The following is a 56,881-nucleotide window of genomic DNA, read 5'->3' on the forward strand; positions in this document are numbered from 1 at the left end:
CAAGGCATCGGACGCGATCAAGGTCGAAGGCGAGGGCAAGGACCTGAAGGTCACCGTGCCCTCCGGTGCGGACATCGACAAGGCCACCGCGGTGGAGCGGACGGTCGTGAAGAAGGGCGACGGCAAGGACGTCAAGGCCGGAGACCTCGTATCCGTCCGCTACCGGATCGTGAACGCCGCCGACAGCGCCGTCCTCGATTCCAGCTCGCGCGGCTCCGACGACCAGATCCCCGTGCTGCTGGATCCGCAGCAGCAGTCGCTGTTCGTGGCGGCTCTGGAGTGCAAGCCGCTCGGCTCGGCGGTCGTCGCCGCGATCCCCGGGAAGATGTTCGGCGAGGGCGGGAAGTCTGTCGTCGTCTACGCCGAGGCGACGAAGAAGCTGCCCACGGTCGCCGACGGCACCGCGGTCGCCCCGGTCGAGGGCATGCCGACGGTGAAGCTCGCCAAGGACGGCGCGCCCGAGATCACCATTCCCAAGACCGACCCGCCCACCGAGACGAAGATCTCCGTGCTGAAGCAGGGCGACGGCGCGACCGTGGCCAGCGGCGATTACGTGATCGTGCAGTACCGCGGGGTGACCTGGGCCGACGGCAAGGAGTTCGACTCCAGCTGGAAGCGCGGGACGCCCGCGCAGTTCCAGACCACCGGCGTGGTGACGGGTTTCAAGAAGGCGCTCGAGGGGCAGAAGGTGGGCTCCCAGGTGCTCGCCGTGATCCCGCCCGCCGAGGGGTACGGCGCGCAGGCCCAGTCCGGGATCCCCGCCAACTCGACGCTGGTGTTCGTGATCGACATCCTCGGCACGGTTCCTTCGGCGGCGCCGGCGCAGTGACCCTAGGCTGAGGTCATGCGTCGCGTCCTCATCCTCGGATCCACCGGCTCGATCGGCACCCAGGCCCTCGACGTCATCCGGGCGAACCCCGAACGATTCGAGCTCGTGGGACTCGCCGCAGGCACGCAGGCAGAACTTCTCGAGCAGCAGGCGGAGGAGTTCGGCGTCGACGACACCGCGCTGGGCGCCGCCGAGGCGGAGCAGCTCGTCCGCGACGTCGAGGCAGACGTGGTGCTGAACGCGATCACGGGATCCATCGGCCTCGGCTCCACGCTCGCCGCGCTCCGGGCCGGTCGCACGCTCGCGCTCGCGAACAAGGAGTCGCTGATCGTAGGGGGTGCCCTCGTCACGGCGCTCGCCGCACCGGGGCAGATCGTCCCGGTGGACTCCGAGCATTCGGCGCTGGCGCAGGCGCTCCGCTCCGGAACCCCGCAGGAGGTGCGCCGCCTGGTCGTCACGGCTTCGGGCGGCCCGTTCCGAGGCCGGTCGCGCGACGAGATGGCGTCGGTCACGCCGGCCGAGGCGCTCGCCCACCCGACCTGGGACATGGGACGGATGGTGACGACGAACTCGGCCACGCTCGTGAACAAGGGACTCGAGGTCATCGAGGCCCACCTGCTGTTCGACGTCGACTACGAACGGATCGACGTGGTCGTTCATCCGCAGTCGATCGTCCACTCCATGGTCGAGTTCGTCGACGGCTCGACGATCGCGCAGGCCTCCCCGCCGGACATGCGGCTCCCGATCTCGCTGGGCTTGGACTGGCCGAACCGGGTCGGCGGGGTCGGACGCCCGCTCGACTGGACGAAGGCCGCGAGCTGGACGTTCGAGCCGCTCGACAACGCCGCCTTCCCGTCGGTGGCGCTGGCGAAGCAGGTCGGACGCGCCGGACGCACGTTCCCCGCCGTCTACAACGCGGCGAACGAGCAGGCCGTCGATGCGTTCCACGAGGGGCGCCTCTCGTTCCTCGGGATCGTCGAGACCATCCAGCGCGTGGTCGATGCGCACGAGCCCCCGGACGACCTCACGGTCGCGTCGCTCGCCGACGCGGAGGCGTGGGCGCGGGCAACGGCCGACCGGTTGATCGCCGCGGCGTCCTGAGGTCCGCGCGCACCGGGCGCGCACAGCCGCGGCACGGCCGTTTCCTAGCCCCGCACCGGTAGCGTGGCGGGGTGGAGATCCTGCTATACGTCGGCGGCCTGCTGTTCGTGCTGGTCGGGCTCGGCGTCTCGATCGCCTTGCACGAGCTCGGACACCTGGTGCCCGCGAAGCTGTTCGGCGTGCACGTCGGCCAGTACATGATCGGCTTCGGCCCGCGACTGTTCTCGAAGAAGATCGGCGAGACGGAGTACGGCGTGAAGGCGCTGCCGATCGGCGGCTTCATCTCGATGTCGGGCATGTACCCGCCGTCGGTCGAAGACACGGACGGCGCCGCCTCGGAGAGTCGATCGCGCGGTGCGTTCCGCTCGCTGATCCAGGATGCGAGGGCCGCCAACGACGAGACCATCGATCCGCAGCGTGCGGGTCGCGTCTTCTACCTGCTGCCGGTGTGGAAACGGATCATCGTCATGTTCGGCGGTCCGTTCATGAACCTGGTGCTCGCCATCGTCGTGTTCACGATCCTCCTCAGCGGCATCGGAGTGCAGCAGGGCACCACGACGATCGCCTCGCTGTCGGAGTGCGTGCTGCCGGCCGGATCCACCCAGACCTCCTGCACCTCCTCGGATCCGGTCGCACCCGCGGCCGAGGCAGGCGTCAAGCCGGGCGACCGGATCGTCTCGGTCGGCGGCACCGCCGTGTCGACCTTCGCAGAGGCGAGCGCGATCATCCAGGCCTCGCCGGGGAAGACCCTTCCGCTGGTCGTCGAGCGCGGCGGCGCCGACGTGACGCTCCAGCTGACCCCGGTGGCGGCGCAGCGCCAGCAGGTGGACGGCAACGGCCGGCCGGTGGTCGACGACAAGGGCCACACCGTCGTGCGTACCGTCGGCTATGCCGGGATCTCCGCGCAGCTCGCCTATGTGCAGCAGCCCATCGGCGCCGGCTTCGAGCAGGCCATGACCAACGCCGGATCCGTGGTGCAGCTCATCGGCACTCTTCCGGTGCGCCTCTGGGACGTCGGAGTCTCGCTGGTCACCGGTACGCCGCGTGACCCCAACGGCCCGCTGAGCGTGGTCGGGGTGGGCCGGATCGCCGGCGAGGTCGCCGCCGCCGATGCGCCGGTGCTGAACCGCTTCGCCGTGCTGCTGAGCCTCATGGGCTCGCTGAACATCGCGCTCTTCGTCTTCAACCTCATCCCGCTCCTGCCCTTGGACGGGGGGCACATCGTGGTCGCGCTCTGGGACGGCCTGAAGCGGGCGTGGGCGAAGCTGTTCCGCCGGCCGCCGCCGGCGCCGGTGGACGCCACGAGGCTCGTGCCGCTGACGATCGTCGTCGCCGGTCTGCTCATCGCGATGGGGGCGCTGCTGATCGTCGCCGACCTCGTCCGGCCGGTGACGATCGGCTGACGGCGCTCAGCGCCCGTCGAGGGCGTGCGCCACCAGCCTCTGCAGCGTCGTCATCCCGTCGCGGGACAGGATCGACTCGAGGTGCCCCTGCACCGAGGCGAAGCCCGGTCCGCGCAGCGCGTAGACGTCGCCCGACGTCGGATCCGCGGAGACCTCGGCGAGGCCGACGGCGCTCGTGCCGGGCGTGACGCGCGCGGTGAACGTGTTGTAGAAGCCGATCGAGGCGCTCTCGCCGAACACCGGCACGGACTTCTGCAGTCCCTGATGCGGGCTGGCGAGCGGTGCGAGCGCGATCCCGAGGGAGTCCGCGAGGATCTGGTGGCTGAGGCATACGGCGAGCAGCGGGCGCCCACCGGCGAGACGCCGCGCGACGAGTGCGCGCATCCGGGCGATGCGCGGCGAGGATCCGTCCCGCGGGTCGCCGGGCCCGGGGCCCGCGACGAGCAGGTCTGCGGCGTCGATTTCCGCGTCGTCGGCTTCGGCCCACGGCAGGATCCGCACGTCGAGCCCGAGGTGGCGCAGCTGGTGCGCGAGCATCGTCGTGAACCGGTCCTCCGCATCGACGACCACGGCCGTGCGTCCTGCGAAGGGCGCCGCCGCAGTGGTCGCGGTGGCGCCGTCCTGCGGGTTGATCCAGAACTCGGCGAGTCGGGCGTTGCGGGAGGCGAGCAGCGCCTGGATCTCCGGATCCTCTGCCGGGGTCGTCCCCGTTCCGGGTTCGTCCGCATCCTCGCGGGCTTCGGCGGCGGTGTCCCGCGCCACGGCGCCGATCGCACCCAGCACGCCCGCGGCCTTGCCGTGCGTCTCGCCGACCTCGCCGGCGGGGTCGGAGTGGCGCACGAGAGTGGCGCCGACCGGGACGCTCACCTCGCCGTCATCGAGGTACACGGTCCGGATGAGGATCGGCGCGTCCAGGTCGTGCCCCCCGGCGTCGTTGGGCGTGAAGAGCGCCGCCACACCCGAGTAGTAGCCGCGCGGCTTGCGCTCGTGCCGGCGGATCACCGTGCAGGCGTTCTGCATCGGGGACCCGGTGACGGTGGGGGCGAACATCGTCTCGCGCAGGATGTCGCGTGGATCGAGCCGGCTGCTGCCGCGCAGCATGTACTCGGTGTGAGTGAGCCGCGACATCTGCTTGAGGTGGGGTCCGGTGATCCGCCCGCCGTCGGAGCAGACCGCGCTCATCATCTTGAGCTCCTCGTCCACCACCATGAACAGCTCCTCGGTCTCCTTCGTGGACGAGAGGAACTCGCCGAGAGCCGCGGTGGTGGAGCCACCCGCCGGGTGGCGGAAGGTGCCGGAGATGGGGTTCATGGTCACCACGCCGCCCTGCGCGACGACGTGCGCCTCCGGGCTCGCGCCGACCGCGATGACCCCCGGGGTGACGACCGCGAACGTCCAGTACGCACCGCGCTCGTGCTCGAGGAGCGCGCGGAACCAGGTGAGGGCCGCGGTGCGCTCCGCGGCGGAGTCCGTGGCGTCGATCCGTGCCGTGTAGTCGCGTCGGATCACGAAGTTCGCGCCCTCGCCCCGGCCGATCTCGTCGGCGATCACCCGCTCCACGATCGCGGCGTACTCGTCGTCGCTGAGGTCGAAGCCGCCGTCGTGGAGCGGGACGGGCGTCGCCGGCAGAGCCGCGAGCACCTCGGCCGCGGGCAGATGCAGATGCTCGTCGACCAGCAGGCAGCGCAGGGGCGCTCCGTCGTCCTGCGCCTCGAAGCCGCGCTCGCGCACCTGGCGGAACGGCACCAGGGCGAACACCTCCCGGCGCGCTCCGTCGGCGTCGAGCGGGATGTCGGCGAGGAGATCGACGTCGACGATCGTGCCGGTGAGCAGCTCGACGCTGTCCGAGCCCTCACGGGCGAGCAGCACGAAGGACGAATCGAGCGAATGGATCCGGTCGGCGGTGGTCATCAAAGGGGCTCCTGAGCAGGGGATCCGACGCGGCAGAAACGACAAGACCGCCCCGGAAGGCGGTCTGGATCGTGGTACGCGAACTCACCGCCTAGGAGGCGGGCCACCAGGTGCGGTTCGCGGACATGCGCCGAAACTATCACACCGTCGCGCCAGGGGTGCGCCTCGTGACGGCGCGGACACGGCGTCTGCTCAGGCGGCACGCGGATCCCGTCCAGCCCCGCACCGGTAACCTGGATCTGTGCCAGCCGTGAACCTGGGGATGCCCAAGATCCCCGATGTCCTCGCCCCGCGTCGCAAGAGCCGCCAGATCAAGGTCGGCAAGGTGCTCGTCGGTGGAGGAGCCCCCGTCAGCGTCCAGTCGATGACGACGACCAAGACCACCGACATCAACGGGACGCTGCAGCAGATCGCCGAGCTCACCGCCTCGGGATGCGAGATCGTGCGCGTCGCCGTGCCGTCGCAGGACGACGCCGATGTGCTGCACATCATCGCGAAGAAGAGCCAGATCCCGGTCATCGCAGACATCCACTTCCAGCCGAAGTACGTGTTCCAGGCGATCGACGCGGGCTGCGCCGCGGTACGCGTGAATCCGGGCAACATCCGCAAGTTCGACGACCAGGTCGGCGCCATCGCGAAGGCGGCGAAGGATGCCGGCGTGTCGCTGCGCATCGGCGTGAACGCCGGGTCCCTCGACCCCCGGCTGCTCGAGAAGTACGGCAAGGCCACTCCGGAAGCACTCGCCGAGAGCGCACGCTGGGAGGCGTCGCTGTTCGAGGAGCACGACTTCCACGACTTCAAGATCTCCGTCAAGCACAACGACCCGGTCGTGATGGTGAAGGCGTACCGCCTCCTCGCCGCGATGGGCGACTGGCCGCTGCACCTCGGCGTGACCGAGGCGGGCCCCGCGTTCCAGGGCACGATCAAGTCCGCCACGGCCTTCGGGATCCTGCTCGGCGAGGGCATCGGAGACACGATCCGCGTCTCCCTCTCGGCCCCGCCTGCCGAGGAGGTCAAGGTCGGGCATCAGATCCTGCAGTCGCTGAACCTGCGCGAGCGCAAGCTCGAGATCGTGTCCTGCCCCTCGTGCGGTCGGGCCCAGGTCGACGTCTACACCCTCGCGGAGAACGTCACCGAAGGGCTCAAGGACATGACGGTGCCGCTGCGCGTGGCCGTCATGGGCTGTGTCGTGAACGGCCCGGGGGAGGCCCGCGAGGCCGACCTCGGCGTCGCCTCCGGAAACGGCAAGGGTCAGATCTTCGTCAAGGGCGAGGTCATCAAGACCGTGCCGGAGGAGGACATCGTGGCGACGCTCATCGAGGAGGCGAACCGCATCGCCGACGAGATGGGGCCGAACGCCCCCCTCGGCACCGCACAGGTCGTCACCAGCTGATGAGCGGCTTCGCGCTTCCCGCTGCCGTGCAGCGCATGGTCGACGCCATCAACGCGGCCGACACCGAGGCGTTCGTCGCCGCCTTCACGCCAGAGGGCTTCGTCAGCGACTGGGGCACCGTCAAGACGGGTCCCGAGGGAGTGCGGGCATGGGCCGCATCCGACGCGATCGGCGCCGGCGCACGCATGACGGTCCTGACCGCGGAGACCGAGGGCGACACGACCAGGATCCGCTTCGACTGGCGCAGCAGCGTCTTCACCGGCGAGTCGGACGGGATCTTCGTGGTCTCCGGCGATCGCCTCGCGAGCTTCACCATCCCGCCGTCGCACTGACGTCGGGGCCCTTCCCTCGTCACCCTGTCAGGAGCCTCCGTGTCGTCCAGCACCGTCGTCACCTTCCCTTCGGGATCCCTCGTCGAGTCCGCCCGCGTCGTGGGCGTGCATCCGTCGGACACCGGTGCGGTCGTCGTGCTGGACCGGACTCCGTTCCATCCCGTCGACCACACCTGGCCGGATCAGCCGGGAGACCGGGGGTCGCTGCGCGTGGACGACGTCGAGGTCGCCGTGTCCGAGGCGGTCATGGCGGCGGTGAGCGACGAGGGGGTGGTCGCGGTCGGCTCGGACATCCCTGTCAAGCGGGGAGCCGCGGGCTGGACCTGGCTCGTCGGGCACCGGGTCGAGGCCGTTCCCTCGGCGCTCGCCGCAGGAGCTTCCGCCGAGGCGACGGTGGATGCGGAGCGTCGCGCGGGGCTGAGTCGTGGCCACACGGCCTGCCACCTGGCATCGCTGGCTCTGGATCTCGCGGTCGCCGACCTCTGGCGCAAGGATCCCGGATCCGACGCGCTCGGCTCGCCCGACTTCGAGGGGCGTGCGAACCAGACGAGCTTCATCGACGAGGGCGGTTCGGTGGACGAGTACCGTCTCGGCAAGAGCCTGCGCAAGGCGGGATTCGACACCGAGGGCTTCGCGGCAACTCTGGCCGAACGCGAGGAGCGCATCAACACGCAGCTCGCGGCCTGGGTGGCCTCCGCAGCGTCGAGCCGGATCGAGGTCGACGGTGAGACGATCGTGGACCGTCGTCGCTGGGTGTGCGGACTGCCCGAGGGCACGGCGTCGATCCTGTGCGGCGGCACGCACGTGTCGTCGCTCGCGGAGTTCGCTTCGATCCGGGTGTCGCTGGATCTGTCGGATCCGCAGCTGCTCGTGATGACGACGACTTCGGTTCCGGCGTAGTCGGCCCCTCCCGATCAGGGGCGGGGCGGCCGGGGCTCACGCCACCGGACGGAACCTCTTCGGTGGCGGTTCGAACCCCGTCCAGGCGTACCTGAGGGCTGGCCGGGGCGGGAGCGCAGACGTCTGGCCGCGCGGATGATGGAGGACGAAGTCGTCCTTGCCGTGGCGTGTGATGCGCCAGCCGCCGTGATGCAGCTGCATGTGATGGAAGCGGCAGAGCAGGACTCCGCGGTCGATGTCGGTGCGCCCGTCGCCGCGAGCCCATTCGTCGATGTGGTGAGCCTCGCAGAAGGACGCGGGGCGGTCGCAGCCGACCCATCGGCATCCGCCGTCGCGGACCGCGAGTGCGACGCGCTGCTTCGCGGTGAACAGCCGGTGCTCCCGACCGACGTCGAGCGGGTTCCCTCGGGAGTCGACCGTGACGGGTACGGATCCGGCATCGCATGACTGCTGCTCGGCGACCGCGGCAGGGAAGGTGTCAAGGTGGTCCTCCGTGTGCGCGATCGGATCCGCGATGTCGTCGGCGCCCACGACCCGGACGACGCGGACGCCGGCGCGCCGCGTCCCGAAGACGGCCGGGGCATCGGCGAGGGAACCGGCCCGGAGGAGGTCGAGGAGGAGGTCGTAGGTGAGCTGATCGTTCGTCCGCGGGTCGTCGGCCAGCGATCTCGCGCGAGCCTTCTCCTCGGCATCGACGAACCGAGGGCCGCCGGTGCGCGGGCGCAGGGCGTTGGCGATGATCGTCGCCGCCCAGGCGTAGCCCTCGTCGTCGAAGTCGATCGCACCGCGCTTGTGACCGTCGACGGTCGTCCAGACGCGGAAGGAGCGCCGTGCGTACCGTTCTTCGAAGCGTCGCGCAGCGCCCTCGGAATCGAGCCGATCGCGGATGGCGCGCGCAGCGGCGCTCAGCGTCTCCGGGGTATCGTGCGCCGCCGCGGCGATGAGCTGATCGGCGGCGATCTCCCAGAGGTCTCGCATGAGCGCGTCGTTCTCTTCGTGCCGTTCCGTCGTCTCGTCGGACAGGGGAGGGTCGGCGAGTCCCTGGCGGATCGCGTCGTGCTGCGCGGTCGTGAGCCGACCCTGCAGCAGGGCGCGATCGAGTCCGGCGTGCCAGAGCGCGACCGGCTCCGACTCGTCAGCCGATCCGCCGTCCGCCGCCGTGCCCGGTGAAGCGGTCGTGGTCGCCGAGGCGCGGAGCGACTCACCGATCCGCACCTGCCGGTTCGCCTCTGCTCTCGTCGATCCCGTGATCTCCTGCACGAGGGAGGCGACGTTCCTGTGCCCGAGGGACTGCGCGAGCCCGGCCTGCCCCGCGTCCCGGGCGGAACGTGCCGCGATCACTCCGGTGGCCGCGGCGCGGATCCTCTCGCCGCAGTGGATCAGCGCCGTCGCCGCGGTGATCGTGTCGACGGCGTGCATGTCGTCGAGCCCCTCGATGACGGCGACGAGATCGGCCGATTCGAGCGCATCGCCGAGGAGCGCGCGCAGGTTCTGAACCTGCGCGTCGACCTCGGTGAAAATCTCCATGCCTGATCCTCGCAGCCGCGAGAGGCCTTCTGGCTGGCCACTCGGGATCCGTGCAGAACCTGCCCGATCGCTGCGCTGTGCGGAACGATTGGGCGGGATACGCTCGAGCCATGTCCCTGATCGCGGTGCTCGACGAAGTGATCGTCGGCGTGGAGGTCGCGTTCGCCGGCTACTTCCAGACGACGCCGCTCAGCGTGCTGATCGCGATCGGCGCGGTCGTGATCGGGATCGCGGTCATCGGACGGGTTGCCGTCGTACTGCTGACCTCCGCCGCACAGCGTGCGGACACAGCCCGGTGCGCAGCTCCGCAGCAGGCACCGGTGACGTGCGCTGACCGTGCGGAAGTGAGGGCGAGCCGACCTCGGCGACCGGCAGGTGCGCGGGGAGCGCGGGCACCGGGGCGATCGCCGCGTCCGCTTACGCACGCCTGACTGGCCCGTATGGCTGATCCCTGGGCTGCGGTGGCAGGACGCATCGTCGTGTCGTCCATCGTCCCCGGAGAACACCATGCTCAGACTTCTTGTGCCGCTCGTCCCGCCCAGTCCCCGCCTTCGATGGCTGCGCCTGATCCGCTATCGCCTTCGACGGGCCAAGGTCCGGGTGTCCTCAGCACTGTTGCGAGTCACGGTGCGCATGGACACCTGGATCTATCTTGCCGCGGCCGGACTCATCGGCTTCGAGGGTTTGGAGGTGCTGTTGGGCTCCTTCCTGCTCATGCCGGAGTTCGTGCCTCTCATCCTGTTGCTGCTCGCCCTGCTCTGGGCAGTGAAGCATCACGCCCGCCGATGGTCGCGCCTCATGCGGCTCGCACGGCGACGCGCAGGGCGCCGCTGAGCCGGGTGCGCACGTCGGGTGCGCGGAACGACAGGGTGAGACGTCCTCACCGCCGATCCAGGCCCCGCTCGTCGATCCAGGTCTGCCACGGCGATACCGAGCGGACGAAGGTCACCGCGTCGAAGGCGTCGCGGGCTCGGCCCGGCTGGACCACGTCGCCGTTGTGCCACCCCGTCGTGGCATCGAGCGCCGCGGACACCGTCGGCGGCGCACTTCGCAGGTCCACGATCGCGTCGCCGATCCCGGAGCGCTCGACGGCGGCGTCGAGACTCGCAGGATCCAGGGGAGCGAGCGCGGACACGAACGGGCGGGAGTGGCCCGGTGGGTCGGCGGGAGCGGGGCGGTGCAGCCACTGCTCTCCGCCGCCGAACAGGGTGCCGATCACGACGAGGTCGCCGCCGAGCCGGTCGGCGAGGTGCCCGCCCATCGTCGTCATCGGGTCCGGGACGAACGGGGGAGCCGAGAACGCCGTGCGCTGCACGTGCCCGTTGGCGGCGGCGACGAGGATGCGGGGCTCGCGCTGCAGGATCCCCTCCACGGCGTCGGCCATCCATGCGTCGCGGATGTTCGCGGCGGGCCAGGAGCGGGTGGGGCCGGCGGTCATGGCCTGCAGGAACGCATCGGCCGCGCGGGCGCTCTCCGCCGCGTGGATCGCGAAGTCCACCCGCGCCTCGGCCTCGGCGCCGCCGCCCAGCGCGGCGACCTGCTCACGACGGCGAGCGCGGATCCGAGCCGCGAGATCGGCGATGCCGACGGTGAGGGCGGCGCGCTCGGCTGCGGGCAGCGCCAGATACGCCTGGATCGTCGGCGCCGCCTGCGCCAGCCCGGTGCGGTCGGCGGGGAGATATCCGAACCGGGGGAGCAGAGTCGCCCGCACATGCGCCGCATAGTGCGCATCGACGACGTCGAGCAGCTCCAGCGCGGCCTGCACGCCGGGCAGCGCGCTCGCCGAGGAGTCGGGCAGGTCCATGCCGTACCAGCGCGGGATCGAACGCGCGGTCGCGGCGCGCTCGCGCATCCAGGTGAGCTGATCCAGCATCTCCTGACAGGCGCCGAAGCGGTAGGAGACCCCGTCCCGCAGCGCGTCCCGAAGGCCGCCGCGACCTATGCGGATCCAGTCGTCGACGTGACGCCCTTCCGGGAGCCCGCTCTCCGTCACGAACGCCGTGAAGCCGGCGCGCCGGTGCAGGAAGCGGAACATCCGGTCGCGCAGGGCGAAGAACTCGTGCACGCGGTGCATCGACTCGCCGAGCGCGACGACGCGCGCATCCCCGACGATCTTGAGCAGCGGTTCGAGGTCGGAATCGTCGACGTCGTCCGGATCGAGCGTGCGCAGCGGGCGCGCGCGGTCGCGGATCCACGCGGAGAGGGCGTCGGCGGGGCGGTCAGACGACGGCAAAGGAGACCTGTCCCTTCGCGACATCGACCGCACCGAGCGAGAGCCGGACGGTCGACCCCGCAGCGGCCGTCTCGGGCAGCGCCACCGAGGCCGTGACGGGCGGCTCCTCGATCTGCACCGTCCCGCGTGCGTCGTTGCGGCGGATCACCACCGCGTCGAACGTCTCCCCGACGTGGGAGGCGAGCAGCGCCGCCTCCACGAGGTCGAGGGTGCGCGCGTTCAGCGTCGACGAGCGCTGCGCCGAGGCCCTCATGAGATCCGGCACGAGTGGGAGGCTCTCCCGCACCCACCCCGGAATCTCCTCGCCGCGGCTCACGGCGAGCGAGATCGTCAGCGACCACCGGTCGACGAGTCGCCGCAGCGGGGCGGTGGCATGCGCGTAAGGGGCGCCGATGGCCGCCTGCACGGTCTCCGCGGGGGCCGCTCCGTCGAAGGCGACGTACCCGGCGCCGCGGAAGAGGGCGGAAGCCGCCTCCAGGATCGGCAGGGTGCGCGGATCGTCCCGGTCGAGGCCGCGCAGATAGTCGCCGTAGCGGCCCGTCGTCCACGGCGTGCCGAGCACCGTCGTCTGCCGGCGGAAGGTCTCGAAGGCGGCGTCATCGGGCTGCGGCATCGTGCGCAGGATCCCGACCTTCGCCTCGAGCATGAGCTGCGCCGCGGCCATCCCGGTCAGGAGCGAGAGCTGCGCGTTCCAGTCCTCCACGGGAAGCGGCGTGCGGCGCTCGATCGCGTAGGAGCCGTCGTCGTGGCGCACGACCTCCTCGTCGGGCAGATTCAGGCTCGCGCCTCCCCGCTGCGCCTCCTGCTCCAGGCGCAGGCGCCCGATCTCCGGCAGCAGCGCCGCCGGAGAGTCCCGTCCGGCGTCGAGGTCGGACTGCACCGAGGCGTAGTCGAGCTTCGCCCGCGAGCGGATGAGAGCACGCTCGAGGCGCGTGCCGGTGGCGGATCCGTCCGCGTCCAGGGTGAAGGTCCACACCAGCGCCGGCCGGTCCTGGTCGGGCAGCAACGAGGCATGGTCTTCGCTGAGCACGGGCGGGTGCAGCGGGATCGTGCCGTCCGCCGCGTACAGGGTCTCGCCGCGGGCACGCGCGGCGAGATCGAGGGCGCCGCCGGGCGCGACGAACGACGGCACGTCGGCGATCGCGTAGCGCACCGTGTATCCGGACCCGTTCCGCTCCAGCTGGAACGCCTGGTCGAGGTCCATGGATCCCGCCGGATCCAGCGTCGCGAAGGCGATGTCGCGCAGATCCAGGTCAGGCGTCGGTGCCGTCGCAGAGGCGGCCTCCGCAAGCGCCTCGGGCGAGAACTCGGGGGGCGCGTCGATCTCGGTGCGCAGGGCCGCGAGCGCCGTGGCGAGCTCCGACTGCGCGGCGGAGGGGGCGACGTGCGATCGGCGCTGAGGCATGGGTTCAGCCTAAGCCGCCCTGTGCGTCCGAGACGGGCGTTAGCGTGGTGTCCATGACCAGCACCGCTGACAAGGCCCGCACCCTCGCCGCGCTCTATGCGGCACCCGAGATCCTCCGCGTCGTGAACGTATGGGACGTCGTGTCCGCGCAGGCGATCGCCGCCCTGCCCGAGACCACGGCCATCGCCACGGCCGGCCATTCCATCGCCTCGTCCTACGGCTACGCCGACGGCGCGATCCCGCGCGAGCTCATGCTCGACATGGTCGGTCGCATCGCCGCCGCCGTCGAGCTCCCCGTGACCGCCGACCTTGACGACGGTTACGGCGACGCAGGGGAGACCGTGCGCCTCGCGATCGGCGCGGGCGTCGTCGGCGCCAACGTCGAGGACCGGCTGCGTCCCCTCACCGAGGCCGCTGCGAACGTCGAGGCGATGATCCGCGCCGGTGAGGCGGAGGGCGTGCCGTTCGTGCTCAACGCGCGCACCGACGCCTTCGTCCGCGGCGGCGGTCGTCCGGTGGAGGAGTCCCTCGCCGACGCGATCGAGCGCGGCCGGGCCTTCCTCGACGCCGGCGCGACCGCGGTCTTCGTGCCGGGCATCCTCGATGCCGACACCACCCGCGCGCTCGTCGAGGGGATCGGGCACGGGAAGGTCAGCGTGATCGGCCTGCCCGGAGCGCTCACCTCGACCGAGTACGAGGCGCTGGGCGCCGCCCGCATCTCCTACGGGCCGCTGCCGCAGCGCGTGGCTCTGACGGCGCTGCAGGACAACGCCGCCGAGATCTACGCCGGAGGCGTCATCCCGGCGAGCACCCGCGCCCTGAACTGACCAGTGCGCGCCGCTCGACAGCGCGTCCCCTCCGATCGCCCCGCCCGCGCACCCCGCACGGGCGGGGCGATCGCCGTCACTAGACTTGTGGGCGTGGTGACTCGTCTCTCGAACTTCTTCCTCCGCACGCTTCGCGAAGACCCGGCCGGCGCCGAGGTCGCGAGCCACAAGCTGCTGATCCGCGCCGGGTACATCCGACCGCAGGCCGCAGGCATCTTCGCCTGGCTGCCGCTCGGGTTGCGGGTGAAGGCGAGGATCGAGACCATCGTCCGCGAGGAGATGTCCGCCGCGGGCGCACAGGAGGTGCACTTCCCGGCTCTCATGCCCCGCGAGGCATACGAGGCGACCGGCCGCTGGGAGGAGTACGGCGACCTGCTGTTCCGCCTGAACGACCGCAAGGGCGGCGACTATCTGCTCGCGCCGACGCACGAGGAGGCGTTCACCCTGCTCGTGAAGGACCTGTACTCCTCGTACAAGGACCTGCCGCTGACGATCTACCAGATCCAGGACAAGTACCGTGACGAGGCGCGCCCCCGCGCCGGCCTGCTGCGCGGTCGCGAGTTCACGATGAAGGACGCCTACTCCTTCGACTCGTCCGACGCCGGACTCGACGCAAGCTATCAGGCACAGCGGGACGCCTATGAGCGCATCTTCCAGCGCCTCGGACTCGAATACGTCATCGTGCAGGCCGACGCCGGCGCGATGGGCGGGTCCCGCAGCGAGGAGTTCCTGCACCCGACTCCCGTCGGCGAGGACACGTTCGTGCGCTCCGCGGGCGGTTACGCGGCCAACGTGGAGGCGTACACGACGGCGGTCCCCGCTCCCGTGCCGTTCGACGTCGACGGCACCCCGGTGATCTTCGATTCGCCGAACACTCCCACCATCGAGACCCTGGTGGCGCACGCGAATGCGGCGCTGGACGGCGAGTACACCGCGGCGGACACGCTGAAGAACGTCGTGCTCGCCCTCACCCACCTCGACGGCACTCGCGAGCTCGTCGTGGTCGGTCTCCCCGGCGACCGCGAGGTCGACGAGAAGCGCGCCGAGGTGGCCTTCGCTCCGGCCGAAGTGGAGCCGGCGACGGCGGATGACTTCGAGAAGCACCCGCTGCTGGTCAAGGGCTACATCGGCCCGTGGTCGCCCACCGGCGCGATCCTGGGCGAGGAGTCCGCGACCGGGATCCGGTACCTCCTCGACCCCCGCGTCGTCGAGGGCACGAGCTGGATCACCGGCGCGAACATCGATCAGAAGCACGCCCACTCCGTGGTCGCCGGGCGCGACTTCGCCTCCGACGGCGTGGTCGAGATCGCGAACGTGCGCGAGGGCGACCCCGCGCCGGACGGATCCGGTCCCGTGCATCTCGCCCGGGGCATGGAGATCGGCCACGTCTTCCAGCTCGGCCGCAAGTACGCCGAAGCGCTGGGCCTCAAGGTGCTCGACGAGAACGGGAAGCTCGTGACCGTCACCATGGGCTCCTACGGCATCGGCGTGACGCGCATCCTCGCGATCATCGCCGAGCTCAACAACGACGAGAAGGGGCTCATCTGGCCCGCCTCCGTGGCGCCGTTCGACGTGCACGTGGTGGCCGCGGGTCGCGACCAGGTCGCCTTCGACGTCGCCGCGGACGCCGCGGCCCAGCTCGAGGCCGCGGGGCTCGACGTGCTCTACGACGACCGCCCCAAGGTCTCGCCCGGGGTCAAGTTCGGCGACGCCGAGCTCGTGGGCGTCCCGCGCGTTCTCGTCGTCGGACGCGGTGCCGCCGAGGGCCAGGTGGAGCTGTGGGACCGCCGCAGCGGCGAGCGCGACACGATCCCCCTCGCCGACGCACTGCAGACGCTCACCGCGCGCTGACCCACGCACAGGCACCGCGAAGGCCCCGCGACCCGCCAGGGTCGCGGGGCCTTCGGCGTCCGTGCGGGTCACTCCTGCGCGTCGAAGGCGCAGCCGAGCGCGAGGGAGGCGTAGGACAGGATGTTCGCGCGGTAGGTCGGGGCGCCGAGGTCGAGCCCGATCAGCGGATACAGATCGTAGGCGTCCTCGAGCGCGACGATGTTGCGTGCGATCACCGTGAGGTCCGCGGCGGGCCGGAAGACGCCGAGCGCCGCCCCGATCTCGATCGTGGACCGGTACAGGCCCACCTGGCGCTCCACGATCGAGCGATGCAGCGGTCGGTACTGCGGCTGCTCCCGCAGCAGCGGGATGCTCTCGTAGGCCATGCGCAGGTGGTCGCTGATCTCGTCGGGAACGCCGGCCTCGACGAGCTTCGCGAGCCGCCGGATCGGATCCGGCTCCTGCTCGGCGATCGTGCGGCGATGCTCGTACATCTCCTCGAGCACGCCCTCGACGGTCGCATACATGAGGTCGTCGAAGCTCGGGAAGTAGTAGAGCACGCTGCCGGCGCTCACCGAGGCCTCGGCGGCGACGGCGCGCACATTGGTGGCGTTCAACCCGCTGCGCCCCGCGACGCGGCGGGTCGCGGAGATCAGCTCGGCGCGCCGTGCGCTGTGCTTGTGCGGTGCCGGCACGGCGACCCCTTCCTGCGTGGTGACCGGGTCGCCGTGTCCGGATGCGGCGGCCGTGGGCTCAGCCCTCGTCGTCGACGACCACGGTGGTCAGCTCAGCATAGTGCCGGGGGTTGCGGGCCCTGAGCACGAACCCGATCACGATCCCCGCGAGGAACAGGACGGGTGTCGGGGCGAGCAGTGCCAGGTTGATCGGCCCCTCCACCCCGGAGACGAGGCTGAAGTTCGTCGCGATGAGGATCCATCCGACGATGAGGCCGAGCGCGCCGAGGGCCGGGGCGACGAGCACGCGCCAGACGCTGTGTCCTCGACGGTCGCGCAGGAAGAAGCCCACGACGGCGATCGCGGCGACCGCCTGCGCGAACACGAGGCCGGCCACGCCGACGGAGTAGACGGGCAGGGCGAAGCCGAGGAACGGGTCGGCGCCGGTGGCGAGCGTGATGACGATCGCGGCGAGCGAGATGATGCTCATCACGAGGCTGGCATGGTGCGGCGCCTGGGTCTTGATCTGGGTGCGGGCGAGCCAGCCGGGCAGCAGGCGCTCGCGTCCGATCGAGAACAGATAGCGCGTGCAGGCGTTGTGGAATGCGAGCAGGCAGGCGAAGAAGCTCGTCACGATGAGGATCCGCATCGTGATCGACGCCCAGAGACCCAGGTACTGCTCGCCCGCATCGAAGACCATGTCCTGGAAGGTGTCCTGCTGAGCGAGCTTGAGCACGCCGTCGACGCCGAAGGCGACCGTGAGGATCCAGAACGTGAAGGCGTAGAAGACGCCCAGGAACGCTATCGCGATGTAGGTCGCCATCGGCACCGTGCGGGCCGGCCGGATCGCCTCCTCCGTGTAGATCGCCGTGCTCTCGAAGCCCAGGTAGGCGCCGAATCCGAACACGAACAGCGCGCCGCTGCCCGCGGCGAAGAACACGTTCTGCGGGGCGAAGGCGGCGAACGAGATCGGCTCGGGCCCGCCCTGGGCGAGCACGCCGATGGCGAGGACCAGCAGGATCGCGACCTCGGCGGTGAGCAGCACGGCGAGCACCTTCGCCCCCACGTCGATCTTGCGGTAGCCGAGGATGCCGACGGCGAGGAAGGCGATGAGCGCGTAGACGGTCCAGGGCAGCTTGATCCCGAAAAGCGCGTCGAAGGTCATCTCGCCGAAGAACCCGACGAAGCCGTAGAAGCAGATGCAGAGGGCGGCATAGGAGAAGATCGTGACGAACACGATCCCGATCCCCACCGGCTTGCCGAGACCCTTCGCCCCGTAGATGTAGAACGCTCCCGCGTTGCGCACGTACCGGGACATCGCGGTGAAGCCGACCGCGAACAGCATCAGGACGACGCCCGAGGCGAGCATCGCGCCGGGGCCGCCGATCCCGGCGAGGCGGAAGTCGGTGGGGGCGGCACTGGCGACCACCGTGAGCGGAGCCGCGGCGGAGATCACGAAGAAGACGATCGCCCAGACGCCGAGGCGGCGGCGGGCGAGTGCGGTGCCGCCGGTCAGCGCGGGGTCCGGCGGGGCGGCGGTCGAAGAATCGGCGGGGGACGGTCGAGACATCATCGGCTCCTGGTGGGATCCGCCGTAGCATCGGGACAGCCGCGGCGCTTGAACAGTGATTCAAGAGGGTTAACTCGATCCTGTCAAGCAAATGAGAAGGATCTATCGTAAACTTCTGAACAATCGTTCAGAGTAGATCGGAACAATGATGACGTCACGTCCCTCCTCGCAGCAGCGGGAACGGCGCCCGCGCGCCCGCGACCTCGGCATCGTCTTCGACGGCGAACCCGGTGCGCTCGACGCGATCACCGATGTCCCCGGCCTCGAGGTCGGCTTCACGACGCTCGTGACGGGGGAGGGCGCCCACGCCGTGCGCTCCGGGGTGACCGCGATCCTGCCGCGCGGACGCGCCGGCGTGGGCGACGCGTGCGCGGCCGCGGTGCACTCGTTCAACGGCAACGGGGAGCTCACGGGGCGCAGCTGGATCGACGAATCCGGATCCCTCGCCCTGCCGATCGCGATCACCAACTCGCACGCGGTGGGAGCCGTGCACGCCGGTGTCGACGCCTGGCTCGCCGCGACCCGTCCCGACCTCGCGGCGCAGTGGCTGCTGCCGGTCGTGGGGGAGACCTGGGACGGGTACCTCAACGACATCAACGGCGGTCACGTGCGTCCCGAGCACGCGGCCGAGGCGCTGGATGCGGCGAAGGCCGGACCGGTCCGGGAGGGGAGCGTCGGCGGCGGAACCGGGATGAACTGCTACGGCTTCAAGGGCGGCACGGGCACGGCCTCCCGGGTCGTCCGGCACGGGGAGGACGAGTACGTCGTCGCCGCGCTGGTCCAGGCGAACTTCGGCTCCCGATCGGAACTGCGCCTGGGCGGCATCCCGCTCGGGCAGCGGACCGCGGCACCGAACCCGATGGACGACACCGACTGGTTCGCCGAGGACCGCGCCCGAGGGCGGGCCGCGAGCGGAGCCGGGTCCGCGATCGTCGTGATCGTCACGAATGCACCGCTGCTGCCGGGGCAGTGCGCGGCGCTCGCCCGCCGCGGCGCACTGGGACTCGGTCGCAGCGGAACCGCGGGCAGCCATTTCTCCGGCGACATCGTGCTGGCGCTGTCGACGGCCAACTCCGGTGCGCTGAGCTCGGCGTTCCCCGCGGACGAGCCGGCCGGGTACGAGGAGCTGCGCTTCGTGCCCTGGGGGCGGATGGATCCGTTCCTCACGGCCGCGGTGCAGGCCGTCGACGAGGCGGTCTGGAACTCCCTCGTCGCCGCCGAGGACATGACGGGGCGGGACGGCCACGAGAGCTTCGCGCTCCCGCACGACGAGATCCGGGCGGCGGCGGCGCGGATCGCGGCACGCTGAGGCGCCCCGGGGCGCGGATCCTGCAGGATGGGGGCATGCACACCACGCCCGCCGCCTGGTTGCGGTCGCGCCCGTCGCTGACCGGCTCCCCGCCCGCGCTCCATCCCGAATCGGTGACGGGCGATCCGCTCGCGCTGTTCCTGAACTGGATCACCGGGGCTGCCGAGGCGGGTGTCGCCGAGCCGCACGCGGCGACCCTGGCGACGGTCGATGCCGACGGCGTCCCCGACGCGCGCACGCTCATCCTCAAGGACGTCGACGAGCGCGGCTGGGCATTCGCGGGAACCCGCTCCTCGGCAAAGGGCCGCCAGCTCGAGGCGACTCCCGCGGCCGCGCTGAACTTCTGGTGGCAGCCCGTGATGCGCGCCGTCCGCGTGCGCGGCCCGGTGCAGGAGGCCCCCGCGGGCGAGAGCGCGGCGGACCTCGCCGCGCGTCCCGCTTCCGCACGGGCCGGAGTGGCGGAGGGGGAGTGGGTGCTCTGGCGGATCGTGCCGAGCCGGATCGAGTTCTGGCAGGGGGCGGTGGATCGCCGGCACACCCGCATCGTGTACACCCGCCACGGGAACGGCTGGCTGCGAACCTGGAGCGACGGCGAGGGCGGTCGTGACGGCGCGGACGAGGGGGAGGGTGCATGAGCGACTACGAGGTCACGAGCATCGGGGGGGGGCGGACGAGTGGCGGGCCTTCCACGGCGGGTTCGACGAGAGGCGCTCGCGCGACGGCCGGCGGGTCGTCGACCACGAGCTCACGATGCAGTACATCGGGATGACCGCCAACGCCCTGCTCCCCGGTGAGGAGGCGGGGTACTGGCACACCCATTCGCGGATCGAGGAGCTCTACGTGTTCCTCTCCGGACAGGGCCAGATGGGCGTCGGCGACGAGCTCGTCGAGGTCGGGCCCGGCACCGTGGTGCGTGTCGGCCAGGGCGTGCCGCGGACCTGGCGTGCGCGTCCGGACAGCCCCGGCGAGCTGCGCTGGCTGTGCATCCGTGCCGGCGGCGAGGCGCTGCCGCACCTGCCCGACGACAGCGCGCGCCTGCCGGAACGGCCGATGCCCTGGGCCTGATGCGGATGCGGATCCGGATCCGATCGACGGGCGCGGCAGCACCGGGCGTTCACGCGTCCGTGACACGCTGGGGGCATGACTGAGGAGATCCTCCCGCCGGCGCTGCGCGCCGAGATCAACGCCGTCCTCGACGACGCCGGGGTGCATGCCGACCGCCGCCTCGTGCTGCGGCTGCTGCAGACCGCGGTGCTGCTCGGCGAGGATCGCACGGATCGGCTCGATCTGAAGATCGCGTCCGCCGCGCTCAGCGAGATGCGCGAGGCGTTCCGGCTGTTCGCCCCGTTCCGCGGCGTGCCGAAGGTGACCGTGTTCGGATCGGCCCGCACGGCGCAGGACGATCCGCTCTACCGGCAGGCGCGGGACGTCGCGGCCGCGCTCGCCGCAGAGGGCTGGATGGTCGTCACCGGCGCCGGCCCCGGGATCATGCAGGCCGCCGCGGAGGGCGCCGGCCCCGAGCGCTCGCTCGGGGTGTCCATCCGCCTCCCGTTCGAGGAGAAGGCGAACGCGATCGTCGCCGACCAGGAGCACGTCGTCGCGATGAAGTACTTCTTCACGCGCAAGCTGATGCTCATGAAGGAGTCGCGCGGGTTCATCTGCCTGCCCGGCGGCTTCGGCACCCTGGACGAGATGTTCGAGCTGCTCACGCTGCAGCAGACCGGCAAGGCGGAGCCGATGCCGATCGTGCTGCTGGACGCGACCGGCGGCACGTTCTGGCGCGGTCTGGAGCGCTTCGTGCAGGAGGATCTGGCGCCGACCGGCGTGATCTCGCCGGGCGACTTCGACCGGGTGCGGATCACCGACTCCATCGCCGAGGCGACCGCGGCGATCACCGGTTTCTGGCACAACTACGACTCGCTGCGCTGGGTCGGCGACGTCCTCGTGCTGCGGCTGCGGAACGCCCCCACGGCCGAGGAGATCGCTCGACTCGACGAGCAGTTCGGATGGATGCTCGCGGCAGGGCGGATCGAGGCGAGCGGGCCGCTGCCGGTGGAGCTGGCGGACAAGGATGCGCTCGAGCTCCCTCGGCTCACGCTGCACCTCGACCAGCGAGCCGTCGGAGGGCTGTTCCGGCTCATCGACGCCATCAACGGGCTCGGCTCCGCGTCGCGCGGCTGAGTCCTGCGCTTCTGTCCGCGAGCGCACCTCGGCGCCCGGGGGTGGATCCCCGCGGCGAAGGCGCGCGCGGGCGGCCGTCGATCGCGCCGGGAGCCGGGCCAGGGTATCGTTGTACGGATGTCGTGCGTGCGGATGCGCGCCGACGAGAGCTGAACAGGGAGGCCGCCATGGATATCGATCTCGGATTGCTGCGCACGATCGAGCGGGAGAAGGAGATCCCCTTCGACGAGCTGATCGCGATCATCGAACAGGCCGTCCTGACCGCGTACGCGAAGCACGACTCCCACGACGGCTCCCTCACGGACGGAACGCGCGTCGAGCTCGACCGCAAGACCGGCCACGTCGCCGTGATGGTGCCCGTCCTCGACGACGACGGGGCCGTGATCGGCGAGGAGGACTCGACGCCCGACGACTTCGGTCGCATCGCCGCCTTCGCCGCGAAGCAGGTCATCGGCCAGCGCCTGCGCGACATCGCCGACGACGCCGTGCTCGGCGAGTTCCGCGGCAAGGAGGGCGACATCGTCGCCGGCGTCATCCAGCAGGGCCCGAACCCGCGCATGATCCACGTGGACCTCGGATCCGTCGAGGCGATCCTCCCTCCCGAGGAGCAGGTGCCCGGTGAGGAGTACACGCACGGAACCCGCATCCGCGTCTACGTGACGTCGGTAGCCAAGGGGCTGAAGGGCCCGGCGATCACCGTCTCCCGCACGCACCCCGGGCTCGTCCGCAAGCTCTTCGCGCTCGAGGTGCCGGAGATCGCCGCGGGTCTGGTGGAGATCGTCGCGCTCGCGCGCGAGGCGGGGCACCGCAGCAAGATCGCGGTGAAGGCGAACGATCCCGCGATCAACGCCAAGGGCGCCTGCATCGGCGAGATGGGCCGGCGTGTCCGTGCGGTCACCGAGGAGCTGGCGGGGGAGAAGATCGACATCGTCGACTACCACCAGGATCTGGCGACCTTCGTCGCCCATGCGCTGTCGCCGGCCAAGGTCACGAGCGCGTTCGTGCTGGACGCGGGGACGAAGGCCGTCCGCGCCCTGGTCCCCGACTATCAGCTGTCGCTCGCCATCGGCAAGGAAGGGCAGAACGCCCGCCTGGCCGCGAAGCTCACCGGCGCCAAGATCGACATCCAGCCGGACTCGCTGCTCGATTCCTGACCGCGTCCCGGCCGGGTCGCGCACCGGCGGTCCAGATCCGAGGTGTAAGATGGAACCCGTACGAACGTGTGTCGGTTGCCGCGCTCGTGCATCTCGCGCCGCTCTGCTCAGGGTGGTCATCCGGAATGGTCAGCTCGTCTTCGACGAGCAGGCCGTGCTGCCGGGGCGGGGTGCGTGGGTGCATCCGACTCCGGAGTGCGTGGAGGTCGCTCAGCGGCGCCGCGCCTTCGCCCGTGCGCTCCGTGTGTCCCCTGTGCTGGAATTCCCGGAAGCAGAGAACATGCAGACCCTCGAGAAACGGCTGAACGGCTATGGAAACAAAGTGAACGGCTCGAAATGAGACCCGTCCGCGACTAGTGGTCTGCCCTGTCAGGGCGGACCGACCCTGACAGGAGAATTGTGGCTGGTAAACCACGCGTGCACGAGATCGCCGCTGAACTCGGCGTCGACAGCAAGTTCGCTCTCGCGAAGCTCAAGGAGCTCGGAGAGTTCGTGAAGTCCCCCTCATCGACCATCGAGCCTCCGGTGGCGCGCAAGCTGCGTGCTGCGATCGAGGCCGACAAGCCCGCCGGCGGCGCACCCGCGCCGTCTCCGGCGGCCAAGCCCGGCGGCTCCGCTTCGGCGACTCCGGCGACTGCCGGCGCGCCCAAGCCCGGTCCGAAGGCGCCGACCCCCGGTCCCAAGCCGGGTCCCGCCAAGCCTGCCGAGGCTGCTCCGGCGCCGGCTGCGGAGAAGCCCGCGGCTCCCGCCGCACCGGCGGCTCCCGCGGCTCCGGCTGCTCCGGCGGCCGAGAAGTCGTCGGCGCCCAAGCCCGGCGGATCCGCCGCGCCCAAGCCCGGAGCCCCGCGCCCCGGCAACAACCCGTTCGCCTCGTCGCAGGGGATGGGGCAGCGTCCCGCCGGTCCGCGACCGGGCAACAACCCGTTCGCCTCCCAGCAGGGGATGGGTCAGCGTCCGACCCCGGGCAACATTCCTCGTCCGCAGGCTCCGCGTCCCGGTTCGCCGCGCGTCGGCGCGCCTCGTCCCGGTCAGGGTGCCGGCCGTCCCGGCCGTCCCGGTCAGGGCGGTGCCGGTCGTCCCGGCGCTCCGTTCCAGCAGCGCACCGGCGGTCCCGGCCGTCCCGGCGGCGCCGGTGCCGGTGCGGGCGGCTTCCAGCGCCCCGGCGGCGCTCCGGCCGGCGGCTTCGCCGGTCGTCCCGGCGGCGGTGGCGGTCGCGGCCGCGGCCCCGGTGGGGGTACCGCCGGCGCGTTCGGCAAGGGCGGCGGCAAGAGCAAGCAGCGCAAGTCGCGGCGGGCGAAGCGGCAGGAGTTCGAGATGCGGTCGGCGCCGGTCGTCGGCGGCGTCAACGTCTCCAAGGGCAACGGCGAGATCATCCGCCTGCGTCGTGGCGCATCGATCGCCGACTTCGCGGACAAGCTCGAGGCCCTGCGCGGCTACACCGTGCAGCCCGGCACGCTCGTGACGATCCTCTTCAACCTCGGCGAGATGGCCACGGCCACCGAGTCGCTGGACGAGGCGACGTTCGAGGTGCTCGGCGCCGAGCTCGGCTACACGATCCAGATGGTCTCGCCCGAGGACGAGGACAAAGAGCTCCTCGAGGGCTTCGGTCTCGACCTCGAGGCCGAGCTGGAGGCGGAGAGCGAGGACGACCTCGAGATCCGTCCTCCGGTGGTCACCGTCATGGGCCACGTCGACCACGGTAAGACCCGACTGCTCGACGCGATCCGCCAGACCAACGTCATCGAGGGCGAGGCCGGCGGCATCACGCAGCACATCGGTGCGTACCAGGTGTGGACCGAGCACGAGGGCATCGAGCGTGCGATCACCTTCATCGACACCCCGGGTCACGAGGCGTTCACCGCCATGCGTGCCCGTGGCGCCCAGGTGACCGACATCGCCATCCTCGTGGTCGCCGCCGACGACGGCATCATGCCGCAGACGGTGGAGGCCCTCAACCACGCCCAGGCGGCGAACGTGCCGATCGTGGTCGCGGTCAACAAGGTCGACAAGCCCGAGGCCAACCCGGCCAAGGTGCGCCAGCAGCTCACCGAGTACGGTCTGGTCGCCGAGGAGTACGGCGGCGACGTCATGTTCGTCGACGTCTCGGCACGGGCCAACACGGGCATCCAGGAGCTCCTGGACGCCGTGCTGCTCACCGCGGACGCCGGCCTGGACCTCACCGCCAACCCGAACAAGGCCGCACGAGGCATCGCCATCGAGGCGAAGCTCGACAAGGGCCGCGGTTCGGTCGCCACGGTGCTGATCCAGTCCGGAACGCTCCGCGTCGGCGACGCGATCGTCGCGGGCACCGCGTACGGACGCGTCCGCGCCATGATCGACGAGAACGGCGATGCGGTCGAGGCCGCGGCTCCGTCCCGTCCGGTCCAGGTGCAAGGTCTGAACTCGGTCCCGCGTGCCGGCGACGTCTTCATCGTCACCGAGGAAGACCGCATGGCGCGCCAGATCGCGGAGAAGCGCGAGGCCGTCGAGCGCAACGCACAGCTGGCCAAGGCCCGCAAGCGCATCTCGCTCGAGGACTTCACCCGTGCACTCGAAGAGGGCAAGGTCGAGACGCTCAACCTCATCATCAAGGGCGACGTGTCCGGTGCCGTCGAGGCGCTGGAGGAGTCGCTGCTCAAGATCGAGGTCGACGACTCGGTGCAGCTGCGCATCATCCACCGCGGCGTGGGCGCGATCACCGAGTCCGATGTGAACCTCGCGACGATCGACAACGCGATCATCGTGGGCTTCAACGTCCGTCCCGACACCAAGGCCCGCGAGGCCGCGTCCCGCGAGGGCGTGGACGTGCGGTTCTACTCGGTCATCTACAACGCGATCGACGAGATCGAGAACTCCCTCAAGGGCATGCTCAAGCCGGAGTTCGAAGAGGTCCAGTCGGGTGTCGCCGAGATCCGCGAGGTGTTCCGCTCCTCCAAGTTCGGCAACATCGCGGGTGTCATCGTCCGCTCCGGCACGATCACGCGCAACGCCAAGGCGCGCGTCATCCGCGACGGCGTGGTCATCGCCGATGGCCTCGCCATCGAGTCGCTGCGCCGCTTCAAGGACGACGTCACCGAGGTCCGCACGGACTTCGAGGCCGGTATCGGCCTCGGCAAGTACAACGACATCCAGGTCGGCGACGAGATCGAGACGACCGAGATGGTGGAGAAGCCGCGCGCCTGATCGGCTCGTGGTTTCGCAGGATGGCATCGTGTGTCGCCTTGGCCGGGGGCCCGGCTCGCTTCGCGGGCGCCCCGGCGGGCGCCACACGATGCCATCCTGCTCCGCCCGTCGATCAGCGTCGGACGAACAGAAGTGAGAGGGTAGGGACATGGCCGGAGAACGACAGGCACGACTCGCGGACCGGATCCGCGTCATCCTCGCCGAGCGGCTGGAGAAGGGGCTGCGGGATCCGCGCCTCGGCTTCGTGACGATCACGGACGTGCGCGTGACGGGCGATCTGCAGCACGCCTCCGTGTTCTACACCGTGCTCGGCTCGGAGGAGGAGCGCGTGGCCTCGGGCGCTGCGCTGACCTCTGCGACCGGACTCCTGCGCAAGGAGGTCGGCGCTCAGCTCGGCGTGCGGCTCGTGCCCACGCTCGAGTTCATCCCGGACGCGCTGCCCGAGAACGCCGACCACATCAGCGATCTGCTCCGCCAGGCGCGGGAACGCGATGAGGAGGTCGCGAAGCTCGCGGCCTCAGGCAGCTACGCCGGCGATGCCGACCCGTACCGGGTCGAGGAGGAAGAGCCCCAGGACTAGGCCGCGTCATCCGCGACTCCGGTCGCTGTGCGGCGCACCGCATTCGCTGAAGGCCCCGGGAGCTTGGCTTCCGGGGCCTCCAGCGTTGCGCCCCGGTTCCATCTCCCGCACCCGCACCCGGATTCTCAACAGGGTTCAAGAACTTAGGCGCGGGGAACGCGCCTTGCTAGCATCCGACGACGCGCGCGGTGTCGCGCGCGATCGACGACAGCGGGGGGCTGTACGAGATGGATGGCACGGCGCGAGCGCGCCTGGGGGCGCTTCACCCGTCGAGATCGCCGATGGGCGTCGCACCCGATCCTGCCGTGCCGTCGGCGGAGCCGGCTCCGCGCGGGTCGGACTGGGGCGGCGCCGGGACCGCACCGCATGTGCACAGCGCCGTCCGCGCCGCGTGCGGAGTCGAGCCGGCGCTGACCGCGGAGGTGCTGGCCGCGCTGAGTCCTGAGCAGCGCCGAGGGTGGCGCGCACTGCCCGACCCGTTGCCGCACGTGCCCGCGTTCGACGCCTATCGCCGACAGGCGGTCCCGCAGGACCTCGACCCGGGACTGCTGCTCGCCCTCGCGCTGTGCGGCGCCGGAGGGCTGCCGGTGCTGGGGCTGCTCACCGGATCATCGTCGGATCGGATCGCGGCGTCCCCGCTCGGTCGTCTCGTGCGCCTGCGCGGCGGCGCGTTCCGTCTCTCCGATCCGGCGCTGCGGGCTTCGGTGCTCGCCGCATCGACCACGGGCGAACGGATCGGCGCCCACCGGCTGCTCGCGTCCGCGTTCGAGGAGACCGGCGACCCGCTCGCCGCGCTGTGGCATCGTGCCCGCGGCGCGGTGTGCGGTGACCCGCGGCTCGTCGAGCCCCTCCTGGACCGCGCCGGCGCCGCCCTGCGAGCCGGTTCGGCGGATTGCGCCTGGGCGTTCGCGACGGAGGCCGTGGAGCATGCGCAGTCCGGCACGGACGCGCTCCCCGAGGCGCTGCTCTGCGCGGCGCACGCGGCGCTGGCCGGAGGCTGCGTCGTCGACGCCCTGGAGTGCGCGGAGGGAGCGCTGCGACTCGACGGCGGGCATCGCGATGCGGCACGGGCGACGTTCGTGCTCGCGCATGCGCTGCGGCACGGGACCGTTCCCGGTCCCGAGAGGCTGCTCCCCGGAGACCCGGCCGTGCCGGGCTTCCACCATGCGGCGGTGCTGGGGGCGTCCCTCAGCGCCGAGCGCGGCGACCATGAACGCAGTATCGCCTGGCTCGCGGCGGGCGCCCGCGCCGAGCACGCCTCTCAGGACCAGATCGCGCTGCGGGCCTGGTGCGAACTCCTGGCGGGCGAGGGCACGGGGGCGACGGCCATCGGCGACGGCGACGAGATCCGGCGGGTCGCGCGCGCCCTGTGCGCCGGACTGCAGGGAGACCCCGATGCCGGGCTGCGCGCTCTCGCCGAGCCGGAGCCCCGCGACGCGCCGGAGGTCGCCGTGGGGCTTCCGGTGCGGGGGCCGCTGCTCCGTGCCCGCCGGGCCGTCGCCGAGGCGCTGCTGCACGTCTGGGCCGGAAGGGTCGGCATCGCGCGCGACCTGCTGCGCTCCGCCGCCGATCGGCTGCCGGTAGCGTTCCCGTTCGGCGGTCTCGCGGTGTCGCTGTCGCGCCGACTCGATCTGGCGGTCGACGGTCGGATCGGAGCGTGGTCGAAGAGCCTCGAGGCCGCAGCGCCCTGGGCACGCGAGCCGGGCGGCTTCGTGGACCGTGCCATCGGCGCTTATCTGCAGGGACGCAGCGACGAGGCCGCCGTGCACCTCCGGCTCTGGGACGACCGGGGTCGTCCCGCCGAGCGGTTCGGTCTGCCTGGTCTCGACGAGGTCGGTCCGCTGAGCGTCTCGGGCGGCCTGGAGCCCCCGGAGACCACGATGGCGCGCCGCCTGCGCGAGCGCGTGCGGGCGGCGCGGGAGGCGTCCTGGCGCGCCGACCTCGAGACCGTCGCCGAAGAGAGCCGCGGGGTCCGCTCGCCGTTCGAACGCGCGAGGGTCGAGGCGCTGCTGGGATCGACGTGCGCCGCGCGCGGTGACCTCGGTCGCGGCGTACGGCACCTGCGGGCGGCGCAGAGCCTCTTCGAGGAGGCCGGCGCGCACGCCTGGCGCGGACTGGTCGAGCGGCGGCTGCGGGCGATGGGGGAGCGGGCCCCGGTCGGCGGGGGCGCTGCGGACTCCAGCGCGCAGCCCGCGCTGGAGGTGTGCCGCGCCGTCTGGGATCCGATCCTCACCGCCCGGGAGATGGAGGTCGCGCTGCTGATGGCGGACGGGCGCCCCAACCGGGAGATCGCCCACACGCTCCACGTCTCGGTGCGGACCGTGGAAGTGCACGGCGGACGGATCTTCGCCAAGCTCGACGTCCGCACGCGGCATGAGCTGACGGTGCTCGCGCATCGCACCGACCAGCACCTCTGATCCTCCGGTGCCCTCCCGCCGCGGGGCTGATCTGCGGCGCGTCGATCCCGGTCGCCCGGCGGCGCATCAGGCGTCCGGCGCGGGGGTCAGCGCGGGAGCAGGAGCATGCCGTCGGCCGCTTCGAGCAGGCCGTCCGCGATGAGCGAGTCGATCGCACGGTCGCGCTGAGCCGGATCCGGCCAGTCGGAGAGCACCGCCTCCGCAGGCAGACGATGATCGTCGGCGTGCCGGAGCGCGCGCAGCACTCCGCCGCGCGCCTGCCGATCCGAGCCCTCGTAGCGGGCCTGCTTGCGCCGCCGGTCCTCACTCGGGGGATAGCCGGCCGCACGCCAGGCGCAGAGCGCCGCAAGAGGGCAGCGTTCGCAGCCGGGACTCCGGGCCGTGCACACCGTCGCGCCGAGCTCCATCGTCGCGGCGTTCACGACGGCCGCCCCGTCGCGCTCGGACGGGAGCAGCGCGAGCATGTCGTCCAGGTCGCGCCGTGCGGGCGCGTCGGGCTGGGCTCTGCCGTGCACGGCCCGGGCGATCACCCGGCGTGTGTTGGTGTCGACGACCGGATGGCGATCCCCGAAGGCGAACGCCGCGACGGCACGCGCCGTGTAATCGCCGATGCCGGGCAGCGCGAGCAGCTCCGTCACCTCGCGCGGCGTGAAGCCGCCGTGCTGATCGCGGATCGCGATCGCCGCGCCGTGCAACCAGAGCGCACGCCGCGGGTACCCCAGGTTCGCCCACTGCTGGAGCACCTCGGCGCCGGTCGCGGATGCGAGCGAGGACGGATCCGGCCAGCGTGCGAGCCAGGCCTCCAGGTGCGGGATCACCCGCGTCACCGGGGTCTGCTGGAGCATGAACTCGCTCACCAGCACGCCCCAGGCGCCGTAGCGCTCGAGGTAGTCGGCCCTGCGCCAGGGCAGATCCCTGGCGTGCGCGCGGAACCACGGGATCAGCGCGGACGCGACGGATGCTGCGGCGGGGGAGTCGGGCACGGGACTCCACGCTACCTCCCCGTTCCGGCCCTGGCTCGCGCACGCCCTAGGCTGGGAGGATGGCAACCAGCGGCATCCTGCTCGTCGACAAGCCGGGCGGGATGACGAGTCACGACGTCGTCGCCCGCACCCGCCGGGCGTTCGGCACCCGGAAGGTCGGACACGCGGGCACCCTCGACCCGATGGCCACCGGCCTGCTCGTCGTGGGCATCGAGGCGGCCACGCGGCTGCTGACCTTCGTGGTCGGCGCCGACAAGACGTATCGGGCGACCATCCGCCTCGGACAGAGCACCGGCACGGACGACGCGGACGGCGAGATCGTCGCGACCGCCGACCCGGAGCGCGTGGCCGCGATCACCTCGGCTGAGATCGCCGAGGGTGTGGCCGCCCTGACCGGAGAGCTCTCGCAGGTGCCCAGCGCCGTCTCGGCGATCAAGGTCGACGGGCGCAGGGCGTACGACCGGGTGCGTGCGGGCGAGGAGGTCGTGCTCGCGGCCAGAGACGTGCTCGTCTCACGGTTCGACGTGCTCTCCGACTCCCCGGCCGATGGGGGGACCCGCGATCTCGACGTGAACGTCGACTGCTCCTCCGGCACCTACATCCGCGCCCTCGCCCGCGACCTCGGCGCGGCTCTCGGCGTCGGCGCGCACCTCACCGCGCTGCGTCGCACGAGGGTCGGTCCGTTCGACGTGGCCGAGGCGGTGGCGCTCGACGATCTCGCCGGGGCGCAGCCGCTGACAGCGGCCGCCGCGGCGGCGCGGATCCTCCCCGTCCTCCCCGTCTCCGCGCAGGAGGCCGTCGATCTGCGGCACGGCAAGCGCCTGGTCGGCCAGCGGGCTCGGCTCGAAGGCGCGCGCGCCGCTGCGATCGATCCGGACGGCGTGCTGATCGGGATCGTGGAGCGACGCGGCGACGACCTGAAGAGCGCCATGAACATGCCGGAGGGAGCGTCATGATCCTGTGGTTCACCGTCGTCCAGCTCGCGGTCGCGGTCGCGGCCGGGCTCTTCTGCCTCATCATGGGCTTCGCGGGGAAGCGTCCGAACGACTGGACGGTCGGATCCCTGGCGCTCGTCGAACTGCTCCTCGTCGTGCAGGTGGTCATGGCGATCGTGTCGCCGTTCGCCGGGAACCCCGCGCTGGGCGATCCGCTGGAGTACGGGGTGTATCTCGTATCCGCCGTGCTGCTGCCGATCGGCGGGGTGGTCTGGGCGCTGCTCGAGCGGTCGCGGTGGAGCACCGTGATCCTGGGCGTGGTCGCGCTCTCGCTCGCCGTGATGATCTGGCGGATGCAGGTCATCTGGACGACGCCCGTCGGCGGCTGAGCGCCGCGCCGAGGCGCGGACGCCGTGTCCGTCCGGGTCCGTAGAATGGGGAGCGCCATGAGCACCGCGCGACCCACGACCCCGTCCGACTCCTCTCAGCCCGAGGGATCGTCCGCCGCACCGACCCGACCCCGGATGCGGGGCATCGGCCGCGTGCTCGTGATCGTGTACGCGGTGATGGCGCTCGGCGCCACCGGGCGCTCGTTCGTGCAGATCGCCCGCGCCTTCGACCAGGCTCCGCTCGCCTACACGCTGTCCGCCGTGTCGGCGGTGGTCTACATCGTCGCGACGCTCGCGCTGATCTGGTCCGGCCGACCCGGCTGGTACCGCGTCGCCTGGGTCGCCATCGTCTTCGAGCTGGCCGGCGTGCTGATCGTCGGCACTCTGAGCCTCACGCACCCCGCGCTCTTCCAGCATCAGACCGTGTGGTCGCAGTTCGGCCTCGGATATGTGCTGATCCCGCTGTTCCTGCCCATGGCGGGATTGTGGTGGCTGGTCGTGCATCGTCCGTCGGGCCGCGTGCCCGCGGCTGCACCCGAGGAGGCCGCGGCATGATCGTGTTCCGTGATCCGGCCGAGGTCCCCGCAGACTTCGGGCGCACGGTCGCCGCGATCGGCAAGTTCGACGGCGTGCACTCCGGCCACCGCGCGGTGTTCCGACGGGCGCAGCTGGATGCGGCGCGCCTCGGCGCGAAGACCGTCGCGGTGACGTTCGACCGCAATCCGCTCAGCGTGCTGCGGCCCGACCGCTGCCCCGACGACCTGGTGTCGGTGCAGCGCAAGATCGAACTGCTCGCCGACTGCGGGCTGGATGCGGTGCTGGTGCTCACCTTCGACGAGCAGCTGGCGGCGCGCGAAGCCTCGGACTTCGTCACGTCGATCCTCGTCGACGCGCTGCACGTGGCCACCGTGCTCGTCGGCCGGGACTTCCGCTTCGGCCGCGGCGGCAGCGGAACGCCCGCGCTGCTCGCCGAGCTCGGCGCGCAGCACGACTTCACGGTCGACGAGATCGAGGACGTCTTCCTCGAGGGCACCGACCGCCGCGTCTCCTCGTCATGGGTGCGCGAGCTGCTGTCGGTCGGCGACGTCGCCCTGGCCGGTGCGGTGCTGGGGCGCCCCGTCTCCGTGCGCGGGGAAGTGGTGCACGGGCTCAAGCGAGGCCGTGAACTGGGCTTCCCGACGGCGAACCTTCCGGCGCTTCTCGACGAGATGGTCCCGGCGGACGGCGTCTACGCGGGACGACTCGTGGACCACACCACGGGGATCGTGCATCCTGCGGCCATCTCCGTCGGGACGAATCCCACGTTCGACGACGTCGCGCAGCGTCAGGTGGAGGCGCACGCGATCGACAGCCCGGGACTCGACCTGTACGGTCACGACGTGACGGTGGAGTTCACCCATCGGCTGCGCGGCATGACCGCGTTCGACAGCCTGGAGTCGCTCATCGCGGGCATCGACTCGGACGTCGTGCAGGCGCGCCTGCTGCTGGGCGTCCCGGCGAAGCCCGGGGTGCTCGGCACGTCCGACGTCCCGGACTCGCGCACCGAGTGACCGCACCACGGCGGGAGTGGCGTAAGCTGAGCGCGAACCCGTTGTGATCGACGTGCGCGATGCACGCCTACGGGGTTCGCCGTCCGCCCGGTCCGCGCGCTGCCGACCGACAGTCGCCGTCCGCGGACACCGCATCGTCCGCAGGTCCTGCCGTCCGGACGGTCATTGTTCGGATCAGTCGCCGTCCGCAAGGGGACGGCATCCACGCTCAGGAGGAGCATGCCGACCACGGCGACCGCCACCCGGCGGAAGAAGACGTCGCGCCGAGACGAGGACGCGCCGCTGATCCCGATTCTCGCGCGCAAGGTCCGCGAGATCGAGGCCAAGGCCCAGCACGGGAAGCTGGGGCCCACCAACCGCGTCAAGTTCCAGGTGATCGCCTTCCTGGTGCGCGAGGAGCGCGCCAGGGTGAAGGGCGATGCGGAGCTCGGCGACTCCGCGCGCGCCGAGCAGCTCAAGCGGCTGGACGGCGTGGCCACGATCCTGGCGAAGACCGCGGCCCGCGACACCTCGCTGATCCAGCTGCTCGAGGCGGATCAGGCGACCAGCCCCGTCGCGAAGCGCATGCGCCGCGACTGGCTGCTGGAGTCCGGCGCCGAGCTGGCGCCCGAGGAGCTCGTGATCGCCGACGTCGCCCGCGTGCAGCAGGCGCCGGTCGTCCCGGCCGCGCTGGCCGAGCGCCAGGTCGCTCCGCCGTCGGTGGAGTCGCGGATGCTGGCGAACCCGTTCCTGGCGCCCGACCTCACGCCCCGCCCTGCGGTGACCCCGCGCCGCCGCCTGGACGGCTGGGAGCTGATGGGGCCGCTGTACAAGGCGTTCGAGTCGGGAGCGGGCGGATCCGCCGCGTCGATGGAGCTGCCCCCGCTGCCCGAGTACGACCACATCTCGCCGAAGGGCCTGGAGGTGATGGTGCACCAGTCCCGGTTCCTCGAATCCGTGCGGGCAGGCCACCGCTCGTTCTTGCTCGCCGACGAGCCGGGCCTCGGAAAGACCGCGCAGTCGGTGCTCGCCGCCTCGGTGGCGGACGCGTATCCGCTGCTCGTCGTGGTGCCGAACGTCGTGAAGATGAATTGGGCGCGCGAGGTGGAGCGGTGGACGCCGCAGCGCCGCGCCGCGGTGATCCAGGGCGACGGACAGGACGTCGACGCGTTCGCCGACGTCTTCATCGTGAACTACGAGATCTTGGACCGTCACCTGTCCTGGCTCGGCGAGATCGGCCTGCGCGGCATGGTCGTCGACGAGGCGCACTTCATCAAGAACCTGTCCTCGCAGCGCTCGCAGAACGTCCTGGCCCTCGCGACGCGGATCCGGGAGCAGTCGCCGAACGGGCGCCCGCTGCTCATGGCGCTGACCGGTACGCCGCTGATCAACGACGTCGAGGACTTCGACGCGATCTGGCGCTTCCTCGGCTGGACGAACGGCGAGCGGCCTTCTCCGGCGCTGGCGGACAAGCTCGACGCCACCGGGCTCACGCCGGCCGACAAGGCCTTCTACGGCGAGGCCAGGGACGCGGTCATCTCGATGGGCATCGTGCGCCGCAAGAAGAAGGACGTCGCGGCCGATCTGCCGGACAAGCTCATCGCCGACCTGCCCGTGCAGCTCGACGACGAGTTCGGCCGCAGCATCAGGCAGGCGGAGGCCGAGCTGGGCGCGAGGATGGCGGCGAAGTACCGCCGGATCATCGAGGCACGCGGTGAGCGCGGCCTCGCGCACGGCGAGATCGACGAGGACATCGTCCGGCTCGTCGCGCACGGCGAGCTGGAGGAGTCGAAGGCGGCCGGAACCGGGGGCGACAACGTCTTCACGATGGTGCGCAAGATCGGGCAGGCCAAGGCGCTGCTCGCGGCGGACTACGCGGCACAGCTGCAGCGTTCGGTGGGCAAGGTCGTGTTCTTCGCGAAGCACGTCGACGTGATGGATCAGGCCGAGGCGCACTTCGCGGCGGCCGGGATCCGCTCGGTGTCGCTCCGCGGGGACCAGACCGCCGTGGCCCGGCAGCAGGCGGTCGACGCCTTCAACGGCGATCCCGAGGTCGGCATCGCCGTCTGCTCGCTGACCGCCGCCGGAGTCGGCGTCAACCTGCAGACCGCCTCCAACGTGGTGCTCGCCGAGCTCAGCTGGACGGCCGCGGAGCAGACCCAGGCGATCGACCGCGTCCACCGCATCGGCCAGGACGAGCCGGTCACCGCATGGCGGATCATCGCCGCGCACACCCTCGACACGAAGATCGCGGAGCTCATCGACCAGAAGCAGGGCCTCGCGGCCCGGGCGCTCGACGGCGAGGCCGTGGAGGAGGGGGCGAGCGAGTCGGTGCAGCTGGCGGCGCTCATGCATCTGCTCCGGGAAGCGCTCGGCGGCAACTGACACGAGCCCCGCCGGAACTGAAAAGAACGGCACTTCTTCGCGTGGTTTTCGGCGATGGAGTGCCGTTCTTCGTCAAGAACGCGAGAACTCGGTGAGTGGGTGTGTAAGAAGCCGGGTTTTCGGCGGTGTCGAATGGCGTCGGAGCGGGAATCGGCACTAGGGTCGAACGTGGCAACGGCGCCGCGCTTCCCTCTCCCTTCCCTCCCGAGGACGTCCTATGAAGATCGGCATCCTGACCAGCGGCGGCGACTGCCCCGGCCTGAACGCGGTCATCCGCGCCATCGTGCTCAAGGGCACCGAGGCGTATGACCTCGAGTTCGTCGGCATCCGCGACGGCTGGCGCGGCGTCGTCGACGGCGACTTCTTCCCGCTCACCCGGCATGAGGTCAAGGGCCTGTCGAAGGTCGGCGGAACGATCCTCGGCACGAGCCGCACCAACCCCTACGAGGGGGCGCGCGGCGGTGCCGAGAACATCGCCAAGACCCTGTTCGGGCACCGGATCGACGGCATCATCGCGATCGGCGGCGAGGGCACGCTCGCGGCGGCGGACCGCCTGTTCAAGGAGGGGATCAACGTCGTCGGGGTGCCCAAGACCATCGACAACGATCTGCGGGCCACGGACTACTCGTTCGGCTTCGACACGGCCGTCAACATCGCCACCGAGGCGATGGACCGTCTGCGCACCACCGGCGATTCGCACCGGCGCTGCATGGTCGCCGAGGTGATGGGCCGTCACGTCGGCTGGATCGCTCTGCACGCGGGCATGGCGGCCGGGGCGCACGTCATCTGCATTCCCGAGGTGCCGATGTCGCTCGACGAGATCGCCGCCCTCGTGACCAGCGCGAACGATCGCGGACGTGCGCCTCTCGTCGTCGTCTCCGAGGGGTTCAAGCTCAAGGACATGGAGGAGGCGTACAGCGACAAGGGGCTGGACGCGTTCAACCGTCCGCGCCTCGGCGGCATCGGCGATCTGCTCGCCCCGGAGATCGAGCGGCTCACGGGCATCGAGACCCGCGCGACCATCCTGGGGCACATCCAGCGGGGCGGCGCACCGTCGGCCTTCGACCGCGTCCTCGCGACACGCCTCGGCATGCACGCCGCCGATGCGGTCGTCGATGGGGCGTGGGGCCAGATGGTGGCGCTGCACGGCACGGAGATCGTCCGCGTGCCGTTCGCCGATGCGCTCGGCGAGCTGAACACCGTTCCCCGCAACCGCTACGACGCGGCGGCGACCCTCTTCGGCTGAGCCGACCGGCGCTTCTCCCGAGAACAGGTCGATCGCCCAAGATCAGGCGGATCCGCTCGGATCCGCCTGATCTCAGTCGATCCGCTATGGTTCGGGAGTCGCGGCGGGCCGTCAGCGTGCGAGGTGGAGGCCCTGTGCCATGGCCGCCCGCACGCTCTCCTGGACGAACGCCTTCTCGAACAGGACCTGCGCGTAGTCGAACCGCAGCACGGTGTATCCGCGCACGGCGAGACGCGCGTCGGCGCGGATGTCGCGCCGACGATCCGCGGCCGTGCGGTGGTGCTCGAAGCCGTCGAGCTGCACGATGAGGCGATCGCCGATGAGGATGTCCACGGGATGGCCGTCGATCCACACCTGCTGGCGCACCCGGACGCCGATCTGACGCATGAGCTCGATGAAGTGCGTCTCCAGCCCGGAGTCGGAGAGGGCGCCGACCGATCGGGCCAGCAGGTGTGCGCGTGTGGAATGCCACCCGACGCGCTGGAGCACCTCCGCGCTGATGAGGTTCTTGCGTACCGCGGATTCCCAGATGGCCAGGGCATCCGCCGTCGGCTGGCAGCGCGCCACCTGGAAGAGCACGTTGATCAGAGGGTCGGCGATCGCGCGCGGCGCGAAGGGCGCGGGACCTTTCGCCCAGTGCAGCCGCACGGCCGGATCCTGAGCGCCGGCGGTCTTCGGAGGCACGGCGATGTGGGACTCCGGCGCGTCGGGCACCCAGAGCTGCAGCGCCTTCGCCTGCGTGACGCAGGTCACCCGTCCGCTGAAGCGGACCGCGTGCGCAGACGCCTGATCGACGCCCGGGCCCAGGATCCACGATCGCCGGACACGGGTGACGAGCCCCTGGGCGGCCGCGGCGCCGATGAGGTGCTTGCTGAACCCGGCGCGGTACAGGTCCGAGGTGTGTGCGACGCCGTCGTGTGCGGCGAGCCAGGAGAGCAGGTCCATAGGGACAGCGTGACCCCTCGGACGCCCGGATTCGGGGTTGTCCACAGGCGAATCGAGGGATTCCGATTGTGGAGGACGAACGTGTCGCCTCCCGAGGACAGGTGGATCGACCGAGATCAGGCGGATCCGAATCGGATCCGCCTGATCTCGGTCGAAGCGCCTCGCGCGGGGCGGGGCAGCCGAGGTCGGTGCGCGCGTCGTGTGGTCAGGCGGAGGCGGCTCCCAGCCGGTCCAGGATCCAGGCGAGCTCGAACGCGCGCTCGCGCCAGGAGTTGTAGCGTCCGCTGACGCCGCCGTGTCCCGCGACCATCTCGCATTTCAGCAGCACGTCCTCGGCCCCCGCGTCACGCAGGCGGGCCACCCACTTCGCGGGCTCGACGTAGAGCACGCGCGTGTCGTTGAGCGAGGTGACGGCGAGGATCGAGGGGTAGGCGACGCCGTCCCGCACGTTCTCGTAGGGCGTGTACGACTTCATGTAGGCGTACACCTCGGCGTCATGCAGCGGGTCGCCCCACTCGTCCCATTCGATGACGGTGAGCGGGAGCGAGGGATCCAGGATCGTGGTGAGAGCGTCGACGAAGGGGACCGAGGCGAGCACGCCGCCGAACAGCTCGGGCGCCAGGTTCACGACAGCGCCCATGAGCAGTCCGCCGGCGCTGCCGCCCTCGGCCACCATCCGGGCGGGCTCGGTCACGCCCGAGGAGACGAGGTGGCGGGCCGCGGCGACGAAGTCGGTGAAGGAGTTGACCTTCTGCCCGAGCTTGCCGTCCTCGTACCACTGCCGGCCCATCTCGCCGCCGCCGCGCACGTGCGCCACCGCGAACACCACGCCGCGGTCGAGTGCGCTCAGGCGCATGACCGAGAAGCCGGGGTCGATCGAGTGCTCATAGGAGCCGTAGCCGTACAGGTGCACCGGGCGCGGTGCGGCGCCCGGCTCGCCGAACGAGCACTTCCACACCAGCGAGATCGGCACGAGCGTGCCGTCCTCCGCGACGGCCCAGTCGCGGCGCTGCCCGTACGCGGACGGATCGTAGCCGCCGAGCACCGGCTGGCGCTTGCGCAGATGCAGGGTCCGCGTCGCCAGCTCGAGGTCGTACACGGTCGACGGCGTCACGAAGGAGCCGTAGCCGAGGCGCAGGAACGGCGGAGCCCATTCCGGATTGCCGCCGAAGCCCGCCGAGAACAACGGCTCGTCGAAGCCGAGCTCCTCGAGGTCGCCGGTCGCCGGATCCATCAGCGCGATCCGCTCGAGTCCCTCGAACCGGTACGCGACGACGGTGACGTCCCGGAAGGCGTCCACGTCCAGCAGGCGGCGTCCGGGCGTGTGCGGGAGCACGACGCGGCGCGGTCCCTGCGGGTCGTCGGCGGAAACGGCGACCAGCTCGAAGTCGAGCGCGTCGTCGTTGTGCAGCACGAGCAGCTCGTCGCGCCCCGCCACGACCGCATGCTCGACCGAGTACTCCACGCCTTCGCGGCGAGGCCACACGACGCGAGGCGGGGCGGTGAGATCGTCCAGGTCGACGAGCAGCTCCTCGCTCGTGATCGAGGAGCCGACGCCGATCACCAGGTACTTGCGGCTGCGGGTGATCCCGGCGCCGAGCCAGAACCGCTCGTCGGGCTCGTGGAACAGCTGCACGTCCTCGGAGACCGGCGTGCCGATCCGGTGCAGCCAGAGGGTGTCCGGTCGCCACGAGTCGTCGACGGTCGTGTAGAGCACGGCGGTGCCGTCGGGGGTGAAGAACGCCCCCGACGTGCCGGGGATCTCGTCGGGAAGCGTCTCGCCGGTGCCGAGGTCGCGCACCCGCACGGTGTAGCGCTCGTCGCCCTCGAAGTCGGTGGACCAGAGCAGCCTCGTGGCGTCGTCCGACACGTCGAAGGCGCCCATCGCGAAGAACTCGTGCCCCTCCGCCTCGGCGTTGCCGTCGAGCAGGATCTGCTCGCCGGGCACGGGCGCGGCGGCGTCCAGCACCGGAGGCGTCCAGTCGTCCGGGGCGGACACCGCCGCGCGGCACTGCAGGCCGTACTGCTGCCCCTCGACGGTGCGGCCGTAGTACCACCAGTCGCCGCGGCGGGTCGGCACGGAGAGGTCGGTCTCCTGCACGCGGCTCTTGATCTCCTGGAACAGCGTCTCGCGCAGCGGCTCGAGGTGAGCCAGGCGGGCGTCGGTGTACGCGTTCTCCGCCTCGAGGTGGGCGATCACCTCGGGATCCTCCTTCGCCCGCAGCCAGTCGTAGGGGTCGTCGAAGACGTCGCCGTGGTGGGTGCGCGGATGGGACCGGCGCGCGGCGCGCGGCGGGGCGATCGGGGAGGGGGAGGAAGGTGCGGAGACGGAGGTCACGTCACCACGCTAGCCGAGGCGGGGCGGCCGATCTCCGGATGCGGGGGAGCGGCCTTCGAGTTGACCGGCATGGGTCGGGGTGGGAGGATTCACTCGGCCCGTTAACGGATGCTGAATCCCCGGTGAACTCTTCGTTCGTCACGTCCCTCCACTTCACGAAAGCGAACGGTGGAAACCGCAGCCCTCATCGTCGTGCTGGTGATCCTGCTGGCACTCTTCTTCGACTTCACCAACGGGTTTCACGACACGGCGAACGCCATGGCGACCCCCATCGCGACGGGAGCCCTCAAGCCCCGCACGGCGGTCATGCTCGCGGCCGGTCTGAACCTGGTCGGCGCGTTCCTGTCCACGGAGGTCTCCAAGACCATCTCCGGCGGGATCGTCCGGGAGGACCAGATCCACGTGGATCTCTTCCCGGCGCTGATCTTCGCCGGACTCATCGGCGCGATCACCTGGAACATGCTCACCTGGTTGCTCGGTCTCCCCTCCAGCTCCTCGCACGCGCTGTTCGGCGGCCTGATCGGTGCAACGCTCGTCGGCATCGGCATGAACGGGATCGATTTCGGCGCGGTGCTGTCGAAGGTCGTGCTGCCGGCCCTCATCGCCCCGGTCACCGCAGGGCTGATCGCGTTCCTCGCCACCAAGCTCGCGTACCTCGTCACCCGCCGCTACGACGGCAGGCCGGACGGGCGCAGCGGCTTCCGCTGGGGCCAGATCTTCACGTCGTCGCTGGTCGCGCTCGCGCACGGCACGAACGACGCGCAGAAGACGATGGGCGTCATCACCCTCGCCCTCATCACGGTCGGATGGCAGTCGGGGGCGCACCATGAGCCGCAGCTGTGGGTCATCATCGCCTGCGCCTGCACGATCGCGCTCGGCACCTACCTCGGCGGATGGCGCATCATCCGCACGCTCGGCAAGGGCCTCACCGACGTCAAGCCCGCGCAGGGCTTCGCGGCGGAGACGTCCACGGCCGCCACGATCCTCGCCTCCAGCGCGCTCGGCTTCGCTCTGTCCACCACGCAGGTCGCCTCCGGATCCGTGATCGGATCCGGACTCGGCAGGCGGGGTTCCGCCGTGCGCTGGCGCACGGCGGGCCGCATCGCCATCGGCTGGGTGCTCACGCTCCCGGCGGCCGGAGCCGTCGGCGCGGTCGCGGCGCTCATCGTGGTGATCGGCGGCGGCTGGGGCGTGCTCATCGATGCGATCCTCGCGCTCGCCGTGATCATCGGACTGTTCCTGCGCTCGCGTCGCAACGCGGTCACCGCCAACAACGCGTTCAGCGAGGTCGCCGACTCCGGTCTCGCCGTCGAGGTGCCCGAGGAGCCGCCGCTCACCCCGCGTCAGGCGAGGGCGCAGCGAGCGCGCGAGCGGGCCAAGGCGCGTGAGAAGGGGGCGGGACGATGACCGTCGCGATTCACTGGGAGGCGTTCTTCCAGGTCCTCGGCGCCGCACTGGTCGGCACGCTGCTCGTCGTGGGGTTCTACGCCCTGGGTCTGCGGATGCTGGTCCGCGCCGGTCGCGTGCCCGTGGTCACCCCCGCGGAGTTCACCGACGCGATCACGGTGATCAGCGAGAAGGAGGCCAAGCGCGCCGCCAAGGCCGCGGCGAAGGCCGCGCGCAAGAGCCCGCTCAGCGAAGGGCAGAAGACGCTCGCCCAGATCGCGGCGTACGCGTGCTTCGCCGTCTGCGCGGCGGCCGTGCTCGGCGGCATCCTGCTCATCGTCGTGAAGTAGCGCCGCGGTCGTGAAGGAGCGCCGCGGTCGTGAAGGAGCGCCGCGCCGCTAGCCTGAGGGCATGACAGTGCAGTTCGGCCGCTATGCGCCGCCCACGCACACCCTCGTGCACCTGAGCGACCCGCACCTCCTCGCCGGGGGCGCGGCGCTCGGCGGACGATTCGACGTCGATCGCACCCTGGATCGCACGCTCGCCGCGATCGAGAGCGCCGTCGAGCGTCCCGATGCGATCGTCGTGACCGGGGACCTCGCCGATCTCGGCGAGCCCGACGCGTACCGGCGGCTCCGGGCTGCGGTGGAACCGGTCTCGGAGCGCCTGGACGCTCCCGTGATCTGGGTCGCGGGCAACCATGACGAGCGCCCCGTGCTGCGCGAGCACCTGCTCGACGGCCCGCCCAGCGAGGACCCGGTGACGGGCGTGTGGGATCTGCACGGGCTGCGCGTGATCGCCCTCGACTCCACCGTCCCGGGGTGGCACCACGGCGACATCGACGCGGGGCAGCGCGACTGGCTCGCCGACCTCCTGCGCACACCGGCCCCGCACGGCACGCTGCTCGCGATGCACCACCCGCCCGTGCCGAGCCACATCCCGTTCTTCGACATCCTCGAACTCCGCCACCAGGACGAACTGGCCGACATCCTGCGCGGATCCGATGTCCGCGGGATCCTCGCCGGGCATCTGCACTACTCCCTGCACGCGACGTTCGCGGACATCCCGGTCAGCGTCGCCGGCGCCACCTGCTACACGATGGATGTCGCGAGTCCTGCGGACCGGGTGAACGGCATGGATGCGGCGCAGTCGTTCCAGCTCGTGCACGTGCGCCCGGAGACGATCACGCACACCGTGGTGCCGGTGGTGGAGGCGACACCCGTCGACACTTTCGGCCCCGAATGGGTGGAGCGGATGGCGCAGCTGACTCCTGAGCAGCGCCTGGAGGCGTTCTCGCGCAAGCCGGGACGGTGAGCCGCCATGGGTAGGATGGAGGCATCCCCCTTCCCTGTTCGCCATCACCCACGAGGATGTGTCCATGGCCGCCGTTGCGCCTGCCACCCGAACCGAAACCGACTCCCTGGGAAGCAAGGAGATCCCTGCCGACGCGTACTGGGGGATCCATACGCTCCGCGCTGCTGAGAACTTCCCGATCACGAAGCGCCCGATCTCCGTCTACCCGGAGCTGATCGAGGCGCTCGCCATGGTCAAGCAGGCCAGCGCGCGTGCGAACAAGGAGATCGGCGCCCTCGACCCGGCCAAGGCCGACCTCATCGACGCCGCCGCGCAGAAGGTGATCGACGGCGAGTTCCACGACCAGTTCATCGTGGGCGTCATCCAGGGCGGGGCCGGCACCTCGACCAACATGAACGCGAACGAGGTCATCACCAACATCGCCCTCGAGCTCGCCGGCCGAGAGAAGGGCGACTACGCGTTCCTCTCGCCGATCGACCACACCAACCGCAGCCAGTCCACCAACGACGTCTACCCCACGGCCGTCAAGATCGGCCTGTCGCTCAACCTGCGCTCCCTGCTGGACGAGCTCGACCTGCTGCGCCTTTCCTTCCTGAACAAGGCGCGCGAGTTCCACGACGTGCTCAAGGTCGGCCGCACCCAGCTGCAGGACGCCGTGCCGATGACGCTCGGTCAGGAGTTCCACGGCTTCGCCTCGACCCTGGGCTACGACCACACGCGTCTCACCGAGAACGCCTGGCTCATGTACGAGATCAACATGGGCGCGACGGCGATCGGCACGGGCATCACGACCCACCCGAGCTACGCCCCGGCCGTGCTGAAGCACCTGCGCGAGATCTCGGGTCTCGACCTCGCCACGGCGAGCGACCTCGTCGAGGCGACGAGCGACACCGGATCCTTCATGTCGTTCTCCTCCTCGCTCAAGCGCAACGCGATGAAGCTCTCCAAGATCTGCAACGACCTGCGTCTGCTCTCCTCGGGTCCCCAGGCCGGTCTCGGCGAGATCAACCTGCCCGCCATGCAGGCCGGATCCAGCATCATGCCGGGCAAGGTGAACCCGGTGATCCCCGAGGTCGTGAACCAGGTGGCCTTCGCCGTCGCGGGCGCGGACGTGACGGTCACGATGGCGTCCGAGGCCGGCCAGCTGCAGCTCAACGCCTTCGAGCCCGTCATCGCGCACTCGATCTTCCAGTCGATCACCTGGATGCGCCAGGCGATGTGGACCCTGCGCGTGAACTGCGTCGACGGCATCACCGCCAACCGGGACCGCCTGGGTGCGATGGTGGGCTCCTCGGTCGGCGTGATCACCGCGCTCACGCCGTTCATCGGCTACGCCGCGTCGGCCGCGCTCGCCAAGACCGCGCTGCTGACGAACCGCAACGTCGCCGACCTCGTGGTCGAGGCGGGCCTGATGTCGCGCGAAGAGGTCACCAAGCAGCTGTCGCCCGCGCGTCTGTCGGGCCTCGAGACGATCACGGCGGCGATCCCGGTGATCCCCGTGAAGGACCTCGACGCCGCGGTCTGATCCGCCCGGAAGCCTGAACGGCCCGCCACTTCTGCGAGTGGCGGGCCGTTCGTCGTCTCCGATCCTTGCCTTCCTGAGATCTATGCGCTTAGATCGAGGAAGAGCAAGAATCTATGCGCTTAGATTCAGATCGATGGACGCTTCAAGGAGGAAGACGTGAAAAGCAGGACAGCTCTGGCAGGGATCGCGGCTCTCGCAGCGATCGGCCTCGCACTCACGGGGTGCGGGCGTGCGGAGGGCGGCTCGTCCGGGCCGAGCGCGACAGCGGTGAAGCTCGACGATGCGCCGGCCACCGGGACGATCACGATGTGGGCGATGGGCGCGGAGGGGGAGGCCCTCCCCGACTTCGTCAAGACCTTCGAGAAGGCGAACCCCGGAGTCACGGTCAAGGTGACCGCGATCCCGTGGGACGCCGCGCACAACAAGATCCAGACCGCGATCGCCGGCGGCAACACCCCCGACATCGCGATGATGGGCACGACCTGGATGGCCGACTTCGGCGACGCCTTCGGAACCGTTCCGGACGGGATCGACACGTCCGGGTTCTTCGACGGCGCGGTGAGCTCGACCAAGATCGGCGACCGTGCCGCCGGGATCCCCTGGTACGTCGACACCCGCGTGCTGTACTACCGCACCGACCTCGCCGCGAAGGCCGGCTGGACCAAGGCTCCGACCTCCTGGGACGAGCTGCAGCAGATGGCGGGGGACATGCAGGCCAAGGCCGGGACGAAGTGGGGCATCCGCATGCCCGCGGGCAACGACTCGTTCCAGGGTGCGCTGTGGATGCCGTGGTCGGCGGGCGCCGAGGTCTCCGACGGCAAGAAGTGGACGCTCGACACTCCGGAGATGACCAAGGGCATCGAGTACTACAAGAGCTTCTTCGACAAGAAGCTCGCGGATCCGAACGCCGACACCTCGGCCGGCGCCGTCGAGTCGGAGTTCGTCGCCGGCACGACGCCGATGGTCGTCGAGGGCCCGTTCCTGCGGGGTCAGCTCGCCTCGGTCGGCGGAGCGGACTTCGCGGACAAGTACGCCACGGCCGTGCTCCCCGCGGACAAGGCGTCGGTGTCGTTCAGCGGCGGCGCGAACCTCGTGGTGTTCGACGGCAGCAAGAACGCGTCCTCGGCATGGAAGCTCGCGCGCTGGCTCGCCGAGCCGAAGATCCAGGCGGAGTTCTACGCGGCGACGGGAGATCTGCCCGCGGCGAAGGCCGCCTGGGAGGAGAAGGCCGTGTCCTCCGACGCGAGCCTCGCGACCTTCGGGACCCAGCTGGAGACGGCGAAGGCTCCGCCCGTGTCGACCTCCTGGGTGCAGGTGGCGGCCAAGGGCGATCAGGCGCTCGAGTCGATCCGCCGCGGCGGCGTCTCGGTCGCCGACGCCCTCGAGAAGCTGCAGTCGGACGCCGACACGATCGGACTGAAGTGAGATGACGGCCACCGTCCTCTCCGCCGCCGGAGCCCGCGCGGGCTCCGGCGGCGGGAACGGGCGGCGCGGCGGCGGCATGTTCGCCGCGGCCCGTCGCCGCCGAGCCCTCATCGCGTGGGGCTTCGCCCTGCCGTTCGTGCTCGTCTTCGCGGTCTTCATGATCGTGCCGATCGTCGGCTCGCTCGCGATGTCGTTCACCGACTTCACGGCCCGGGACATCGGCTCGCCCTTCGCCGTCGACGCCGTCGGCCTGGAGCAGTACGTCACGCTCTTCCGGGATCCGCGGTTCCTCACCTCGCTGGGGGTGACGGGGGTGTTCGTGGTCGTGGGCATCCCGGTGACGATGATCGTCGCCCTGGCCCTCGCCCTGGCGCTGAACAGCGGCAAGGGGAGGCTGGTCGCCTTCTTCCGGGTCGGCTTCTACGCGCCGGTGGTCACGAGCATCGTGGCCGTCGCCGTCGTCTGGCGGTACATCCTGCAGCCGGACGGACTGCTGAACACCGCACTCGCCGCGATCGGCATCCACGGGCCCAACTGGCTGAACGATTCCGCCTTCGCGCTCCCGTCGCTCATCCTCATGGCGGTGTGGCGCAACGTGGGCACCCTCATGGTGATCTTCCTCGCGGGACTCCAGGCGGTGCCCGAGGACGTCACGGAGGCGGCGATCATGGACGGGGCTTCGCCCTGGCGACGACTGATCTCGGTCACCCTGCCGCTGCTGCGGCCCACGCTCCTGCTCGGGGCCGTGCTCATCTCCGTCGGCTACCTGCAGTTCTTCGAGGAGTCCTTCGTGATGACCAAGGGCGGGCCCCTGGACTCGACGCTCTCCGTGGCGTTCTACACCTACCAGCAGTTCGGGTTCGGCGAGTACGGCCTCGCGTCCGCGGCCAGCTACGTGCTGTTCCTCGTGATCGCGCTCGTGAGCCTGCTGCAGTTCCGCCTGCTGCGATCGAAGGACTGACCCATGGCTCTCGCGCAGACCGCACCCCCGACCCGCAGACGCCGGGCGCGCCGCCTGAGCGGCAGGGCGACGTCGTACGGCGTGCTCACCGTCGGCCTGGCGATCTGGCTCATCCCGTTCCTGTGGATGGTGCTCGGATCCGTCAAGACGCAGGGGGAGATCCTGCGCCGGCCGCCCACATGGTGGCCGCAGGCGCCGACCGGCGCGAACTACGCGCAGTGGTTCGGCCCCCTCGACTTCTGGCACTTCTTCGGGAACAGCCTGATCGTCGCGCTCGTGACCGTGCTCGGCAACCTCGTCTTCTGCTCGATGGTCGGCTACGCGCTGGCCAAGATGGAGTTCCCGGGCAAGCGCATCCTGTTCGCCGCGGTGATGATCACGCTCATGGTGCCCGGCGTCGTGACCTTCGTGCCGCTCTTCGTGATGGTCTCCAAGCTCGGGCTCGTGAACAGCTATCCCGCACTGATCCTGCCGTTCATCACGGCGCCCCTGGGAGTGTTCCTCATGCGCCAGTTCATGGCGGGGATCCCGGACGCGCTGCTCGAGGCGGCGCGCCTGGACGGCGCGGGGGAGTGGAGGATCTTCCGCGGTGTCGTGATGCCGCTGTGCGGGCCGCCCCTGGCGACGCTCGGGATCCTCACGTTCCTGGGCTCCTGGAACAACTTCCTGTGGCCGCTCGTGGCGGCCCAGACCGAGGACATGTACACGCTGCCCGTCGCGCTGTCGTTGTACTCCACCGGCCAGAACGCCACCGACTACGGGCTGCTGCTCGCGGGCTCGGTGCTCGTGATCGCCCCGATCCTGCTGCTCTTCGTCTTCCTGCAGCGGTGGTTCATCCGGGGCGTCGCGACGACGGGCCTGAAATGACGCGACGAGGGAGAGGGACGTCCATGAGGGATGAGTTTCGGACGACGGAGGAGGGCGTGCGCTTCCGCGACCTCAACGGCAACGCAGTGATGGATCCGTACGAGGATCCGCGGCTGAGCGCCGAGGAGCGGGTCGAGGACCTGCTCGGCCGCCTGTCGATCGAGGAGAAGGTGGGGCTCCTGTTCCACACCGTCATCGAGATCGGCGACGACGGCGAGCTGCGCGAGGAGCCCGGCGCGATCTCGAAGTCTCCGACGACGGAGGTCGTGCTCCGCAAGCACCTCACGCATTTCAACGTGCACGGGATGCGGAGCGCGCGCGAAGGGGCCCGCTGGAACAACCGGCTCCAGGCCCTGGCCGCCGGCTCCCCGCACGGCATCCCGGTGACCATCAGCACGGATCCCCGGCACGCGTTCGTGGAGAACTCGGGCGTCGGGTTCGCCGCCGGTCCGTTCTCGCAGTGGCCGGAGCCGCTGGGACTCGCCGCCCTGGACGATGTCGAGCTGGTGCGGCGCTTCGCGGAGATCGCCGGCCGGGAGTACCGCGCGGTGGGCATCCGGATGGCGCTGCACCCGCAGGTGGATCTGCCGACCGAGGCGCGCTGGGGACGCCAGGCGCAGACGTTCGGCTACGACGCCGAGCGCGTGGCCGAGATGACCGGCGCGTACCTCGAGGGGTTCCAGGGCGCCGTGCTCGGTCCGGAGAGCGTCGCCTGCGTCACGAAGCACTTCCCGGGCGGCGGGCCGCAGCTCGACGGCGAGGATGCGCACTTCCCCTACGGGCGGGAGCAGGTGTATCCCGGTGGGCGCTTCGAGGAGCACCTGCGGCCGTTCGTCGAGGCGATCCGTCGGGGCACGGCGGGCATCATGCCGTACTACGGGATGCCGGTGGGGCTGGAGCGCAACGGCGAGCCGATCGAAGAGGTGGGCTTCAGCTACAGTCGGCAGATCGTCACCGACCTGCTGCGGGAGGAGCTGGGCTACGACGGCGTCGTGCTCAGCGACTGGGAGCTGATCAACGACAACCACGTCGGCGATCAGGTGCTGCCCGCACGGGCGTGGGGTGTGGAGGGGCTGAGCCCGCGGGAGCGGCTGCTGCGGCTGCTGGACGCGGGAGTCGATCAGTTCGGCGGCGAGGAGTGCGTCGAACTGCTCCTGGCGCTCGTGGCCGAGGGAGCGGTCAGCACGGAGCGGATCGACCTATCCGCGCGGCGCATCCTGCTCGTGAAGTTCCGTCTCGGGCTCTTCGACGACCCCTATGTGGACGAGGATGAGGCGGAGCGCATCGTGGGTGCTGCAGAGTTCCGCGCCGAGGGGGAGCGCGCCCAGGCCGAATCCCTCACGGTGCTGCAGAACCGGGACGGCGCCCTCCCGCTGTTCCGGACCGGGCGACAGAGGGTCTACGCCGAGGGCCTCTCGACCCCGGCGCTCGCCGAATACGCCGACCGGGTTGCGGCCCCGGAGGACGCCGACCTCGCGGTGGTGCGGATCGGGGCGCCGTTCGAGCCGCGCGACGACCTCTTCCTGGAGGCCTGGTTCCATCAGGGCTCGCTCGAGTTCCCGCCGGGGCTGATCGTGCGGCTGCGCCGGATCGCGGAGCACTGCCCGCTCGTGGTCGTCGTGAACCTCGACCGGCCCGCGATCCTGACACCGCTGATCCCGTTCGCCGCCGCGATCGCGGTGGAGTTCGGCAGCTCGGACGCCGCCGTGCTCGCAGCGCTCTCCGCGCGTACTCCGCCGCGCGGTGCTCTCCCCGTCGACATCCCGCGGTCGATGGACGCGGTGCGGGCCGCGTTCGCGGACGTCCCCGGGGGCACGGAGGATCCGGTCTTCCGCCGCGGCGCCGGCCTGACGATCTGCTGACCGCGCGCTCAGTAGAATCGCTCCGAAAGCGAGGTGCTCATGGCGTCGAGCCGGCCCACCGTCTATGACGTGGCGCAGCGTGCCGGGGTGTCGATCGCCACGGTCTCGTTCGCGTTCCGACGCCCCGACAAGGTGCGCGAGGACACCCGCCGGGTCGTGCTCGAAGCGGCGCGCGAGATCGGCTACGTGCCGAGCGGATCGGCGCGCAGCCTGGCGCGGGGGCGCACCGGCGTGCTCGGGCTGCACCTCTTCGACATGCTGCTCGACGAGGAGCCCGGGGCGACGCCCTCCACGCGCGGAGCCGCGCGGATCGACGGGGACGAGATCGACCTGGATGCCGACCCGGTGGCCTGGGACGCCTCCGCGGACGAGCGCGAGAGCGACCCGCGCACCTTCCCGCTGTACGTCGACGAGGTGCAGCGGGGCTTCGTGCTCGAGTGCAAGCGCCACGGCACGGCGGTGCTGCTCTCCAGCGGCGGGGTCGGGGTGTCCGACCTGGCGGACACCGCCGGGCGGGTGGACGGCCTCGCCATCCTGCCCGGCCGATCGACGGCGGCGGCCATCGAGGCCGTGGCGGCACGCGTCCCGGTCGTGCAGCTGAGCAAGCGCGCGGGCATCGGCCACCGGGTCACGGTCGACAACGCCGGAGGAATGCGGATGCTCGTCGCGCACCTGCACGAGCAGCACGGCGCCCGGACCTTCGGCTGGGTCGGGGCGATCGGCGAGGACGACCTGGACGAGCGCCGCGAGGGGTTCCTCGCGGCGGTGCAGGGCATCGGCGGCGCCGAAGCGGAGACTCTCGACGACACCGATCTGGAGAGGATCCCCGCCTATCCGGTGCTGCGCGAGCGCGCCGGCGCGGGAACACTGCCGGATGCGCTGGTCTGCGGCAGCGACCAGACGGCGCTCCGCGTGATGGACGTGCTCCGCGGCGAGGGGATCGGCGTGCCGCGGGACGTGCTCGTGACGGGCTTCGACGGCATCCTGGCGAGCCGGCTGTCGTCGCCGGCCCTCACGACGGTGCGTCAGCCGATGGAGCTGATGGGTCGGATCGCGGCCCGGCTGCTGCTGACGGATCCCGGCGACGGAAGCGCTCCCGCGCGCACCGTGCGGCTCGCGACGGAGCTGCGCATCGGGGGCAGCTGCGGCTGCTGAGCCGCCCCCGGCGCGGCGGGGTCAGTCCAGGATCCGGCAGTGCGTGGTGAGCTCGCCGATCCCGTCGATGCCGACCGTCACGGTCGAGCGGTCGCGCAGGAAGATCTGCGGATCGCGGGAGTATCCGGCCCCGCCCGGGCTGCCCGTGGAGATCAGGGTGCCGGGCCGCAGGGTCAGCGAGCGCGACAGGTGCGCGATGAGCGCCGACACCGGTCGCACCATCTGGGCGGTCGACGCATCCTGAACGGTGTGCCCGTCGACCACGGTCCAGATGTGCAGATCCTGCGGATCCGGGATCTCGTCGGCGGTCACCACGACGGGTCCGGTGGGGGAGAAGCCGTCGAAAGACTTGCACCGCGACCACTGCGCCTCGGCGAACTGGATGTCGCGCGCGGTGATGTCGTTGACGACCGTGTATCCCCAGACATGGTCGAGGGCGTCCTCGGCGGAGACGTCCTTGGCTGCGGTGCCGATCACGACGCCGAGCTCGGCCTCGTAGTCGACCGACTCGGACAGTGCGCGCGGCCAGGAGGTGGTCTGTCCGTGGCCGGTGAGGGAGTTCGGCCACAGCGTGAACACGGTCGGCGCGGTGTCCGTCTTGAGGCCGAGCTCGCTGGAGTGCGCCGCGTAGTTCAGCCCGACGGCGAGCACCACCGGGGGTGCGAGCACCGCGGTGCTGAAGGCGAAGCCGTCGAGGGGGTGCACCGGGGCGCCGCCCCGGGCGTGGGCCTCACGCACCCGGGCGAGGAGGTCGTCGCCGCCTTCGATGAGTTGCTGGAGTGTGGCAGGGGCCGGATCCACGAGGTCGGAGACGAGGGTCGCACCGTCGCCGTCGAGGACGGCGAGGGCGGGGACGTCGGACTCGGGACGGCGCAGATGAGCGAACCGCATGGTTCCACGCTACCGGGCGCGGCCACGACCCCGCCGGGGCGAGCCTCTAGGCTTTGGGCATGAGCTTTGGAGGACACGGCGACCCCGCCGCGCAGCGCCCGGCCCCGCACCCCGCAGCCGCGGCGCCGCATGTCGATCCGCAGCAGGCCACGCCGGCCGCCGCGCCGTATCCGCAGCAGTCGGCGTACGCGCCGCAGCCGCAGTACGTGCAGCCGCAGCTCTATCCGCAGACCGCGTCCACGCCGGTCTCCCCGGTGTACGGGTCCGTGCTCGCGCAGCGGCCGGAGCATCACGGCGTCGTCGCCTACAGCGCGTACGCCCCGCCCGCACCCGTGCAGGCCGTTCCGGCGCTGCCGGTGCCCTCGGCGAAGGGGCGCCATGCCTCGGTCTGGGCGTTCGGCGCGCTGGGCTTCGTGCTGCTGGGACTCATCGCCTACTTCGTGTGGGCGCTCGGGCCGGCGGCCTCGATGATCGGCATGGTGCTCGCGCTCGTCCCGCTGACGATCGTGTTCTTCGGAGTGTTCTTCATCGATCGCTGGGAACCGGAGCCCCGGTCTCTCGTGGCGTTCGCGATCGCGTGGGGGGCGATCGCCTCCGTGGGCCTCGCGCTCCTCGTCGATCTGCTGCTGACGCTCCTGCTCGGCCAGCGCGGCGACGACCTGACCGCCGTGATGCAGGCGCCGATCGTCGAGGAGACCGCCAAGGGGCTCGGCGTCTTCCTCGTCTTCCTGATGGCGCGGCGGTCGTTCGACGGCCCCATCGACGGCATCGTCTACGGGGCGCTCGTCGGAGCAGGGTTCGCGTTCACCGAGAACATCCAGTACTTCGCGATCAGCCTGATCGAGGGCGGTGCGCCCGACCTCACCGTCACGTTCGTGCTGCGCGGGCTCATGTCGCCGTTCGCCCACGCCATGTTCACCTCGGTGACGGGTTTCGCGATCGGGCTGGCGGCGCGGCGCGGCGCGTCCGCCGGGCGCGCCCTCGGCTTCGGCGCGATGGGGCTGCTCGGGGCCATCGCGCTGCACGCGCTGTGGAACGGATCGTCGATGATCGGCAACTTCTTCGTGCTCTACATCGTGCTGCAGGTTCCGCTGTTCGTCGGATTCATCGTCGCGATCATCCTGTTGCGCAAGGAGGAGGCCCGGCTCACCTACGCCCGCCTCGGGGACTACGCGACGGCCGGCTGGTTCACCCCGCAGGAGGTGTCGATGCTCGCGACCCCCGCGGGACGGCGTGCCGGCATGCAGTGGGCATCCGGTCTGCGCGGCGATCGGCGCCCGATCATGCGCGGGTTCATCAAGGACGCGACGACGCTCGCCTCGGTGCGCCAGCGCATCATCACCGGCCGGGATCCGCTGGCCGCCCAGGACGAGCAGACCTTGCTGCTGCGCACGCACGCCGCGCGGGACGCCCTGCTCGCGGTCTGAGCAAGACTCAGCGCCCGGTGCTGCGGCGATGCCTGCAAGTCCTCCGGGCGCTGAGTTGATCTGCACTCAGAGTGCACCCGCCGTGCCGCGATGTCAAGGATCCGTTGCGGACTCCGGCCCATCGCGGGGTTGTTCGCCGTCGGCGCAGTGCCTCGCGTTGACCCCGCCCGGCACGCTCCGGTTGGATGGAAGCATGACTGAGCGCACCAAGCCCGAGTTCGACGCCCCCACCGGTCCCGCCCCCACGGAGCTCGTGATCCGCGACCTCATCGAGGGAACCGGTGACGAGGCCAAGCCCGGCGACACCGTGACCGTGCACTACGCCGGAGTCGAGCACGACACCGGCGAGGAGTTCGACTCGTCGTGGGGCCGCGGCGAGACCATCCAGTTCCCCCTCCGCGGTCTGATCCAGGGCTGGCAGGAGGGCATCCCCGGGATGAAGGTCGGCGGACGTCGTGAGCTGATCATCCCGCCGCACCTCGCCTACGGACCCGCCGGATCCGGGCACTTCCTCGGCGGGAAGACCCTCATCTTCATCATTGATCTCGTCGCCGTCGGCTGACAGATCCCGATCGAAGGCCCCGTCATCGACGGGGCCTTCGTCGTGTCGGGAGGGAATCTCAGAAAAATCCGACGAGTCGGGAATGCATTCACGTGAATGGAGGTTGTGCCCTCATGTCGCCAAAACGCGGCCCGACGAACACTTCCGACGAGGAGCACTCATGACCATCGACATCCCCGGCTACCGCAGCGGCACCTGGAACCTCGACCCCGCCCACAGCGAGGTCACCTTCAGCGTCCGCCACATGATGATCTCGAAGGTGCGCGGCACGTTCGGCGTCAAGAGCGCGACCCTGGTCGCCCCCGAGAACCCGCTCGAGGCGCGGGTCGAGGCGAGCGTCGACGTGACCTCGCTGAGCACCGGCGACGCCGGGCGCGACGGCCACCTGATGTCCGGCGACTTCTTCGACGCCGAGAAGTACCCGACGATGGACTTCGTCTCGACGGGTGCGCGCGCCGAGAACGGCGAGCTGTTCGTCGACGGCGACCTGACGATCCACGGCGTCACCAAGCCGGTCACCTTCGAGCTGGACTTCGGCGGCTTCGGCTCCGACCCGTACGGCAACTACAAGGCCGGCGCATCGGCGAAGACCGTCATCAACCGCGAGGACTTCGGCCTCACGTGGAACGCCGCGCTGGAGACCGGGGGCGTTCTCGTCGGCAAGGACGTCACCATCACGCTCGACCTGCAGGGCGCCCTGGCGGCGTAACCGCAGCAGGGCAGAGGGCGGCGCCGCAGCACGCGGTGGCCGCCCTTCGTGCTGTGTGCGGTGTGAAGCCGGCGCCGGCCCCGGGGCGCGACGCCGTCAGGCCGCGGACTCGTCGATCAGTCGCGACCCCACCGCGCGCAGAGCCACGGCGGCCCAGGTGCGGAAGGGGCGCCACGCCTCGGCGATCCGCCGCAGCTCGTCGTCGCCGGGGGTGTGATCGAGCCCGTACAGCGCCTGCACCGCGGCCCGTGTGTGATCCTCCTGGGTCGACAGCACGTCGGTGAGCCCGCAGGCGCGGATGACGATGAGGGCGCTGTAGAACGGTCCGATGCCGGGAAGGCGCTGGATGTCGAGCATCGCCTCCTCCGGCGGCATCGCGGCGAGGCGCCGCGCGTCGAGCTGTCCGTCCAGGGCGGCGCGGGCGATGGCGTGGAGCCGGGGGATCCGGTCGGCGGGGAGCCCTGGAAAGGCGGTGAGCGCGAGCAGCTGCTCGGGCAGCGGGAGTGCGGCCTCGTCCCGCCCCGCGAGCTCGAAGACGGCGCCGTGCTGCTCGGACAGGCGCCGGCGCAGCGCGATCCCCTGTCGTCGTGCCCGGCGCGCCGACAGCACGGCCCACACCGCCGCCTCGTACGGACTGTAGAAGTTGGACGGGCGGAATCCCGGCGAGGCGGCGTGCACCCGCGCGAGCACCGGATCCGCCGCGCACACGGCGGCCCACGCATCGCCGTCGTGGTCCGCCGAGACCACGCGCGCCACCTGGGCTGCGATCGCGTCGAGGTCGCCCTCTCCGTGCACGGTCAGGTGGAGGGCGTCGCCCTGCTGCCGCACCGCGACGCCGACCTGGGTATCGAGCCCGTCGGTGCAGAACGCGAGCCGCATGACGCCGTCGAAGGCGGATTCGTCGCGATGCCCGAATCCCATGAGAGCGACCTCGCGGAGGTCGTAGGGCCCGCGGAGGGGCAGCGTCGTCGTGCGAGTCGTCATGCTCATGCCGCCAGTCTGCGCCGGGGGTCGGACAATCCGGCGAGGGCGGCGTCAGAGGTGGCCGGCGTCACCGGGGGGCGGAGCGTGCCGGCGCCGGAGCTGCGGGTCCATCGGCGATCAAGGCTGCGGATCCTCGGCGTCGTACGCACGGAAGCGCGGGCTGAGCCGCACGAACAGCGCGACGAGACCGATCACGAGCAGCCCGCCGAGCAGCGGCGGGAACCACAGTGCGGTGAGCGAGGCCAGCGCTCCGGCGTAGAGGGCGCCGAGGCGCGGGCCCCCGGCGACGACGATGATGAAGACGCCCTGCAGGCGGCCGCGCATCGTGTCGGGGACAGCCGCCTGCATCATCGTGTTGCGGTAGATCGAGCTGACGTTGTCCGCGGCTCCCGAGAACGCCAGGGCGAGGCAGCCGAGCGCTATCAGCAGCACGTTGGGCGCGGCGGCAGTGGCGTGTCCCGCCGGGAGGAGCGCGCCGATCAGCAGGACGGCGCCGAACAGCGCGATCGCCGCGCCGTAGGCCTGCACCGCCCGGGCGATGCCGCGGCCGTGCCAGCGGTAGTGCACGATCCGCCCCGAGAACAGGCTCGAGAGGAACGTCCCGACCGCGACGGCTGCGGTGAGCAGGCCCGTGGTGACCGCTCCTCCGCCCAGGATCACGGTGCCGAGCGCGGGGAAGAGGGCCAGCGGCTGGCCGAAGGTCATGGCGCAGATGTCGAGGATGTACTGCATCCGGATGTTGCCGGCGCGCCGGAGGAAGCGCCAGCCGTCGACGAGCGAGGCGAGGCCGGGGCGCACGATCTCGCCCTCCGGCTTGAGAGCGGGGAGGGTCCACAGCCCGAGGAACATGGACAGCATCAGGATCACGTCGATCGTGTAGGTCCAGCCATAGCCGGTGAGCGCCACGAGCACGCCGGCGAGCGCGGGGCCCGCCATGACGGTCATGCCGAAGGCCACGCCGTTGAGCGCCGAGGCCGGCGCGAGCAGCTCACGGGGGAGCAGGCGGGGCACGATCGCGGTGCGCGTGGCCATTCCGACCGAGTTGGCCGCGGCGATGATCATGCTCAGCGCGTAGAGCCACCAGATGGTCTCGCGGTGCGTCCAGGTGAGGGTCGCCAGCAGCGCGGTCGCGGCGAAGGTGATCACGGCGGCGATGAGCGCGACCCGTCGGCGGTCGAATGCGTCGGCGAGCATGCCGCCGTAGAGGCCGGCGAGGATCATCGGGACGAGTCCTGCGACGGCGATCATGGAGACGGCGAAGGTGCTCTGCGTGAGCTCGAACACGTGCAGCATGACGGTCACGACCGTGAGCTGCCCGCCGATGCCGCTGAGGGTGGATCCGATCCACATCCGGGCGAACGCCGGGCTCTGCCGGAACGGGCTCAGGTCGATCAGATGGCTCACCCGTCGAGCGTAGCGGCGCTGCGGGGGCCGGGGATCCGGCTCGGCGCACGGGACCTCTCCATGCTGATAGACTTGCGCGGTTGCCGTTCGATCGGCCGCGGATAAAGAGAGCCCACGCATTCGGCGTCGGGCACCGCGCAGCAAAGAGGAAGGGGATCACCTATGGCACTGGATGCAGACGTCAAGAAGGCGATCATCGAAGAGTACGCGACGCACCCCGGTGACACCGGATCCCCCGAGGTGCAGGTTGCGATGCTGACGCAGCGCATCAAGGACCTCACCGAGCACCTCAAGGAGCACAAGCACGACCACCACTCGCGTCGTGGTCTGTTCCTGCTCGTCGGTCAGCGTCGTCGTCTGCTCGGCTACCTCCAGGATGTCGACATCGAGCGCTACCGCTCGCTGATCGAGCGTCTGGGGCTCCGCCGCTAAGGCAGCCAGCGTACAATCGCGCAAAACATTCTTGCGAGGCCCGTCCCACGGTGTGGGGCGGGCTTCGACCTTTGTCCCGCCCTTGTCCCCGCGGTCGGACGGGCTCGCGCACCGGCGTCGAGTGGACGGGATCCCGTCGAGCGCACGGCCTGATCGCGTCGACAGCCCGTCCGCTCGGCAGGATCCCGTGCCGTCGTCGGACCCGGCCCGTCGCGGCCATTGATCCCGACGCAACTTTCCTGTAGGAAAGCAGAAGAAGCTTTCCCTCAGGAAAGCGAGATCGGCGATTCGGGGGGATCGATGGAGGAGCGGGCCATGCGGGGTGCGGAGCCCCTGGAACAGCCGGATGCGGTCACCGCGCAGGCCTATCTGGACGTGTTGCCCGACGTCCGGCAGCGTGCCGACGGCGTGCTCGATCTGCGGCGGCTCGGGCGTCTGTACATCGTGGAAGGCATCGCATCCGCCCTG

The 56,881-nt window shown here is 71.0% G+C and carries 51 protein-coding genes (2 of these 51 only partly in view); 39 read left to right on the top strand and 12 right to left on the bottom strand.

Annotation, left to right across the window (positions count from 1 at the left end; genetic code table 11):
- The 3 genes from WFJ01_RS10995 to WFJ01_RS11005 form a co-directional block, all read left to right on the top strand.
- Positions 1-829, top strand: the 3' portion of a protein-coding gene (locus WFJ01_RS10995; RefSeq protein WP_251444656.1) for an FKBP-type peptidyl-prolyl cis-trans isomerase. 140 nt of this gene lie to the left of the window's left edge; only the last 829 of its 969 coding nucleotides appear in the window; the start codon falls outside the window, past its left edge; the stop codon is at positions 827-829.
- 15 nt (positions 830-844) lie between these two features.
- A complete protein-coding gene (gene dxr / locus WFJ01_RS11000; protein ID WP_295034515.1) occupies positions 845-1,930 on the top strand; it encodes a 1-deoxy-D-xylulose-5-phosphate reductoisomerase in 1,086 nt (361 codons plus the stop codon).
- A 71-nt stretch (positions 1,931-2,001) separates the two neighbouring features.
- On the top strand, positions 2,002-3,333 hold the full coding sequence (locus tag WFJ01_RS11005) for a M50 family metallopeptidase (protein ID WP_336629021.1): 1,332 nt from the start codon (positions 2,002-2,004) through the stop codon (positions 3,331-3,333).
- A 6-nt stretch (positions 3,334-3,339) separates the two neighbouring features.
- Here WFJ01_RS11005 and WFJ01_RS11010 read toward each other — a convergent pair whose 3' ends face one another.
- Complete coding sequence (locus WFJ01_RS11010; RefSeq protein ID WP_336629022.1) at positions 3,340-5,244, bottom strand: anthranilate synthase family protein; 1,905 nt, start codon at positions 5,242-5,244, stop codon at positions 3,340-3,342.
- A gap of 241 nt (positions 5,245-5,485) precedes the next feature.
- Here WFJ01_RS11010 and ispG point away from each other — a divergent pair, with 241 nt between their 5' ends.
- From ispG to WFJ01_RS11025, 3 genes are read left to right on the top strand one after another with little or no spacing between them, the layout of a single operon-like run.
- A complete protein-coding gene (gene ispG, locus WFJ01_RS11015; RefSeq protein WP_251444648.1) occupies positions 5,486-6,637 on the top strand; it encodes a flavodoxin-dependent (E)-4-hydroxy-3-methylbut-2-enyl-diphosphate synthase in 1,152 nt (383 codons plus the stop codon).
- Entirely contained in the window at positions 6,637-6,969 is a 333-nt protein-coding gene (locus WFJ01_RS11020; RefSeq protein WP_251444646.1) for a nuclear transport factor 2 family protein, read from the top strand. Before ispG ends, WFJ01_RS11020 begins: the two co-directional genes overlap by 1 nt.
- A 39-nt stretch (positions 6,970-7,008) precedes the next feature.
- Positions 7,009-7,869, top strand: a complete 861-nt coding sequence (locus WFJ01_RS11025) for a hypothetical protein (RefSeq protein ID WP_251444645.1) — start codon at positions 7,009-7,011, stop codon at positions 7,867-7,869.
- Positions 7,870-7,905: 36 nt separating this feature from the next.
- On the opposite strand, the gene WFJ01_RS11030 is transcribed toward WFJ01_RS11025, so the two are convergent.
- Positions 7,906-9,396 carry an HNH endonuclease signature motif containing protein gene (locus WFJ01_RS11030; RefSeq protein ID WP_336629023.1) on the bottom strand — a complete coding sequence of 497 codons (1,491 nt, stop codon included), beginning with the start codon at positions 9,394-9,396 and terminating at the stop codon, positions 7,906-7,908.
- 110 nt (positions 9,397-9,506) lie between these two features.
- On the opposite strand from WFJ01_RS11030, the gene WFJ01_RS11035 reads away from it, so the two are divergent.
- Positions 9,507-9,827 (top strand): hypothetical protein, encoded by a 321-nt coding sequence (locus tag WFJ01_RS11035; RefSeq protein ID WP_336629024.1) that lies wholly within the window; start codon positions 9,507-9,509, stop codon positions 9,825-9,827.
- A gap of 202 nt (positions 9,828-10,029) precedes the next feature.
- Complete coding sequence (locus tag WFJ01_RS11040; protein WP_295034520.1) at positions 10,030-10,230, top strand: hypothetical protein; 201 nt, start codon at positions 10,030-10,032, stop codon at positions 10,228-10,230.
- 46 nt (positions 10,231-10,276) lie between these two features.
- On the opposite strand, the gene WFJ01_RS11045 is transcribed toward WFJ01_RS11040, so the two are convergent.
- Together WFJ01_RS11045 and WFJ01_RS11050 are read right to left on the bottom strand one after the other, a co-directional pair.
- Positions 10,277-11,629 carry an erythromycin esterase family protein gene (locus tag WFJ01_RS11045; RefSeq protein ID WP_336629025.1) on the bottom strand — a complete coding sequence of 451 codons (1,353 nt, stop codon included), beginning with the start codon at positions 11,627-11,629 and terminating at the stop codon, positions 10,277-10,279.
- On the bottom strand, positions 11,616-13,034 hold the full coding sequence (locus tag WFJ01_RS11050) for an RNB domain-containing ribonuclease (protein ID WP_336629026.1): 1,419 nt from the start codon (positions 13,032-13,034) through the stop codon (positions 11,616-11,618). The genes WFJ01_RS11045 and WFJ01_RS11050 overlap by 14 nt, the downstream gene beginning before the upstream one ends.
- Before the next feature lie 53 nt (positions 13,035-13,087).
- On the opposite strand from WFJ01_RS11050, the gene WFJ01_RS11055 reads away from it, so the two are divergent.
- Together WFJ01_RS11055 and WFJ01_RS11060 are read left to right on the top strand one after the other, a co-directional pair.
- On the top strand, positions 13,088-13,861 hold the full coding sequence (locus tag WFJ01_RS11055) for an isocitrate lyase/PEP mutase family protein (protein WP_251444636.1): 774 nt from the start codon (positions 13,088-13,090) through the stop codon (positions 13,859-13,861).
- A 93-nt stretch (positions 13,862-13,954) separates the two neighbouring features.
- On the top strand, positions 13,955-15,712 hold the full coding sequence (locus WFJ01_RS11060; RefSeq protein ID WP_336629027.1) for a proline--tRNA ligase: 1,758 nt from the start codon (positions 13,955-13,957) through the stop codon (positions 15,710-15,712).
- A gap of 68 nt (positions 15,713-15,780) precedes the next feature.
- Here WFJ01_RS11060 and WFJ01_RS11065 read toward each other — a convergent pair whose 3' ends face one another.
- Entirely contained in the window at positions 15,781-16,386 is a 606-nt protein-coding gene (locus tag WFJ01_RS11065; RefSeq protein ID WP_251444632.1) for a TetR family transcriptional regulator, read from the bottom strand.
- A gap of 58 nt (positions 16,387-16,444) precedes the next feature.
- Entirely contained in the window at positions 16,445-17,935 is a 1,491-nt protein-coding gene (locus WFJ01_RS11070; protein ID WP_295034766.1) for an APC family permease, read from the bottom strand.
- Between the two features lie 148 nt (positions 17,936-18,083).
- Here WFJ01_RS11070 and WFJ01_RS11075 point away from each other — a divergent pair, with 148 nt between their 5' ends.
- From WFJ01_RS11075 to WFJ01_RS11115, 9 genes are all read left to right on the top strand, one after another.
- Positions 18,084-19,244, top strand: coding sequence for a DmpA family aminopeptidase (locus tag WFJ01_RS11075; RefSeq protein ID WP_336629028.1), 1,161 nt, complete (start codon positions 18,084-18,086; stop codon positions 19,242-19,244).
- Between the two features lie 35 nt (positions 19,245-19,279).
- Positions 19,280-19,879 carry a pyridoxine/pyridoxamine 5'-phosphate oxidase gene (locus WFJ01_RS11080; protein WP_292880961.1) on the top strand — a complete coding sequence of 200 codons (600 nt, stop codon included), beginning with the start codon at positions 19,280-19,282 and terminating at the stop codon, positions 19,877-19,879.
- Between the two features lie 115 nt (positions 19,880-19,994).
- Positions 19,995-20,309 carry a cupin domain-containing protein gene (locus WFJ01_RS11085; RefSeq protein WP_336629029.1) on the top strand — a complete coding sequence of 105 codons (315 nt, stop codon included), beginning with the start codon at positions 19,995-19,997 and terminating at the stop codon, positions 20,307-20,309.
- 75 nt (positions 20,310-20,384) lie between these two features.
- On the top strand, positions 20,385-21,425 hold the full coding sequence (locus tag WFJ01_RS11090; protein WP_292880955.1) for a TIGR00730 family Rossman fold protein: 1,041 nt from the start codon (positions 20,385-20,387) through the stop codon (positions 21,423-21,425).
- A gap of 167 nt (positions 21,426-21,592) precedes the next feature.
- On the top strand, positions 21,593-22,579 hold the full coding sequence (gene nusA / locus WFJ01_RS11095) for a transcription termination factor NusA (RefSeq protein WP_292880952.1): 987 nt from the start codon (positions 21,593-21,595) through the stop codon (positions 22,577-22,579).
- Between the two features lie 49 nt (positions 22,580-22,628).
- Positions 22,629-22,919 carry a YlxR family protein gene (locus tag WFJ01_RS11100; RefSeq protein WP_251444618.1) on the top strand — a complete coding sequence of 97 codons (291 nt, stop codon included), beginning with the start codon at positions 22,629-22,631 and terminating at the stop codon, positions 22,917-22,919.
- Positions 22,920-22,978: 59 nt separating this feature from the next.
- On the top strand, positions 22,979-25,762 hold the full coding sequence (infB, locus tag WFJ01_RS11105; RefSeq protein ID WP_251444616.1) for a translation initiation factor IF-2: 2,784 nt from the start codon (positions 22,979-22,981) through the stop codon (positions 25,760-25,762).
- Positions 25,763-25,910: 148 nt separating this feature from the next.
- Positions 25,911-26,342: a 30S ribosome-binding factor RbfA gene (gene rbfA, locus WFJ01_RS11110; RefSeq protein WP_251444614.1), complete on the top strand. Its 432-nt coding sequence runs from the start codon at positions 25,911-25,913 to the stop codon at positions 26,340-26,342.
- Positions 26,343-26,623: 281 nt separating this feature from the next.
- Positions 26,624-28,759: a LuxR C-terminal-related transcriptional regulator gene (locus WFJ01_RS11115; protein ID WP_336629030.1), complete on the top strand. Its 2,136-nt coding sequence runs from the start codon at positions 26,624-26,626 to the stop codon at positions 28,757-28,759.
- 86 nt (positions 28,760-28,845) lie between these two features.
- Here WFJ01_RS11115 and WFJ01_RS11120 read toward each other — a convergent pair whose 3' ends face one another.
- The gene (locus WFJ01_RS11120) at positions 28,846-29,742 is read right to left on the bottom strand and encodes an A/G-specific adenine glycosylase (RefSeq protein WP_336629031.1); all 897 of its coding nucleotides are present in this window, start codon (positions 29,740-29,742) and stop codon (positions 28,846-28,848) included.
- A gap of 59 nt (positions 29,743-29,801) precedes the next feature.
- On the opposite strand from WFJ01_RS11120, the gene truB reads away from it, so the two are divergent.
- The 6 genes from truB (at position 29,802) to WFJ01_RS11150 (ending at position 36,226) form a co-directional block, all read left to right on the top strand.
- The gene (truB, locus tag WFJ01_RS11125; protein ID WP_336629032.1) at positions 29,802-30,698 is read left to right on the top strand and encodes a tRNA pseudouridine(55) synthase TruB; all 897 of its coding nucleotides are present in this window, start codon (positions 29,802-29,804) and stop codon (positions 30,696-30,698) included.
- Entirely contained in the window at positions 30,695-31,066 is a 372-nt protein-coding gene (locus tag WFJ01_RS11130; RefSeq protein ID WP_295034207.1) for a hypothetical protein, read from the top strand. The genes truB and WFJ01_RS11130 overlap by 4 nt, the downstream gene beginning before the upstream one ends.
- 135 nt (positions 31,067-31,201) lie before the next feature.
- Positions 31,202-31,621 (top strand): hypothetical protein, encoded by a 420-nt coding sequence (locus tag WFJ01_RS11135; RefSeq protein ID WP_251445376.1) that lies wholly within the window; start codon positions 31,202-31,204, stop codon positions 31,619-31,621.
- Complete coding sequence (locus tag WFJ01_RS11140; protein ID WP_336629033.1) at positions 31,618-32,616, top strand: bifunctional riboflavin kinase/FAD synthetase; 999 nt, start codon at positions 31,618-31,620, stop codon at positions 32,614-32,616. Before WFJ01_RS11135 ends, WFJ01_RS11140 begins: the two co-directional genes overlap by 4 nt.
- A 219-nt stretch (positions 32,617-32,835) precedes the next feature.
- Positions 32,836-34,980, top strand: a complete 2,145-nt coding sequence (locus WFJ01_RS11145) for a DEAD/DEAH box helicase (RefSeq protein ID WP_251444601.1) — start codon at positions 32,836-32,838, stop codon at positions 34,978-34,980.
- Between the two features lie 217 nt (positions 34,981-35,197).
- Positions 35,198-36,226: a 6-phosphofructokinase gene (locus WFJ01_RS11150; protein WP_251444599.1), complete on the top strand. Its 1,029-nt coding sequence runs from the start codon at positions 35,198-35,200 to the stop codon at positions 36,224-36,226.
- A gap of 111 nt (positions 36,227-36,337) precedes the next feature.
- On the opposite strand, the gene WFJ01_RS11155 is transcribed toward WFJ01_RS11150, so the two are convergent.
- A complete protein-coding gene (locus WFJ01_RS11155; RefSeq protein WP_336629034.1) occupies positions 36,338-37,171 on the bottom strand; it encodes an endonuclease domain-containing protein in 834 nt (277 codons plus the stop codon).
- Between the two features lie 205 nt (positions 37,172-37,376).
- Positions 37,377-39,473 (bottom strand): S9 family peptidase, encoded by a 2,097-nt coding sequence (locus WFJ01_RS11160; protein WP_442928036.1) that lies wholly within the window; start codon positions 39,471-39,473, stop codon positions 37,377-37,379.
- Between the two features lie 204 nt (positions 39,474-39,677).
- Here WFJ01_RS11160 and WFJ01_RS11165 point away from each other — a divergent pair, with 204 nt between their 5' ends.
- From WFJ01_RS11165 to WFJ01_RS11205, 9 genes are all read left to right on the top strand, one after another.
- Positions 39,678-40,916 carry an inorganic phosphate transporter gene (locus tag WFJ01_RS11165; protein ID WP_336629036.1) on the top strand — a complete coding sequence of 413 codons (1,239 nt, stop codon included), beginning with the start codon at positions 39,678-39,680 and terminating at the stop codon, positions 40,914-40,916.
- Complete coding sequence (locus WFJ01_RS11170; RefSeq protein ID WP_251444589.1) at positions 40,913-41,245, top strand: peptidase; 333 nt, start codon at positions 40,913-40,915, stop codon at positions 41,243-41,245. The genes WFJ01_RS11165 and WFJ01_RS11170 overlap by 4 nt, the downstream gene beginning before the upstream one ends.
- A 61-nt stretch (positions 41,246-41,306) precedes the next feature.
- On the top strand, positions 41,307-42,209 hold the full coding sequence (locus WFJ01_RS11175) for a metallophosphoesterase family protein (protein WP_251444587.1): 903 nt from the start codon (positions 41,307-41,309) through the stop codon (positions 42,207-42,209).
- A 64-nt stretch (positions 42,210-42,273) separates the two neighbouring features.
- Positions 42,274-43,734 (top strand): aspartate ammonia-lyase, encoded by a 1,461-nt coding sequence (locus tag WFJ01_RS11180; RefSeq protein ID WP_251444585.1) that lies wholly within the window; start codon positions 42,274-42,276, stop codon positions 43,732-43,734.
- A 156-nt stretch (positions 43,735-43,890) separates the two neighbouring features.
- On the top strand, positions 43,891-45,159 hold the full coding sequence (locus WFJ01_RS11185) for an extracellular solute-binding protein (RefSeq protein WP_251444583.1): 1,269 nt from the start codon (positions 43,891-43,893) through the stop codon (positions 45,157-45,159).
- A gap of 1 nt (position 45,160) precedes the next feature.
- On the top strand, positions 45,161-46,120 hold the full coding sequence (locus tag WFJ01_RS11190) for a carbohydrate ABC transporter permease (protein WP_336629037.1): 960 nt from the start codon (positions 45,161-45,163) through the stop codon (positions 46,118-46,120).
- Positions 46,121-46,123: 3 nt separating this feature from the next.
- The gene (locus WFJ01_RS11195) at positions 46,124-46,987 is read left to right on the top strand and encodes a carbohydrate ABC transporter permease (RefSeq protein ID WP_336629038.1); all 864 of its coding nucleotides are present in this window, start codon (positions 46,124-46,126) and stop codon (positions 46,985-46,987) included.
- 23 nt (positions 46,988-47,010) lie between these two features.
- Positions 47,011-48,849 (top strand): glycoside hydrolase family 3 protein, encoded by a 1,839-nt coding sequence (locus tag WFJ01_RS11200; RefSeq protein WP_336629039.1) that lies wholly within the window; start codon positions 47,011-47,013, stop codon positions 48,847-48,849.
- 39 nt (positions 48,850-48,888) lie between these two features.
- Positions 48,889-50,004: a LacI family DNA-binding transcriptional regulator gene (locus WFJ01_RS11205; protein WP_336629040.1), complete on the top strand. Its 1,116-nt coding sequence runs from the start codon at positions 48,889-48,891 to the stop codon at positions 50,002-50,004.
- A 21-nt stretch (positions 50,005-50,025) separates the two neighbouring features.
- Here WFJ01_RS11205 and WFJ01_RS11210 read toward each other — a convergent pair whose 3' ends face one another.
- The gene (locus tag WFJ01_RS11210; protein WP_292880900.1) at positions 50,026-50,895 is read right to left on the bottom strand and encodes a fumarylacetoacetate hydrolase family protein; all 870 of its coding nucleotides are present in this window, start codon (positions 50,893-50,895) and stop codon (positions 50,026-50,028) included.
- A 59-nt stretch (positions 50,896-50,954) separates the two neighbouring features.
- On the opposite strand from WFJ01_RS11210, the gene WFJ01_RS11215 reads away from it, so the two are divergent.
- The 3 genes from WFJ01_RS11215 (at position 50,955) to WFJ01_RS11225 (ending at position 53,593) form a co-directional block, all read left to right on the top strand.
- Positions 50,955-52,322 carry a PrsW family intramembrane metalloprotease gene (locus WFJ01_RS11215; RefSeq protein ID WP_251444570.1) on the top strand — a complete coding sequence of 456 codons (1,368 nt, stop codon included), beginning with the start codon at positions 50,955-50,957 and terminating at the stop codon, positions 52,320-52,322.
- 193 nt (positions 52,323-52,515) lie between these two features.
- Positions 52,516-52,884: an FKBP-type peptidyl-prolyl cis-trans isomerase gene (locus WFJ01_RS11220; protein ID WP_251444568.1), complete on the top strand. Its 369-nt coding sequence runs from the start codon at positions 52,516-52,518 to the stop codon at positions 52,882-52,884.
- Between the two features lie 160 nt (positions 52,885-53,044).
- On the top strand, positions 53,045-53,593 hold the full coding sequence (locus WFJ01_RS11225) for a YceI family protein (RefSeq protein WP_251444566.1): 549 nt from the start codon (positions 53,045-53,047) through the stop codon (positions 53,591-53,593).
- Positions 53,594-53,689: 96 nt separating this feature from the next.
- On the opposite strand, the gene WFJ01_RS11230 is transcribed toward WFJ01_RS11225, so the two are convergent.
- Positions 53,690-54,583 (bottom strand): DNA-3-methyladenine glycosylase family protein, encoded by an 894-nt coding sequence (locus tag WFJ01_RS11230; RefSeq protein ID WP_336629041.1) that lies wholly within the window; start codon positions 54,581-54,583, stop codon positions 53,690-53,692.
- 111 nt (positions 54,584-54,694) lie between these two features.
- Positions 54,695-55,927, bottom strand: coding sequence for an MFS transporter (locus WFJ01_RS11235; protein ID WP_251445373.1), 1,233 nt, complete (start codon positions 55,925-55,927; stop codon positions 54,695-54,697).
- Positions 55,928-56,143: 216 nt separating this feature from the next.
- On the opposite strand from WFJ01_RS11235, the gene rpsO reads away from it, so the two are divergent.
- Together rpsO and WFJ01_RS11245 are read left to right on the top strand one after the other, a co-directional pair.
- Complete coding sequence (gene rpsO, locus WFJ01_RS11240; RefSeq protein ID WP_045251768.1) at positions 56,144-56,413, top strand: 30S ribosomal protein S15; 270 nt, start codon at positions 56,144-56,146, stop codon at positions 56,411-56,413.
- Between the two features lie 315 nt (positions 56,414-56,728).
- Positions 56,729-56,881: the 5' end (the start) of a hypothetical protein gene (locus WFJ01_RS11245; protein ID WP_336629042.1), read on the top strand. It continues 723 nt past the right edge of the window; 153 of the gene's 876 nt are visible here — the first part of the coding sequence; its start codon is at positions 56,729-56,731; its stop codon lies beyond the right edge, outside the window.

The organism is Microbacterium sp. MMO-35 (assembly GCF_037147555.1).
GTDB lineage: Bacteria > Actinomycetota > Actinomycetes > Actinomycetales > Microbacteriaceae > Microbacterium.

Coding starts and splice junctions, on each gene's coding strand:
- WFJ01_RS11085 (WP_336629029.1), top strand. CDS start 19,995: ATGCAGTACATCGGGATGACCGCCAACGCCCTGCTCCCCGGTGAGGAG.
- WFJ01_RS11055 (WP_251444636.1), top strand. CDS start 13,088: ATGACCAGCACCGCTGACAAGGCCCGCACCCTCGCCGCGCTCTATGCG.
- dxr (WP_295034515.1), top strand. CDS start 845: ATGCGTCGCGTCCTCATCCTCGGATCCACCGGCTCGATCGGCACCCAG.
- WFJ01_RS11155 (WP_336629034.1), bottom strand. CDS start 37,171: ATGGACCTGCTCTCCTGGCTCGCCGCACACGACGGCGTCGCACACACC.
- WFJ01_RS11205 (WP_336629040.1), top strand. CDS start 48,889: ATGGCGTCGAGCCGGCCCACCGTCTATGACGTGGCGCAGCGTGCCGGG.
- WFJ01_RS11190 (WP_336629037.1), top strand. CDS start 45,161: ATGACGGCCACCGTCCTCTCCGCCGCCGGAGCCCGCGCGGGCTCCGGC.
- WFJ01_RS11235 (WP_251445373.1), bottom strand. CDS start 55,927: ATGTGGATCGGATCCACCCTCAGCGGCATCGGCGGGCAGCTCACGGTC.
- rpsO (WP_045251768.1), top strand. CDS start 56,144: ATGGCACTGGATGCAGACGTCAAGAAGGCGATCATCGAAGAGTACGCG.
- WFJ01_RS11170 (WP_251444589.1), top strand. CDS start 40,913: ATGACCGTCGCGATTCACTGGGAGGCGTTCTTCCAGGTCCTCGGCGCC.
- WFJ01_RS11090 (WP_292880955.1), top strand. CDS start 20,385: ATGACTGAGGAGATCCTCCCGCCGGCGCTGCGCGCCGAGATCAACGCC.
- WFJ01_RS11020 (WP_251444646.1), top strand. CDS start 6,637: ATGAGCGGCTTCGCGCTTCCCGCTGCCGTGCAGCGCATGGTCGACGCC.
- WFJ01_RS11150 (WP_251444599.1), top strand. CDS start 35,198: ATGAAGATCGGCATCCTGACCAGCGGCGGCGACTGCCCCGGCCTGAAC.
- WFJ01_RS11040 (WP_295034520.1), top strand. CDS start 10,030: ATGGACACCTGGATCTATCTTGCCGCGGCCGGACTCATCGGCTTCGAG.
- WFJ01_RS11130 (WP_295034207.1), top strand. CDS start 30,695: ATGATCCTGTGGTTCACCGTCGTCCAGCTCGCGGTCGCGGTCGCGGCC.
- WFJ01_RS11210 (WP_292880900.1), bottom strand. CDS start 50,895: ATGCGGTTCGCTCATCTGCGCCGTCCCGAGTCCGACGTCCCCGCCCTC.
- WFJ01_RS11195 (WP_336629038.1), top strand. CDS start 46,124: ATGGCTCTCGCGCAGACCGCACCCCCGACCCGCAGACGCCGGGCGCGC.
- WFJ01_RS11035 (WP_336629024.1), top strand. CDS start 9,507: ATGTCCCTGATCGCGGTGCTCGACGAAGTGATCGTCGGCGTGGAGGTC.
- WFJ01_RS11230 (WP_336629041.1), bottom strand. CDS start 54,583: ATGAGCATGACGACTCGCACGACGACGCTGCCCCTCCGCGGGCCCTAC.
- WFJ01_RS11100 (WP_251444618.1), top strand. CDS start 22,629: ATGGAACCCGTACGAACGTGTGTCGGTTGCCGCGCTCGTGCATCTCGC.
- WFJ01_RS11080 (WP_292880961.1), top strand. CDS start 19,280: ATGCACACCACGCCCGCCGCCTGGTTGCGGTCGCGCCCGTCGCTGACC.
- WFJ01_RS11010 (WP_336629022.1), bottom strand. CDS start 5,244: ATGACCACCGCCGACCGGATCCATTCGCTCGATTCGTCCTTCGTGCTG.
- WFJ01_RS11175 (WP_251444587.1), top strand. CDS start 41,307: ATGACAGTGCAGTTCGGCCGCTATGCGCCGCCCACGCACACCCTCGTG.
- WFJ01_RS11180 (WP_251444585.1), top strand. CDS start 42,274: ATGGCCGCCGTTGCGCCTGCCACCCGAACCGAAACCGACTCCCTGGGA.
- WFJ01_RS11075 (WP_336629028.1), top strand. CDS start 18,084: ATGACGTCACGTCCCTCCTCGCAGCAGCGGGAACGGCGCCCGCGCGCC.
- WFJ01_RS11215 (WP_251444570.1), top strand. CDS start 50,955: ATGAGCTTTGGAGGACACGGCGACCCCGCCGCGCAGCGCCCGGCCCCG.
- WFJ01_RS11115 (WP_336629030.1), top strand. CDS start 26,624: ATGGGCGTCGCACCCGATCCTGCCGTGCCGTCGGCGGAGCCGGCTCCG.
- WFJ01_RS11030 (WP_336629023.1), bottom strand. CDS start 9,396: ATGGAGATTTTCACCGAGGTCGACGCGCAGGTTCAGAACCTGCGCGCG.
- WFJ01_RS11140 (WP_336629033.1), top strand. CDS start 31,618: ATGATCGTGTTCCGTGATCCGGCCGAGGTCCCCGCAGACTTCGGGCGC.
- truB (WP_336629032.1), top strand. CDS start 29,802: ATGGCAACCAGCGGCATCCTGCTCGTCGACAAGCCGGGCGGGATGACG.
- WFJ01_RS11050 (WP_336629026.1), bottom strand. CDS start 13,034: ATGCCTCAGCGCCGATCGCACGTCGCCCCCTCCGCCGCGCAGTCGGAG.
- rbfA (WP_251444614.1), top strand. CDS start 25,911: ATGGCCGGAGAACGACAGGCACGACTCGCGGACCGGATCCGCGTCATC.
- WFJ01_RS11225 (WP_251444566.1), top strand. CDS start 53,045: ATGACCATCGACATCCCCGGCTACCGCAGCGGCACCTGGAACCTCGAC.
- nusA (WP_292880952.1), top strand. CDS start 21,593: ATGGATATCGATCTCGGATTGCTGCGCACGATCGAGCGGGAGAAGGAG.
- WFJ01_RS11070 (WP_295034766.1), bottom strand. CDS start 17,935: ATGTCTCGACCGTCCCCCGCCGATTCTTCGACCGCCGCCCCGCCGGAC.
- WFJ01_RS11135 (WP_251445376.1), top strand. CDS start 31,202: ATGCGGGGCATCGGCCGCGTGCTCGTGATCGTGTACGCGGTGATGGCG.
- WFJ01_RS11200 (WP_336629039.1), top strand. CDS start 47,011: ATGAGGGATGAGTTTCGGACGACGGAGGAGGGCGTGCGCTTCCGCGAC.
- WFJ01_RS11220 (WP_251444568.1), top strand. CDS start 52,516: ATGACTGAGCGCACCAAGCCCGAGTTCGACGCCCCCACCGGTCCCGCC.
- WFJ01_RS11145 (WP_251444601.1), top strand. CDS start 32,836: ATGCCGACCACGGCGACCGCCACCCGGCGGAAGAAGACGTCGCGCCGA.